At 41.7% G+C, this 57,671-nt stretch carries 51 protein-coding genes and 8 pseudogenes (1 of these 59 running past the window's edge); 17 read left to right on the top strand and 42 right to left on the bottom strand.

The features are described from left to right. On the top strand, positions 1-769 hold the 3' portion of the coding sequence (locus ABEV15_RS10410) for an MBL fold metallo-hydrolase (protein ID WP_004890221.1). It extends 158 nt beyond the left edge of the window; the window shows 769 of its 927 coding nt (coding positions 159-927); its start codon lies beyond the left edge, outside the window; its stop codon occupies positions 767-769. A 25-nt stretch (positions 770-794) separates the two neighbouring features. Here ABEV15_RS10410 and ABEV15_RS10405 read toward each other — a convergent pair whose 3' ends face one another. Continuing rightward, positions 795-2,549 carry an ABC transporter ATP-binding protein gene (locus tag ABEV15_RS10405; protein WP_498853151.1) on the bottom strand — a complete coding sequence of 585 codons (1,755 nt, stop codon included), beginning with the start codon at positions 2,547-2,549 and terminating at the stop codon, positions 795-797. Beyond that, positions 2,546-4,300: an ABC transporter transmembrane domain-containing protein gene (locus ABEV15_RS10400; RefSeq protein WP_498853150.1), complete on the bottom strand. Its 1,755-nt coding sequence runs from the start codon at positions 4,298-4,300 to the stop codon at positions 2,546-2,548. The genes ABEV15_RS10405 and ABEV15_RS10400 overlap by 4 nt, the downstream gene beginning before the upstream one ends. Positions 4,301-4,483: 183 nt before the next feature. Here ABEV15_RS10400 and ABEV15_RS10395 point away from each other — a divergent pair. Continuing rightward, a pseudogene (locus ABEV15_RS10395) lies at positions 4,484-4,867 on the top strand (NAD(P)/FAD-dependent oxidoreductase); the annotation flags it as partial. Here ABEV15_RS10395 and ABEV15_RS10390 read toward each other — a convergent pair. Together ABEV15_RS10390 and ABEV15_RS10385 are read right to left on the bottom strand one after the other, a co-directional pair. Beyond that, positions 4,826-5,698: a CotS family spore coat protein gene (locus tag ABEV15_RS10390; protein WP_498853149.1), complete on the bottom strand. Its 873-nt coding sequence runs from the start codon at positions 5,696-5,698 to the stop codon at positions 4,826-4,828. The pseudogene ABEV15_RS10395 and the gene ABEV15_RS10390 sit on opposite strands and share 42 nt — an antisense overlap. A 103-nt stretch (positions 5,699-5,801) precedes the next feature. Next, a complete protein-coding gene (locus ABEV15_RS10385; RefSeq protein WP_498853148.1) occupies positions 5,802-6,296 on the bottom strand; it encodes a glutathione peroxidase in 495 nt (164 codons plus the stop codon). A 122-nt stretch (positions 6,297-6,418) separates the two neighbouring features. Between ABEV15_RS10385 and ABEV15_RS10380 the strand changes: the two are divergent. Both ABEV15_RS10380 and ABEV15_RS10375 read left to right on the top strand, forming a co-directional pair. Next, positions 6,419-6,757 (top strand): annotated as a pseudogene (locus ABEV15_RS10380) (nitrilase-related carbon-nitrogen hydrolase); the annotation flags it as partial. Positions 6,758-6,768: 11 nt separating this feature from the next. Next, positions 6,769-6,954 (top strand): annotated as a pseudogene (locus tag ABEV15_RS10375) (GNAT family N-acetyltransferase); the annotation flags it as partial. Between the two features lie 150 nt (positions 6,955-7,104). Here ABEV15_RS10375 and ABEV15_RS10370 read toward each other — a convergent pair. The 18 genes and pseudogenes from ABEV15_RS10370 to ABEV15_RS10285 form a co-directional block, all read right to left on the bottom strand. After that, positions 7,105-7,299: a hypothetical protein gene (locus tag ABEV15_RS10370; protein WP_498853147.1), complete on the bottom strand. Its 195-nt coding sequence runs from the start codon at positions 7,297-7,299 to the stop codon at positions 7,105-7,107. A 46-nt stretch (positions 7,300-7,345) separates the two neighbouring features. Next, on the bottom strand, positions 7,346-7,591 hold the full coding sequence (locus tag ABEV15_RS10365; protein ID WP_429633140.1) for a YuzB family protein: 246 nt from the start codon (positions 7,589-7,591) through the stop codon (positions 7,346-7,348). A gap of 79 nt (positions 7,592-7,670) precedes the next feature. Then, complete coding sequence (locus ABEV15_RS10360) at positions 7,671-8,183, bottom strand: hypothetical protein (RefSeq protein ID WP_498853146.1); 513 nt, start codon at positions 8,181-8,183, stop codon at positions 7,671-7,673. Positions 8,184-8,187: 4 nt separating this feature from the next. After that, positions 8,188-9,309: an o-succinylbenzoate synthase gene (menC, locus tag ABEV15_RS10355; protein WP_498853145.1), complete on the bottom strand. Its 1,122-nt coding sequence runs from the start codon at positions 9,307-9,309 to the stop codon at positions 8,188-8,190. 164 nt (positions 9,310-9,473) lie between these two features. Continuing rightward, complete coding sequence (locus ABEV15_RS10350) at positions 9,474-10,373, bottom strand: DMT family transporter (RefSeq protein ID WP_429633134.1); 900 nt, start codon at positions 10,371-10,373, stop codon at positions 9,474-9,476. An 89-nt stretch (positions 10,374-10,462) separates the two neighbouring features. After that, complete coding sequence (locus ABEV15_RS10345; protein ID WP_498853144.1) at positions 10,463-11,686, bottom strand: MFS transporter; 1,224 nt, start codon at positions 11,684-11,686, stop codon at positions 10,463-10,465. Positions 11,687-11,788: 102 nt separating this feature from the next. Next, on the bottom strand, positions 11,789-12,085 hold the full coding sequence (locus tag ABEV15_RS10340; RefSeq protein WP_429633130.1) for a rhodanese-like domain-containing protein: 297 nt from the start codon (positions 12,083-12,085) through the stop codon (positions 11,789-11,791). Positions 12,086-12,090: 5 nt separating this feature from the next. After that, a pseudogene (locus tag ABEV15_RS10335) lies at positions 12,091-12,399 on the bottom strand (FAD-dependent oxidoreductase); the annotation flags it as partial. Positions 12,400-12,471: 72 nt separating this feature from the next. After that, the gene (locus ABEV15_RS10330; protein WP_077428467.1) at positions 12,472-12,825 is read right to left on the bottom strand and encodes a rhodanese-like domain-containing protein; all 354 of its coding nucleotides are present in this window, start codon (positions 12,823-12,825) and stop codon (positions 12,472-12,474) included. Positions 12,826-12,893: 68 nt separating this feature from the next. Next, the gene (locus ABEV15_RS10325) at positions 12,894-14,045 is read right to left on the bottom strand and encodes a toxic anion resistance protein (protein WP_429633125.1); all 1,152 of its coding nucleotides are present in this window, start codon (positions 14,043-14,045) and stop codon (positions 12,894-12,896) included. Then, positions 14,029-14,688, bottom strand: coding sequence for a 5-bromo-4-chloroindolyl phosphate hydrolysis family protein (locus ABEV15_RS10320; protein WP_498853143.1), 660 nt, complete (start codon positions 14,686-14,688; stop codon positions 14,029-14,031). Before ABEV15_RS10320 ends, ABEV15_RS10325 begins: the two co-directional genes overlap by 17 nt. 136 nt (positions 14,689-14,824) lie before the next feature. Next, positions 14,825-15,457: a PEGA domain-containing protein gene (locus ABEV15_RS10315; protein ID WP_498853142.1), complete on the bottom strand. Its 633-nt coding sequence runs from the start codon at positions 15,455-15,457 to the stop codon at positions 14,825-14,827. A gap of 99 nt (positions 15,458-15,556) precedes the next feature. After that, on the bottom strand, positions 15,557-15,697 hold the full coding sequence (locus ABEV15_RS10310) for a hypothetical protein (RefSeq protein ID WP_429633119.1): 141 nt from the start codon (positions 15,695-15,697) through the stop codon (positions 15,557-15,559). Then, positions 15,694-16,935: an MDR family MFS transporter gene (locus ABEV15_RS10305; RefSeq protein WP_498853141.1), complete on the bottom strand. Its 1,242-nt coding sequence runs from the start codon at positions 16,933-16,935 to the stop codon at positions 15,694-15,696. Before ABEV15_RS10305 ends, ABEV15_RS10310 begins: the two co-directional genes overlap by 4 nt. A 202-nt stretch (positions 16,936-17,137) precedes the next feature. Further along, positions 17,138-18,007 carry a metal ABC transporter permease gene (locus tag ABEV15_RS10300; RefSeq protein ID WP_498853140.1) on the bottom strand — a complete coding sequence of 290 codons (870 nt, stop codon included), beginning with the start codon at positions 18,005-18,007 and terminating at the stop codon, positions 17,138-17,140. Further along, positions 18,004-18,903, bottom strand: coding sequence for a metal ABC transporter permease (locus ABEV15_RS10295; RefSeq protein ID WP_339174003.1), 900 nt, complete (start codon positions 18,901-18,903; stop codon positions 18,004-18,006). Before ABEV15_RS10295 ends, ABEV15_RS10300 begins: the two co-directional genes overlap by 4 nt. Positions 18,904-18,908: 5 nt before the next feature. Next, on the bottom strand, positions 18,909-19,649 hold the full coding sequence (locus ABEV15_RS10290) for a metal ABC transporter ATP-binding protein (RefSeq protein WP_498853139.1): 741 nt from the start codon (positions 19,647-19,649) through the stop codon (positions 18,909-18,911). Then, complete coding sequence (locus ABEV15_RS10285) at positions 19,646-20,557, bottom strand: metal ABC transporter solute-binding protein, Zn/Mn family (protein WP_004890167.1); 912 nt, start codon at positions 20,555-20,557, stop codon at positions 19,646-19,648. Before ABEV15_RS10285 ends, ABEV15_RS10290 begins: the two co-directional genes overlap by 4 nt. Positions 20,558-20,857: 300 nt before the next feature. On the opposite strand from ABEV15_RS10285, the gene ABEV15_RS10280 reads away from it, so the two are divergent. Next, the gene (locus ABEV15_RS10280) at positions 20,858-22,168 is read left to right on the top strand and encodes an APC family permease (RefSeq protein WP_498853138.1); all 1,311 of its coding nucleotides are present in this window, start codon (positions 20,858-20,860) and stop codon (positions 22,166-22,168) included. A 16-nt stretch (positions 22,169-22,184) separates the two neighbouring features. Here ABEV15_RS10280 and ABEV15_RS10275 read toward each other — a convergent pair whose 3' ends face one another. After that, positions 22,185-22,394 carry a DUF1722 domain-containing protein gene (locus ABEV15_RS10275; protein ID WP_339173998.1) on the bottom strand — a complete coding sequence of 70 codons (210 nt, stop codon included), beginning with the start codon at positions 22,392-22,394 and terminating at the stop codon, positions 22,185-22,187. Positions 22,395-22,756: 362 nt separating this feature from the next. Here ABEV15_RS10275 and ABEV15_RS10270 point away from each other — a divergent pair, with 362 nt between their 5' ends. The 3 genes from ABEV15_RS10270 to trhA all read left to right on the top strand — a co-directional run bounded on the left by ABEV15_RS10270 (position 22,757) and on the right by trhA (position 25,459). Further along, the gene (locus tag ABEV15_RS10270) at positions 22,757-24,127 is read left to right on the top strand and encodes a YjiH family protein (RefSeq protein WP_429633110.1); all 1,371 of its coding nucleotides are present in this window, start codon (positions 22,757-22,759) and stop codon (positions 24,125-24,127) included. Between the two features lie 96 nt (positions 24,128-24,223). Beyond that, positions 24,224-24,787, top strand: a complete 564-nt coding sequence (locus tag ABEV15_RS10265) for a hypothetical protein (RefSeq protein ID WP_498853137.1) — start codon at positions 24,224-24,226, stop codon at positions 24,785-24,787. A gap of 18 nt (positions 24,788-24,805) precedes the next feature. Continuing rightward, a complete protein-coding gene (gene trhA / locus ABEV15_RS10260) occupies positions 24,806-25,459 on the top strand; it encodes a PAQR family membrane homeostasis protein TrhA (protein ID WP_429633106.1) in 654 nt (217 codons plus the stop codon). 30 nt (positions 25,460-25,489) lie between these two features. Here the strand turns inward: trhA and ABEV15_RS10255 are convergent, their stop codons facing one another. The 3 genes and pseudogenes from ABEV15_RS10255 to ABEV15_RS10245 all read right to left on the bottom strand — a co-directional run bounded on the left by ABEV15_RS10255 (position 25,490) and on the right by ABEV15_RS10245 (position 28,080). Continuing rightward, positions 25,490-25,921 carry a hypothetical protein gene (locus ABEV15_RS10255; protein ID WP_429633146.1) on the bottom strand — a complete coding sequence of 144 codons (432 nt, stop codon included), beginning with the start codon at positions 25,919-25,921 and terminating at the stop codon, positions 25,490-25,492. Continuing rightward, a pseudogene (locus tag ABEV15_RS10250) lies at positions 25,816-26,052 on the bottom strand (AMP-binding protein); the annotation flags it as partial. The pseudogene ABEV15_RS10250 and the gene ABEV15_RS10255, both read right to left, overlap by 106 nt. 105 nt (positions 26,053-26,157) lie before the next feature. Next, complete coding sequence (locus ABEV15_RS10245) at positions 26,158-28,080, bottom strand: flagellar assembly protein A (protein ID WP_498853136.1); 1,923 nt, start codon at positions 28,078-28,080, stop codon at positions 26,158-26,160. 123 nt (positions 28,081-28,203) lie between these two features. Between ABEV15_RS10245 and ABEV15_RS10240 the strand changes: the two genes are divergently transcribed. Beyond that, positions 28,204-28,674, top strand: a complete 471-nt coding sequence (locus ABEV15_RS10240; RefSeq protein ID WP_429633102.1) for a PCYCGC motif-containing (lipo)protein — start codon at positions 28,204-28,206, stop codon at positions 28,672-28,674. A gap of 24 nt (positions 28,675-28,698) precedes the next feature. Here the strand turns inward: ABEV15_RS10240 and ABEV15_RS10235 are convergent, their stop codons facing one another. Both ABEV15_RS10235 and ABEV15_RS10230 read right to left on the bottom strand, forming a co-directional pair. Further along, positions 28,699-29,928 carry an ABC transporter permease gene (locus ABEV15_RS10235; protein WP_498853135.1) on the bottom strand — a complete coding sequence of 410 codons (1,230 nt, stop codon included), beginning with the start codon at positions 29,926-29,928 and terminating at the stop codon, positions 28,699-28,701. Then, positions 29,918-30,820 carry an ABC transporter ATP-binding protein gene (locus ABEV15_RS10230; protein ID WP_498853134.1) on the bottom strand — a complete coding sequence of 301 codons (903 nt, stop codon included), beginning with the start codon at positions 30,818-30,820 and terminating at the stop codon, positions 29,918-29,920. Before ABEV15_RS10230 ends, ABEV15_RS10235 begins: the two co-directional genes overlap by 11 nt. A 390-nt stretch (positions 30,821-31,210) precedes the next feature. On the opposite strand from ABEV15_RS10230, the gene proB reads away from it, so the two are divergent. Beyond that, complete coding sequence (gene proB / locus ABEV15_RS10225; RefSeq protein WP_498853133.1) at positions 31,211-32,332, top strand: glutamate 5-kinase; 1,122 nt, start codon at positions 31,211-31,213, stop codon at positions 32,330-32,332. 21 nt (positions 32,333-32,353) lie between these two features. Then, the gene (locus ABEV15_RS10220) at positions 32,354-33,595 is read left to right on the top strand and encodes a glutamate-5-semialdehyde dehydrogenase (protein WP_498853132.1); all 1,242 of its coding nucleotides are present in this window, start codon (positions 32,354-32,356) and stop codon (positions 33,593-33,595) included. Positions 33,596-33,629: 34 nt separating this feature from the next. Here ABEV15_RS10220 and ABEV15_RS10215 read toward each other — a convergent pair whose 3' ends face one another. The 7 genes from ABEV15_RS10215 to gltB all read right to left on the bottom strand — a co-directional run bounded on the left by ABEV15_RS10215 (position 33,630) and on the right by gltB (position 43,991). Then, entirely contained in the window at positions 33,630-34,463 is an 834-nt protein-coding gene (locus ABEV15_RS10215) for a 5'-3' exonuclease (protein WP_498853131.1), read from the bottom strand. 101 nt (positions 34,464-34,564) lie between these two features. After that, positions 34,565-34,711, bottom strand: a complete 147-nt coding sequence (locus ABEV15_RS10210) for a hypothetical protein (RefSeq protein ID WP_498853130.1) — start codon at positions 34,709-34,711, stop codon at positions 34,565-34,567. 593 nt (positions 34,712-35,304) lie between these two features. Continuing rightward, positions 35,305-35,847, bottom strand: coding sequence for a hypothetical protein (locus ABEV15_RS10205; protein WP_429633090.1), 543 nt, complete (start codon positions 35,845-35,847; stop codon positions 35,305-35,307). Then, positions 35,831-35,974 carry a hypothetical protein gene (locus ABEV15_RS10200; protein ID WP_498853129.1) on the bottom strand — a complete coding sequence of 48 codons (144 nt, stop codon included), beginning with the start codon at positions 35,972-35,974 and terminating at the stop codon, positions 35,831-35,833. Before ABEV15_RS10200 ends, ABEV15_RS10205 begins: the two co-directional genes overlap by 17 nt. 195 nt (positions 35,975-36,169) lie before the next feature. Then, positions 36,170-37,852: a dihydroxy-acid dehydratase gene (gene ilvD, locus ABEV15_RS10195; RefSeq protein WP_498853128.1), complete on the bottom strand. Its 1,683-nt coding sequence runs from the start codon at positions 37,850-37,852 to the stop codon at positions 36,170-36,172. 107 nt (positions 37,853-37,959) lie between these two features. Continuing rightward, positions 37,960-39,423, bottom strand: a complete 1,464-nt coding sequence (locus tag ABEV15_RS10190; RefSeq protein WP_498853127.1) for a glutamate synthase subunit beta — start codon at positions 39,421-39,423, stop codon at positions 37,960-37,962. A gap of 35 nt (positions 39,424-39,458) precedes the next feature. Continuing rightward, positions 39,459-43,991 carry a glutamate synthase large subunit gene (gene gltB, locus ABEV15_RS10185; RefSeq protein ID WP_498853126.1) on the bottom strand — a complete coding sequence of 1,511 codons (4,533 nt, stop codon included), beginning with the start codon at positions 43,989-43,991 and terminating at the stop codon, positions 39,459-39,461. Between the two features lie 119 nt (positions 43,992-44,110). Here gltB and gltC point away from each other — a divergent pair, with 119 nt between their 5' ends. After that, positions 44,111-45,010, top strand: a complete 900-nt coding sequence (gene gltC, locus ABEV15_RS10180) for a glutamate biosynthesis transcriptional regulator GltC (protein WP_429633080.1) — start codon at positions 44,111-44,113, stop codon at positions 45,008-45,010. Positions 45,011-45,043: 33 nt separating this feature from the next. Here the strand turns inward: gltC and ABEV15_RS10175 are convergent, their stop codons facing one another. The 5 genes and pseudogenes from ABEV15_RS10175 to ABEV15_RS10155 form a co-directional block, all read right to left on the bottom strand. Further along, positions 45,044-45,466 (bottom strand): PDC sensor domain-containing protein, encoded by a 423-nt coding sequence (locus tag ABEV15_RS10175; RefSeq protein ID WP_498853125.1) that lies wholly within the window; start codon positions 45,464-45,466, stop codon positions 45,044-45,046. Between the two features lie 78 nt (positions 45,467-45,544). Beyond that, the gene (gene cydS / locus ABEV15_RS10170; RefSeq protein WP_011230110.1) at positions 45,545-45,646 is read right to left on the bottom strand and encodes a cytochrome bd oxidase small subunit CydS family protein; all 102 of its coding nucleotides are present in this window, start codon (positions 45,644-45,646) and stop codon (positions 45,545-45,547) included. Beyond that, entirely contained in the window at positions 45,646-46,674 is a 1,029-nt protein-coding gene (locus ABEV15_RS10165) for a cytochrome d ubiquinol oxidase subunit II (protein ID WP_498853124.1), read from the bottom strand. Before ABEV15_RS10165 ends, cydS begins: the two co-directional genes overlap by 1 nt. Beyond that, on the bottom strand, positions 46,671-48,017 hold the full coding sequence (locus tag ABEV15_RS10160; RefSeq protein ID WP_049625100.1) for a cytochrome ubiquinol oxidase subunit I: 1,347 nt from the start codon (positions 48,015-48,017) through the stop codon (positions 46,671-46,673). The genes ABEV15_RS10165 and ABEV15_RS10160 overlap by 4 nt, the downstream gene beginning before the upstream one ends. A gap of 308 nt (positions 48,018-48,325) precedes the next feature. After that, positions 48,326-48,964 (bottom strand): annotated as a pseudogene (locus ABEV15_RS10155) (SpoVR family protein); the annotation flags it as partial. 178 nt (positions 48,965-49,142) lie between these two features. On the opposite strand from ABEV15_RS10155, the pseudogene ABEV15_RS10150 reads away from it, so the two are divergent. From ABEV15_RS10150 to ABEV15_RS10140, 3 genes and pseudogenes are all read left to right on the top strand, one after another. Next, positions 49,143-50,308 (top strand): annotated as a pseudogene (locus ABEV15_RS10150) (IS256 family transposase). A 426-nt stretch (positions 50,309-50,734) separates the two neighbouring features. After that, positions 50,735-51,439, top strand: coding sequence for a polysaccharide deacetylase family protein (locus tag ABEV15_RS10145; RefSeq protein ID WP_498853123.1), 705 nt, complete (start codon positions 50,735-50,737; stop codon positions 51,437-51,439). 83 nt (positions 51,440-51,522) lie between these two features. Beyond that, positions 51,523-52,319 (top strand): annotated as a pseudogene (locus ABEV15_RS10140) (aldo/keto reductase). Positions 52,320-52,346: 27 nt separating this feature from the next. Here the strand turns inward: ABEV15_RS10140 and ABEV15_RS10135 are convergent. Then, positions 52,347-53,489 carry a TIGR04053 family radical SAM/SPASM domain-containing protein gene (locus ABEV15_RS10135; protein ID WP_498853122.1) on the bottom strand — a complete coding sequence of 381 codons (1,143 nt, stop codon included), beginning with the start codon at positions 53,487-53,489 and terminating at the stop codon, positions 52,347-52,349. Positions 53,490-53,628: 139 nt separating this feature from the next. On the opposite strand from ABEV15_RS10135, the gene ABEV15_RS10130 reads away from it, so the two are divergent. Further along, positions 53,629-54,189: a sugar O-acetyltransferase gene (locus tag ABEV15_RS10130; protein ID WP_498853121.1), complete on the top strand. Its 561-nt coding sequence runs from the start codon at positions 53,629-53,631 to the stop codon at positions 54,187-54,189. Between the two features lie 27 nt (positions 54,190-54,216). On the opposite strand, the gene ABEV15_RS10125 is transcribed toward ABEV15_RS10130, so the two are convergent. Further along, on the bottom strand, positions 54,217-55,038 hold the full coding sequence (locus ABEV15_RS10125; RefSeq protein WP_498853120.1) for an undecaprenyl-diphosphate phosphatase: 822 nt from the start codon (positions 55,036-55,038) through the stop codon (positions 54,217-54,219). Positions 55,039-55,386: 348 nt separating this feature from the next. Here ABEV15_RS10125 and katG point away from each other — a divergent pair, with 348 nt between their 5' ends. Then, positions 55,387-57,591 carry a catalase/peroxidase HPI gene (katG, locus tag ABEV15_RS10120; RefSeq protein WP_498853119.1) on the top strand — a complete coding sequence of 735 codons (2,205 nt, stop codon included), beginning with the start codon at positions 55,387-55,389 and terminating at the stop codon, positions 57,589-57,591. Positions 57,592-57,671: the final 80 nt, after the last annotated feature.

Raw genomic sequence — 57,671 nt, 5'->3', positions numbered from 1 at the left:
GCAAACGCTACTCACATGGATAGGGCATGCGACATTCATTATTCAAATAAACGGATTGACGATTGTTACAGATCCAGTTTGGGCAAAACGATTAGGAACGATCCGCAGACTAACGGAGCCCGCTCTGTCGATTGACGACCTACCTCCCGTTGACGTCATATTAATTTCTCATAGTCACTACGATCACCTACATTTTGCGAGCATTAAAAAACTGAAAGGAAACCCACTCATTCTTGTACCGAGCGGGTTGCGTTCATCCTTTCTGAAAAGAGGGTTCGAGCATGTTGTGGAATGCAATTGGTGGGACACCGTTGTCGAACGAGATGTTTCATTCACATTCGTTCCTGCACAACATTGGTCGAAACGAACGTTATTTGATACAAATACGTCCCATTGGGGTGGATGGGTGATTGAAGCAAAAGATAAACCGACGTTTTATTTTGCAGGGGATAGCGGATATTTTCATGGATTTCGCGATATTGGGGAACGTTTCCATATCGATTACGCTTTATTGCCGATTGGTGCATATGAACCCGAGTGGTTTATGGGGCCTCAACACGTTACCCCTGAAGAAGCCATTCAAGCATTTGTCGATTGCCGGGCGAAAACATTTATTCCGATGCATTATGGCACATTCCCGCTAGCTGATGATACACCAAAAGAAGCGTTAGATCGCCTTTATGCTGAATGGAAACGTCGCAACTTTCCGAACGAACAACTACGTGTGCTGAAATTAGGCGAAATCGTACATTGTGAAACCGCCACATAGAGCGTGGCGGTTCAGACTTATTCTCTTATATACATATATCTTCCGTTACCCCATTTTGCAATACGTACATGCGATAATACAGCCCTCGTTTTGCAAGCAGCTGATGATGAGTGCCGCGCTCGACAATTTCTCCTTGATGTAAGACGAGAATTTGATCCGCATCTTGAATCGTTGATAAACGATGGGCAATCGCAATCGTCGTTCGTCCTTTTCTCATTTTTTCAAGCGCTTGTTGAATCGCCTCCTCTGTTTCTGTATCAATATTTGCTGTGGCTTCATCCAGCACTAATATTTTCGGATTCATCGCAATCGTTCGGGCAAACGCAATGAGCTGACGTTGTCCGCTTGAAAACGTCGTACCTCTCTCCGTCACAGGATGATCATATCCTTTTGGCAACTTTTCAATAAATGCATGAGCTTGAACGAATTTCGCAGCTTGCTCAATATGTTCATCCGTCAAATTTTGATGATGGAGCCGAATGTTATCTCGTACCGTCCCATAAAACAAAAATGGGTCTTGAAGCACAAGGCCGATATGTTTCCGCAACTCTCTCTTTGGATACTCTTTAATCGAATGACCATCAATCAAAATATCACCACGTTCAAACTCATAAAAACGCATGAGCAGTTGAATAATTGAGCTTTTTCCGCTTCCGGTATGACCGACAAGCGCGACGGTCTCCCCAGGCCGAGCAATAAACGAAATGTTTTTTAGCACATCGCGTTTTCCATCATAACTAAACGATACGTTACGAAATTCAACCGTCCCTTTTTCAATCACGAGCGGTTTTTCAGCTTGTTTCGGTTCTTCTTCTTGTTCATCTAACAATTGAAATACACGTGAGGAAGCAACGAGCGCTTGTTGAAACATCGATAGCCGCATCATCATTTGGTTAATCGGTTCAAAAAAACGCTCTAAATAATTGACAAAAGCATATAACACTCCAATTTCAACTGGACTTTGAAAGGAAGAAATACCGAAGTAACTTAACACAACAATGAGCGAAAACACATAAACTAGGTCTGTTGCTGGACGAAGCAATAAACTATCTAGTTTAATATTTTTCATCGCTGCCGTATAATGTTTTTCATTAATGACTCCGAATTGCTCTTTCATCCGCTTTTGTTGACGGAACGCTTGAATGATCGCCATTCCTTGAAGTGACTCATTTAATTTCGCATTGAGTTGACTTAAACGTTCGCGTAAATCGCTATAAAACACCGAACTGTACTTCCGATACGTACGGATAATAAAATAAATGGTCGGTAAAATGACTAAACAAAAAGCAGCTAATCGGACATCAAGCAAAAACATTGCGACAAACACGCCGACTAAGAAAAAAGCACTTTGAATAAACGTGACAAGCACTTCAACAAACATTTCTTTAATGGCTTCTGTATCATTTGTCACTCGTGAAACGATGCTTCCAGCTGGCGTGCGATCAAAGTAACGCATTCCTAATGATTGCACTTTCGCAAACACGTCTATGCGCAATTGTTGAATGATTTTTAATGCAATCTCTTGGAACTTTAATAATTGAAAATAAGAAAGAAACACTTTTCCGATATGAATCATGATATACGCTGTCGCTAGTCCGATCATTGCTTGAAGCGGAAATGTCATCTGCGCTAAATAATCGTCAATAAAAATTTTTACAATGATCGGACCAAGTACGTCTCCAGCAGTCGTTAACGCTAAAAGAAAAAAAGCGAACAACAACGACTTTCGATGCGGTGCAGTATAGCCCATCAGTCGCATAAACACTTGTCGTTGATTCATTGTATCCCCCCACGTCCAACGAATTGTTCGAGCTGTTGACGAACGTACATATCCCGATACCATCCGTCTTGTGCAACGAGCTCGTCATGCGTGCCACGTTGAACAATTTTTCCATCTTCAAGCACTAAAATGAGATGTGCATGTTGAATGGCACTTAACCGATGTGTCGCAATCATTGTCGTCTTTCCCGCACGATTTTCTTTCAATGACTGCAAAATACGCTCCTCTGTTTGTGCATCTACAGCCGATAGCGAATCATCTAAAATGAGCACTTCTGGATTAAGCAACAGCGCACGAGCAATCGACAACCGTTGTTTTTGTCCTCCAGATAAAGAAACGCCTCTTTCGCCAACGACCGTTTCATATCCTTCTGGAAACTGCATAATATCATCATGCACTTGAGCGAGTTTAGCGACCCGTTCCACTTCTTCTTGACTTGCATCAGGGCGAGCGAACGCAATATTATCTCGGATGGAAGCAGAAAAAAGAAAATGATCTTGCGGGACATAGCCAATCGCTTCACGCAATCGTTCTAATCGATATTGCGTGATCGAATGTCCACCAAAATACACGTCTCCATCTATTCCAACAAACTCCCGCAGCAACACTTTTAAAAGCGTTGTCTTTCCGGCTCCTGTTTTCCCGACAATTCCTAACGTTTCCCCTTTCTTTAACGTAAACTGAATGTGTTGCAATATCGGTTCCGTTTCATTCGGATACGTAAAGGAACGAATGTCATATGTGATGTCACCTGTCGGCACTTCATCAAGCAATCCATCGTCTTCTTGTATATCCGATTTTTCACGCAACAATGATGACACCCGATCATACGAAGCCCTACCGCGTTCGACAATATTAAACAACCATCCAAATGCTAACATCGGCCAAATGAGCAGTCCTAAATACATCGTAAAAGAAACGAGCTGTCCAATCGTTAGCTCTCCTTGAACGACAAAACGTGCCCCAAAAACAATCGATAAAAAAAACGACACGCCGACAATGAGCGAAATCGTTGGATCAAACAACGAATCAATGCGAGCAACTGCCATATTTTTTCGAACGACGTCATCAACTTGCGCTCGAAACGATTCAATTTCTTCTTTTTCTTGTCCAAACGTTTTTATTACTTTGATTCCAGCGATGCTTTCTTGTACTTTATCGTTTAAAGCAGAAAATGCCTCTTGCGCATAATGGAACCGTTGATGAAGCAAAGAACCGTAATAGCTTGTTAAATACGCCATAAGCGGCATCGGCAATAAACAAATGAGCGTCAGTTTCCAGCTAATTGTTAACGCCATTGTCGCGATGACAAAGCCCCCAATGCATAATGAGTCAACAAGCGTCAAGACGCCAACACCTGCTGTTTGTTGAATGGCTTGTAAATCGTTTGTCGCATGTGCCATTAAATCACCGATGCGGCGATTTTGGTAAAATGACGGCGACATCATCGTAAAGTGCTCATATAACCGATCGCGCAACAAGCGTGCAAGCTTTGCCGCTGAGCCAAAAATCATCGTCCGCCAAACGTAACGACAACCGTACATACAAAGCGCAACACCTGCAAGCAAGCTTAACCACATAATCAGCTTTTCTTTCGTCAGTTCTCCTGCTTTTACAGCATCCACAACATGCCCAATTACTTTTGGGGGAACGAGCTCAAGCAATGAAACGATCGCAAGTAATATAATGCCGATTATGTATGCTTTTTTTTCTTGTTTAAAAAACCACATTAAATCGAGAAATACTCTCATACACCATCCCTACCTTTTCGTGCTTCGATTGTCGCCTCGCTCTATTTTATCAAATATTCCAAAAATAAGAAAGTTTTTTGCTATGTTAGTATATATATAAATAGTGTTATTCTTATCGCATACTTTTACATATGCAGGCCAATCTAAAAAAGACTAAAACGAATAAAAAAGGTGGTTGTTGCGATGGATTTACAAACAGGAAAATTATACTGGCCAACGACATTTCCCGATGCCCCTTCGTATCCACCGCTAGACAACGACATGCAATGCGACGTATTAATTGTCGGAGCGGGCGGATCAGGAGCGTTATGTGCTTATTATTTGAGTGAAACGGATTTAGACGTTGTTGTCATCGACAAACGAAAAGCAGGGTACGGAAGCACGATGACAAATATGGCACTTATTCAATGTCTTGGAGATAAAATGTTTTTTGAGCTTGTGAACAGTTTTGGCGAAACGTATGCCGCTCGTCATTTGACACTTTGTCAACAGGCAGTCGATGAGCTAGAGCAAATCGCAAATAAATTACATATCGATGTAGAATTTCAAAGAAGAGATAGTTTGTATGTAACTATTCATCCCGATAGTAGTATGTAAAGGAGCGCAACACAAATAAGGCATCCCCGTAATAGAAAATGCCCTAAGTGGTAGAAAGAACACGATCGAGCGTTTCGCCTGTCGTCCGTTCGACCAGCCGTAATCTTGATGCACAAGTCCCCATTCGCTATTTCCTCGTTCGACTAATTGATGATACGAAGATTGTTGAAGTCGCGCAAAACTTTCACGAGCCTGTGCTTGAAAATGATCGACAACTTCCAATAACATCGCACTTGCAGGCATCTCTTTATACGCCTTCGCTAATTGGCGAAACCAATCCATTTTGTTTATCGTTTTTTCGTACGTTTTCGGCCATTTGTATAACCGTGAAGCGATTTCTGCTCCTTTTGGAGGAACGTATCCTTTACTTAAACGATGAAATTCACCAAGCGCATAGCACAGTTGTTTCGCCCCTTCTAAATCTTTTGTTACCGAAAATAATGGCTCAATCCACTCCGCAACAAACCATAACTTTCCTCCCGCTTCTACATAATCCATTCCATCCGTCGTTTGTACAATTGGCGGAACGTTCGCTTTTTGCACATCGACTAAATATCGTTGCGCCCCGAGGCTAAATAAACTGCGCGTTGGACGGCGATGAAGCAATTTTAAACTTTTCGGACCTTTATTCGTTTCTAACTTCCAAATGGCTCCCCCTTTATCCGGCTTCGTCGTCACGACTTGCCTACTTTGAACAGATAAATCGTAATGGCGCAAAACGTCTTCTGCCATTTGTTCAATATAATCTGGTACAAAAAACTCGTGCATCGTTTCATCCACGATCCAAGGTTCAATAAGCATATAACCCCTCCTATTTGACATAAATCCCTACTATCTCAACATATGCACTAAAAAAAATTTCGTATAGACATATCCATTACGCCCAACAAAAAACCGCCTCTTTTCATTCAGAGACGGTTTCACTAAGCCATTGTTCAATATGTTGTTCTAGTTCTAACGGCTTTGTTGTTGGCGCAAACCGCGCGACCACTTGCCCGTTTCGATCAACTAAAAACTTTGTAAAATTCCATTTCACCGCTTTCGTTCCTAACACACCTGGCGCTTGCTCAGTTAAGTAAACGAACAGCGGATGAGCGTTTGGACCGTTTACGTCCACTTTCGCAAACATCGGAAACGTTACATTATAATTCAATTGGCAAAATTGTAAAATTTCTTCTTCCGATCCCGGCTCTTGATTTCCAAACTGATTGCACGGAAAACCGAGCACAACAAAACCACGATCTTTATATTTGTCATATAGCTGTTGCAATTGTTCGTATTGCGGCGTCAATCCGCATTTACTTGCTGTATTGACGATGAGTAATACGTTTCCTTTATACTGCGCTAACGATTGTTCTTCTCCTTGAATGGTGCATACGTGAAAATCGTAAATGTTCATCTCACATTCCTCCTTTCGCGCTATTGTAACATATGGATCATTTTTTCTGCACAAACAATGCTTCAATTCAGACAAATGGAAAAATGTTCGTTATAATGGTTAAAAAATACAAAAAACGTCATTTTTTCCCGTCATGCACCGATGACCGCCACGGGTTTCATCGCGTGCGCTATACATGCCACGCCCGCGCCATTGAAAACCAAGTGTACATCGTCACGACAGGCACAGTCGGCTCATTGCCAACCGTCGATTTTATGCGGGCAAACTTCGGTCAAGCAGCGATCATTACACCGAACGGTATTCCATTTCCACCGCGCGGCATTTTAGCGGAAGGAGAAATAAATGACGATATGACCATTACGGCTGATCTTGATTTACAGCTTCTTTACGACGTTCGCGAACGCGGATCGGTAACAACATGGCGCGATCGGCGCACGGATTTATATACAGATTGGACATAAGGGGGAGAACGATGTATAAAAAGCAACTTTACGTCTTTCATGGCGACCGTCCGATTCCTGCGATCATTCGCAACTATGAAGAAAAAGACATCGATGCGTTAATTCGCATTCAGCAAGAAAGTTTTCCACCTCCTTTCCCATCCGAACTATGGTGGAATAAAGAACAGCTTATGAATCATATCACACTTTTTCCAGAAACAATATGACAAACGTCAAGATTGATGCTGTTAGGAAAGGAACAGTGCGTCTGACGAAAGGGAACGACACATGGATCGTAAACAGTTGTTTTATTTCGGGCATATTTGGCTTTACGCGATAAGAGAGCTTCGCTTCACGCGTCGCTCTCTTTATCGTAACGGACAACTTAGTATTTGAACATGTTGTTGGCATATGTCTACTTGTTGTTCAACGCGCGGCGTGCATGTCGTTCCCTCAATTTCAATTTTTACCCGTCCGAGCGATTGAATATGTTGACAAAGATGAACAGAAATGAATATACGTTTTCGGCACGGGCTGTTCATCGGTTGCGAGCAGTCGTTCAAGAAAGTCGGTACGTTCCCGTAGTTGCGCCGCTTTTTTATGTCCTGCTTATTTTTTTCGAAACGCCCACCATTGTTTTGTTATTTCATAAGCAATGCGGTCATACAATTCATCTGTCGTCGTCGCTTTGACAACTTCGCCATCGATTAGGACAAACGGGCAATGTTTGCATGTTTTACATTTACCAACGCAATCTTTTCGTTTTACTTTGACATGTTTGAATGTTTGTTTTAGAAACATATATAACGTTTTTGTTGCAAACTTATTTTTCTTGCAAAAGTGCACTTTTTTCATTTCGTCACACTCCAAGTATGATAACTATAATCATTTTCATTCCTATCATACTTTGAATGTTTGCTTCCTTCAATGATTTTTACTTGGCATATTGTTGTAATTGCTTAAGCGAACGAATGATGTACGGAATCATCTGCAATAAATCGTCGACATGACTTTCGTTAATCATGCGTTCGAAATCAATCGTCACTTCATGCGTGTATCGTTCATTTTGTCGATATGTATACGTCAACGTTTGTAAAATGATGCGGTGCTCTCCCCAAATGTGTTTTAACGTTTGTTCTACATCATCCCCATCGACGTTTGTCGCTGAAAAAGAAAACGAAACGGTTACCGTACAACCTGCATGCGTTGCATCTTCATATAACAGTTCGTTCGCAATATGTTGAAGCGTCATCGCGAGAGAAATAGTGCACGTCACTTTATGCGCATGCCGCAATTGAAAAGAAAGCGCATATGCGCGCGTAAATTTCGCTAAATCAATGATGTCTGAGCGATCAACAACTGTTACGAGTTCATCTGTTACATCTAAATCATAAACGGCTCCTTCTACGACCGTTTTTAAATTGTCGAAAATCGTTGGGTCAAACATATGCTCATCCTCTCGATTTTTTATATATTTTTGAGCGAACGGTACGCCGCTCGACTTCTGTCAGATTAACGGTGTAACCGATTCCAATCTGTTGCCGAACGAAAATTCGCCCATTGTCAACGGTTACTTCCGGATCAATGAAATCCCGTTCCCAATAATTTGCTGATGCCGCTGTATCCCCTGGGAGAGAAAAATGAGGGAGAGTTGCTAAAGCGATGCTATGTGCTCGTCCAACTCCACCTTCTAACATACCGCCACACCATACAGGAATATGATGTTGCTGGCATAAATCATGAATGCGTTTCGCTTCTGTTAATCCACCTACTCGACCAATTTTTATATTGATCACGCGACAACTTTTTAACTCAATCGCCCTTTTTGCATCTTCATATGAACAAATGCTTTCATCTAAACAAATCGGCGTTTGCAATTTCGCTTGTAGCTTCGCATGATCAACGATGTCATCTACAGCAAGCGGCTGTTCAATCATAAGCAACTCATAGTCATCAAGCGCTTTCAGGCGGTCGATATCGCATAACGAGTAAGCGGAGTTTGCATCCACCATTAGCGGAACATGCGGAAAATGGTGACGAATCTCTCGAACAACATTTACATCCCATTCGGGCTTAATTTTTATTTTTATACGTTGGTATCCTTCCGCAAGCGCCTGTTCGATCCGTTTTAATATATTTGTTATCGGTTGAATGCCAATGCTGACGCCGACTTTCACTTCTTTTTTTTCACCGCCGAGCGCAGAGCTTAACGACACCCCATGTCGTTTCGCAAACGCATCCCAAACGGCTCCTTCAAGCGCTGCTTTTGCCATATAATTGCGGCGAACAATCGAAAATCGGTCACGCAATTCGTCAGGATGATAAACGGGTGCTTGAAAAAGAAGCGGAATTAAAAACGTTTCGAGCATATGCCACATCGTCTCAATCGTTTCTTCTGTATACCACGGAGCAGAAAACGCTACACCTTCTCCCCAGCCACACACACCGTCTTCATCAACGATCTCAACTAATAAAGCAGGACGCGTTTTCATCGTCCCAAAACTTGTCGTAAACGGTGATTTTAATTCCATTTGTAAGTATCGTAAAATAACTGTATGTATTTGCACAAACATCCCTCCGAAACAATTATATAATAAATGAAAAAAGCTGACCGAGAAAACGATCAGCTTTTTTATCTAACTTGTTTTCCGTTTTCGGCTAGCAACATCAATCCAAACGGCCAAAATTAAAATGCTTGACGCTTGGCGTCTCCTTTGACTAGCATGTATATATTTTTTCACGACGGAGACGCCATTTTTTGTTTTCCTAAAAGAATCACTGTCGCAATAATGAATAAGCTTCCAACCGTTTGAAAAAAGCCGAACGATACGTGTAAAAATAAAACGGACGCAACAATAGCCGACAGAGGCTCTACACTTGATAAAATGCTTGATTCCGTTGGTGATAAATACCGAATGCTTTCAATAAATAGCAAAAATGCAAGCAACGTCCCGCATACAACAATAAATAAAAGCGAAGCAACCGTTTGAAAATCAAATGTTGCAAACGGCGCAAAAAATGAATCAACGCTCGGCATTATAGCGATTCCGCCGATCACCATCGCCCATCCGACAATAATAAGCGAATCCCATTTTTTTAATAGTTTCGCTGAACAAATCGTATAAAACGCAAGAAGCACTCCCGATACAACCCCCCATAAAAACGCGGGAAAAGAAATGCTTAGCGCCCCTATTTTTCCATTTGTTAACAACAAAAATGTACCGCAAATCGCTAGCATAAGAGCACCCCAAATCGAAACAGATGGATGTTTCCGCTCACGAATAAAAAAATATAATACGATGTAAATGGGCGCTAAATATTGCAATAACGTTGCAGCCGCAGCATTGCCATATGCAATAGACAAAAAATACGTATATTGCACCCCGAGCATACCAACGAAACTAAATAAAATGAGCAACAACCGGCTATTTCGCTCGCGCCAAATGTGAAACAAGGGAATGCCACGGAATGATGCAAAAGCTAACAAACAAAAGCCAGAAACGATCATCCGAACAAAAACAAGCCATTCCGTTGCTACACTTTTTTGTTGAAATACCCATTGTGCCGCTGTGCCAGAAAGCCCCCACATCGTCGCAGCAATGATTACCATCCATAATCCTTTTGTACGCGCTGACATGCACCTCAACCTTTCACTATTTGTTAGTTCCCATTATAAACAAACGAAAAATTTTGTAAATACAAATATTTCTTTATTAGAAAATAAATTTACATTTTTTCGTGGTCCTTAATAAAAATTTGTGCCCTTTCGCCTTTTAACACAGCTTCTTTTTTACGAAACATCGTGTACACAATTAATAACAACGATAAAACACCAAACAAGACAACCATATATTCTAGTCCGATCGTATCTAATAAAAATCCCGTAGCTAACAATACGACTTGGAACGTCACACGATCAAACATATTTTTAAACGAAAAAAAACGCCCATGGTGCGATTTCGGAACATTTGTTTGAAAGATGGTCGCAATCATCGGGAAAAAGCAGCCAACCGATATGCCAAACAGTCCGAATGAAACAAGCGAAATCCATTTGATATGTGCGAAATGTAAAGATAGTTGTGCAAAAGCAATGAAACATGCTAATGCGTACATCCATTTCACATACGTTTGTTCACGAGCGGCATATTTAATGAGGAAGGCCCCAAATAAAAAACCAATGCCTTCAATCGTATATAACCACCCTTTAATCGAAGGGTCATTTTGTAATTCACTAATATTAATAACCATTAAATTGAATCCACCAATAAATAACTGCGGTACAATCGTTAAAACAACAGCCGTATAAACAACAGGCAATCCGCGAATGATCGGGAATACGTCTGTAAATCGTTGTTTTTCTTTTGTATAACTGCTTATGTCTCTCTTTTCTTCTTTTATATCAATAAAAAAAGTAAGTAAAAATAATAAACTGTATGCGACTATTGCGCCAATATATAACGTTTGCAAACTTGTAATCATAAGGAGAGCACCACCAAAGGCGGTACCAGAAATTCGTGATAACGCTGAAATATTCATATGCATCCCATTGATCGTCATGAGTTGTTTCTCATCCCGCACAACAAGTGGGATGATTGCTTGCAACGTCGGGAAATAGAAAGCAGCTGCGACTTGAATGGAGATCATAAAACATATCATGAGAAAAATAGATTCATATTTTAATGCAAACAGCATAAAAATAACGCTACATACACGACCGATTCCGGCGGATAAAAGAATACGTTTTTTTGCATATGTATCAATCCACTTCCCCACGATTGGACTAACAATCACACTAGCAAGCAATCCCGAAAATAAAATAAGCGACTTTACAAAGTCAGATGGGACATGCTTTTGCATGAATTCTAAGTTTCCGATAATCCCAAGCCATAAACCAATCCCAGCAATAAACTCACCAATAAAAATAAGAATGACATTTTTATCTTTCCACATATGTATTCCCCTTCATTCGTTTTGCTCTTCCAATACATGTATTTTATTGTACAATAAAATAATGCCAAGTGCATAAAAAATAAGACTGGCATATCATCAGTCTTATTCCACTTCTCCTTCCCAACTCATCATGCCGCCGACCATGTTTCTCACATGAAAACCGCGTTCTGATAGCCATTCGCACGCTAATGCACTTCGACCGCCAGAATGACAAACGACGATATACGTTTTGTTTGGATCTAGTTCGTTTAAACGAGCAAATAGTTGCCCGAGCGGAATATGACGTGCGTTCGGAATTTTTCCTGCCGCTACTTCGTGTGCTTCCCGAACGTCTAGCACTTCGACATTTGCTTCATGACGTAACGTATCCGCTTGTGTCGGTAAAATATTTTCAAACATACCTACTCCTCTTGTTCATCTGTTCGTAAATGTTTTAACGTTACCGTTTTTCGCTCACGATTAATACTCGTCACTCCACTTAAGTTACGCACATCGATGCGAAATCGCTTGGACATGCCATCGACTGTTTGGACAAGTAACTTGCTTCGTTCTTGGATGACATCCCCAATGTAATAAGGAAGCCCGCAGTTTGCAAATGAAATATACTCACCGCGTTCAAACATAACAGTCTCATCTTTTTCACTTAACCGACGTAAACGAGCTGCAGCAGAAGCCCCCCCAGCTACGCCGCCAACAATGACAATTTTTCTCATTACATGTCCCCTTCATATACAAATACGTGTGACCGTATTATATCAAACAATCGCTTCATAAAGTTTGAACAGTTAATGACATTTTACCATATTTAACTCATTTACATGCTCGTGCCCTTTTATATAATATCCTTCTATTGAGAAATGATAACGTCTAAGTAAACGGATCGCGACATTTTTCTCTAGATTGCTTTTTGCAATGACAATCACTTGACGGTTCGGAATGGTTTGATAATAACGTTTTAAGTATGCAACGGGAACGCGGAGAGCCCCATTCATTTCGTCTGCCTCGTTGTAGTCACGTACATCAAGCAACGTCACATGTTCATATGATGATAAAGACGTCAACTCTTTGACACCACGAACGGGTACATAGCGATAATATAGAGCATATAGCACGAGCATAACGATTACTATATAAGTCATGTTGTCTTACCTCCCTTTCACATCATACCCTAATAGGTATATAAAATCAATAAAAAAGAGCTGATTTTTCATTCAGCCCTTTTTAGTGTAAGCAACCGCTGTTTTAATTGTTCTTCCATTTCAACAAGCTCCCGTTCCACTTGCTGACGCTTCATTCGTCCTTCTTGTTGAATTTTTAATGTTTCTTCAAGCGTCGCTAGCAGATTTTCTTGTGTTTTCTTTAATGTTTCGATGCTAACAAGCCCTTCTTCATTTTCTTTTGCTGCTTCAAGTGTATTTATTTTTAACATTTCGGAGTTGCGCAACAACAATTCGTTTGTTGTTTTCGTCACTGCTTTTTGTGCTTCTAGCGCCTTCTTTTGCCGAAGCAATGTTAATGCGATGACGAGTTGGTTTTTCCAAAGTGGAATGGCTGTTAAAATCGACGATTGAATGCGTTCTACTAACGTTTGATTGACGTGTTGGATCAGTCGAATTTGCGGTGCTGTTTGAATCGTAATTTGTCGGCTTAATTTTAAATCATGAATGCGCTTTTCAAGCCGATCAGCAAATTGGATCATATCGTTGACTTCTTGCACATCCATTTGATTTTGTGACTGCAATGCTTTTTTTTCTAACTCTGGAATCGTTTTTGCTCGCAGTTGTTCTAGTTTCACTTCAGCAGCAGCAATGTAAATGTTTAATGCATCAAAGTATTCTTTATTTTTTTCGTATAAAGTTTCTAACATCATGATATCACGAAATAACGTTTGACGATGTTTTTCAAGTTGATCGGCAATGCGATCAATTTCAACCCCTAACTTTTGGTATTTTGATAAAATATGTTGCACGGACTGGGTGACGGATTGGAACATGCGCGCCAAAAAGCTTTTTTTATTCGCCGTAAAGTCTTCTACATTTACTTCTTTCATTTTTGTCATGAGCTCATGAATCACTTCACCGACAGGACCGGCATCTTTTTTTTGGACGTGATTTAAAATAGAATGTGAAAAGCGCGATAATTCGGCTTGGGCCGCGACGCCATATTGCAAAATGGCTTGATGGTTGCGCGGATCAATTTGCTCAGCAAGCGCTAGCGCTTTTTGTCGATGTTCTTCCTTTAATTGATTAATTAATCGCGGGGATGACGGTTTTTCAGTTGCTTCTACCACTTCGCCAAATGGGTTAGCAAGCAACGAATCAACAGAACTTGTCCAAAGTAATTCATCGTTTTTGCTCATGTTTTTTCTCCTCCATCATTGTTACTGTATGCTTAGTGGATAAAGAAAGAGGCTTATCTGCTGTAATCGTATGTTTCATAAGTTTTACTTCCGTTTGTAAATCAAATAAATCTTCTTCAAGCATGTCCAACAGCTGATTTTCTGCTTTCGTAAGCGCGAGATCAAGCGCTTGTTCCGCTTCACTAATTGCTTGCCGAATCTCATCATTTTTCACCGGCTGCCTCATTAAATAAGTGTATTTATTAATAATTGTAACAATCGAATCTAATGTCGTATTAAAAAATGGCTGTGCGACAGCTAAACGATCCGGTTGTTTTTCAACAATTTCAATCATTTTTTGACAAATGGAGTACAGGCGCGAAAGTTTGGAAAACATCGCAACCGAACGAACTCTCCACAAACTTTGCCCAATTTTCCGCACCTTTTTTTTTGCCTCTTTCATCCGCTCATCTTTAGAAGGATAAGTTATATGTTTCTTCTCTTTTTTCTTCATATAAAGCGAATATAACATACCTACGCTTACACCGATCAAAAATGAAATAATAAACGGCAAACGAAACGCAAACAACGATATAAGCGCACTAAATAACCCGACATTCCATGATACGAACCATCGCCATATCGTTCGAACAAATCGCTTCATTGTTTTCCTCCCATCATCTATGATCCTTTATTTTACTATGATTTTTTGTGAAATGAAAATGACGACTATATTACGTACGAACGACAAAATATGTTTCAACTTTGACAAAAAAAGACGCAACATGTCGTTGCATCTTTTAGTTCGAATCGAAATGAACGATCCGAATTCGCTCTCCTCCAAAGAGCGATATTCGCTTCGTTTGTTCTCGTTCATCTGTCACCATTTTCACTTCGTATAAGCCTGGAACATACTCTCCTACCTTCATTAGCGATGCATTCGTTTCACCGACGTATGTGTTGTTAATCAAAATACGAGCCCCTTGCTCGTTCGTTTGTACATATACGTGATATAACGCCGGCTCAAATTTGTATGTTCCTTGCGACAACTTCATTAAGAAGATTGGTGGAGTTGACGTTAATCCTTTTATGTAAACTTGATCGTTTTGTTGTTGCTCTAATTCTTTCCTTATTTGATCATAACCTTCCGGATGTTCGCGCAAATACGCAAAAAGTGGTAAAAGTGACGCCTTTTCTTCTAATGGAGCATCAATGAACTGTTTCAACGTATTCATATCTTCTTGACGTAACGCGGTGATGAATTGCTCAATTACTTTCTGTTCACTCGTCTCTTGTTTCGCCATTCCCCATATCCCGACGACACACGCGCTGACAACGAATAATAAAAACAAAAAAATGACTAATGATCGTTTTTGTTTTCGTCGTTCGCTTCGTGTCATCGCCTCTTTCTGTAATCCCCCTTGTTCATTCACGTGTATTTCCCCTCTTTTTCTCATACTTACATCATCATATGTATGAGAAGAAAAGGGAAAATATGAAAAAAAGAAGTGGCTACACATCATATATGTACATCATGATGTACGATGTGTCAACCACAACGCAGCCTTTTCTTTTGGATCGGCATACGATAGAGGCTCGTTATCAACGACCGCCTCATCGTATTCTTTTAACCATTTAATCAATTGTTCTCTTGGACGAATGAGGATCATCATGCTCGTTTTCCCTCCATCATTTGAAACATGACAGCATACAACCACGCACTGCATATCGCAAGTAACATTAAAATAAAAAACGTCCAATGATACGCAAATGGGAGCGTCAAAACGAGCGGGGCAATCATGCGCCCGAGTGTAAAACGTAAACTCGCTACGGCAAAATATTGTCCACGCATATGCCCAGGTGCCAATTTAGCTACAAATGTTTGTTGTAAGCCGACTGTCATCAGCTCGGCAAGTGTAAATACAGCAATTAGAATCATCATAATCCATAGCGATGTGGTTTGACCAAAAAGAAAAATAGCAATCCCGTAAAAAAGAGAAGAAAAGACAAATACCCACTTTTCTTTATAGTTCTCCATCCATTTCGTCACAGCAACCGTAAATAAAACGACAAGCAGTCCGTTTTCAGCAATAAGGACACTAAACGCTTTTTCTCCACTTAATGAAAGCGACCAAGAGCCAATGGAAAATAACGTTTGTTGGGACACGACGTCTTTAATGTAAACAGGAAGTAAAATATCAAGTTGCATAAACGTTTGCGCCACGAGAATACCAGCAACAATAAATAAAAGAAACGTGCGATCTTTTACGATGAGACGATAATTGTTTAACTGCTCAATAAAAAACATATACCATGTCCCTGTTGGTTTTCTCCATATCGGTGCTGTCTCATCTAAATAAATAAAAAGAACAATGGCAACGATCGTACAAAACGTCCCTGCAGTCAAAAATAAGAAGAAACGATATTCTGGATAAAATATTCCGCCAAGCAGCGGACCGATGACAACCATCACGTTATTCATCGTATAAAACACAGCAAATACGCGACGTTGATCTTTTTCAGCAACGACATCAGCGACCATCGCTTGACTCGCTGGCCAATAAAGCGACCCACATACACTTACAAGGACAAAACAAATAAAACTCATTAAAGGTGACGAGAATAACGGTGAGTTGAATAGTGCAAATAAGAAGAAAGCAGCTGCTTGTCCACACGCAGCAAGCACCATCATTTTTTTTCTTCCAAATCGATCCGCAAAATAACCGCCAAGCAAATTCGCAATAACGGAAAATAGTTGCGAAATTACAAGCAATATGCCCGCTTTTTGTCTACCGAACATGTCAGAAAAATATATCGCGATAAAAGGGAATATCATCCAAAACGTAACTCCGACTAATGACTCCCCAATTAAACGAATGCGTAAGTTCCGATCCCACTCTCGTATTCGCATCGTATCCCTCCTTCAAAACAACTATTTTGCTATTATATCATTTTCGCACCAAAATTTCGTGGACAAAAGTATTGACAAAAATACAGAAAAATAAGAAAATACCGTTGTGGCCATTATTGCATTACTTCCTGATTCTCTAGTTACAAATGATGTAAGTATTATCGATTCATTTCTTTCCGCAATAAAAGACTAAATCTCCTGCCTAGGCAGGAGATTTTTTCAGCCATTCCCGCAATACCCCATGTTTTGGAGCGATCCATAATGAAACAAAGAAGATGACACCGGTTGATACAGAAATTGCTCCAGAAATAGAGACGTTGAATGCTGTCGCTCCCACGTAGCCGATCACCGATGCCAATACACCGATAAAAGCACTACATATAAGCATCGTGCTAAGTCGATCCGTCCACAAGTAAGCCGTTGCACTTGGTACAATAAGCATCGCTACAACTAAAATGGCACCAACACTATCAAATGAGGCAACAGTCGTTAACGACAACATCCCCATTAATACGTAGTGAATCAGCACGACCGGAATTCCAAGCGTAATTGCCATTTCACTATCAAATGAGCTAATTTTTAATTCTTTGTAAGCAAAAACAATAACGAATATATTGATCGCTAAAACAAATCCAAGCAACCAAACGGCTTTCGGTCCAATACTTCGTCCGCCAACTTCCAGCACATCCCACGGCACAAATGCAATTTCACCCATCAGCGCATGTTCGACATCTAAATGAACACGATCTGCGAATAAGGAAATGAGGACAACCCCGATCGCAAACAAGCATGTAAACACAACCCCGATGGCTGCGTCACTTTGCACCCCCTTTTGATGCAACAATTGGACGAGAAATGTTGTTAGCAATCCAACAAGCAAAGCGCCGATGAGCATAGACACCCCTTGCAGTTGATGGCTTACCATATACGCCCCCACAATTCCTAGCAATACGCTATGACTGATCGCATCAGAAAGCATCGACATTTTCCGTAATACGAGAAATGTACCGACTAATCCACAGTTAATCCCGACAAGAGTTGCAGTAAGCAAAATCCAAATCGTATAACTCATAACTGCTCCCCTCGCTCATACATTAGTTGTTTCACGCGCAATTTTTTTCTTTCTACATGCCGACGAATGATTTTGCTACATAAACCACGTTTCGGGGCGAATAAAAACGAGAAGAGAAACAGAGCCGTCGCAAAAATAATAACGAGTGGACCGGTAGGCACATAAGCAATCAAACTCACATATGCCCCAGCAACTCCAGATAAAGCACCAAATACGCCGGCTAACAATGTCATCCATCCGAGTCTTTCAGTCCAATATCTTGCAGCTAACGCCGGCGTAATGAGTAGCGCAGACATTAACACAACGCCCACAGCCTGTAAACCAATCACAACAACCGAAACGATTAAAAACATAAGCACACCATTCAACAACGACACAGGTATACCGATTCCTTGCGCAAATGCTCGATCAAATGTAATGATTTTGAACTCTTTGAAAAAAAAGAGGATCGTTATAACCATTAGTACAGCCGTTATGGTTAAAACGTTCACATCATTTCCAGTTAACGATGCTGCTTTTCCGAACAAAAAGTCATTGATCCCGCTCTGATTTCCACCTTCATGTTGATTAATCCATGTTAATAGCACAATGCCTAAACCAAAAAATACAGACAATACGATGCCAATGGCAGCATCTTCTTTAATGCGCGTATGTTTTACAATAAACTGAATACATACTGTTGCCATATAACCTGAACAAGCAGCACCAATTAAAAAAACGAGAAGCGATTTTTGTCCATGGAAGAGAAAAGCGATACAAATGCCTGGTAACGCGGCATGTGCCATTGCATCCCCTATTAAACTTTGTTTCTTCAGCAAGGCAAACGTGCCAATCATCCCACTTGCCAATCCGAGCAAAGCCATGCTTGTAAATACCCATTGAACATTAACATCCATTTCGTTCACCCCACAATATGTGTGGTAGGGAGAAAAGTCACTTTTCCACCATACGTGTTTTGAATATGATCATACGTGAATGTTCGTTCCGTTTCACCAAACGCTATGACACATTTATTTAACAATAAAACATAATCGAAATAATCTCGCACCGTTTGCAAATCATGATGGACAACCAATACCGTTTTTCCACGCGTTTTTAGTTCATTTAACAGTTGAATAATCGCTTTTTCTGTCGCGGCATCCACTCCAACAAACGGTTCATCCATAAGATAAATAGAAGCATCTTGTGCGAGTGCACGCGCTAAAAACACACGCTGCTGCTGTCCACCAGATAGTTGGCTAATTTGCCGTTTCGCATAAGGCAACATGCCGACTTTATCTAAACATTGCATTGCAATCTCTACGTCTTCTTTTCGTGGTCGTTTCCATAGTCCGATATGACCATATCTCCCCATCAATACAACATCAAGCGCATTCGTTGGAAAATCCCAATCAACAGAATTTCGTTGCGGAACGTATCCGACAAGATGTCTTTGCTTCTCATACGGTTGGCCATATACGAAAACATTCCCGTGCATACGCGGAATAAAATTTAACATCGCCTTCATTAATGTTGATTTTCCTGCTCCGTTTGGACCGATAATCCCTACTAACTTTCCTTCTGGAACAGAAAATGATACATCTTCTAATACAAGTTGCCGATCATACGCAACTGTCATTTGGTCAACAACTAGCGGATTCATCGTCCTTCCCCCTTCAATGCTTGTGCAATCGTTTTAACATTGTAACGATACATACCAATGAACGTCCCTTCTTCAGTCCCCTTTTTTCCGAGCGCATCTGAAAATAGTTCTCCACCAATCGAAACGTGATGGCCACGCTGTTTTGCTCCTTCAACAACCGCTTCAATTGCCTTTTTCGATACACTGCTTTCCACAAATACAGCTTGAATATTTCGGTCAACAATCATATCAACAAGTTCTTGAATATCTTTCAATCCGTATTCTGCATCTGTACTTAACCCTTGTAGGCCAACTACTTCGATATCATACGCACGACCGAAATAATGAAAAGCATCATGGGCTGTAATTAAAACACGCTGTTTTTTTGGAATGGCGTTCATCTCTTTTTTGGCTTCCTCTTTTAACTGCATGAGTTGAGATTCATATGCTTCTGCTCGTTTTTGATATATTTGTTTATGTTTCGGATCCACTGCACTTAATTCGTCTCTTACCTTTTGCGTTGCATATCTCCACAAATCAAGATCAAACCATATGTGCGGATCATACACTCCGTCTATTTCAATTAACTTCTCTTTCGGAATCGTTTCACTTACTGCGACGACTTTTTTCGTTTTTGACATTTTTGTGAATATTTCTCCGAGTTTTCCTTCTAAATGAAGCCCGTTATAAAAGATGATGTCTGCTTGACTTAACTTCTGAATGTCACCTTGTGTCGCTTTATACAAATGCGGATCTACCCCTGGCCCCATCAACGCTTCCACATGAACATACTCTCCCCCGACATGTTCAACTAAATCTGCAATTTGCCCCGTTGTAGCGACAACGTAAATAACGTCTTTTTTAGGTGCTTTCGTTTCACAACCGAACAACAATAATAAAACGGTCCATACAACCAACCATTTTTTCATATGCATCCTCCTTCAAAAGTTGTATAAGGATATAAAAGTTTCCTCAATACAACATAAAGCCAAAAAAATTTGTTTGCCGCCCATTATATGCATGAACAAAAAACGTGTGACATGTGGAACAAGCAAACAATAATGATTAAGGTTAAAAAAGTTTCTTTAGACCAAATTTAATTTTATCTTATTCTTTTCTTTTCTCCCTGTCAATATTTTAATTTTCAAAAAAAGAAGTTTTCATTCATCTCATGCTATAATATCGATTGTCCGACACAAAAAAACAACTGTTTTTTAGAGGTGAACAACATGACGAAAACAGAATTGAAACAAAGCATCGGCTTTATTACAGCAACAGCCATCGTCGTTGGTACTGTGATAGGATCCGGTATCTTTATGAAACCCGCTGTTGTCATTGAAGCAACTGGGAATTCAACATTTGCTCTTCTCGCTTGGATTATCGGGGGAATCATTACGTTAGCTAGTGGGTTAACGATTGCAGAAGTGAGCTCAAAAATTCCTGAAACAGGTGGATTGTACGTATATATTGAAAAAGTTTACGGGAAGTTTTGGGGCTTTTTATGCGGATGGGTACAAACCATCATTTATGGGCCTGCCGTCATCGGTGCACTAGGGCTGTATTTTGGTACAATGTTTGCAGGTATTTTTTCTCTACCAAAAGAAAGCGAACTTTGGATCGGGATCATGGCAGTCTTGTTTTTGTCCGTTGTAAATATGCTTGGTTCTCAGTTTGGTGGAATCGTTCAAAGTGTGTTAACGGCAGCAAAACTATTGCCTATTTTTCTTATTATTGTCTTTGGTGTAGTGAAAGGAAATGTACCGATTTTCGGCATGGATAGCGGCTCTAGTCAAGCAATAAACTTCGGGGCGGCAGTTTTAGCAACATTGTGGGCGTACGATGGATGGATGAACGTTGGGTTTGTTGCTGGTGAGATGAAAAATCCGGCAAAGACGTTACCAAAAGCGATTATCACCGGTATTCTTATTGTCATGTTTGCCTATGTAGCTGTGAATGTAGCATTACTTCACGTGCTTCGCGCTGATGACATTGTTGCACTCGGTCCGAATGCAGCGAGTGAAGCTGCAACCATTTTATTCGGATCATTTGGTGGAAAATTGATCGCTATTGGCATTTTAATTTCTATTTTTGGTTGTTTAAATGGAAAAGTACTCACATTCCCTCGCATGCCATTGGCAATGGCAATAGATGGGCTATTTCCACTTGCTCGTTATTTTTCTCGCATCCATCCAAAGTGGCGCACACCTGTATTAGCAACGTTCATGCAAATTACTATTGCAATTATCATGATGTTACTTGGTAATGCAGATCGCTTAACGGATATTGCTATTTTTAGTGTCTTTTTATTTTACGGCTTTGCTTTTTATGCGGTATTTTTATTACGAAAATCATTACCATCTAACGAACAATTATATCGAGTGCCATTTTATCCTTTCACCCCGATTGTTGCTATTGTTGGCACAGCATATATTATTATAAGTACGGTACTCCATGCACCGCTCGATACATTTTTATCGATTGTTGTGACGATATCTGGCATTCCGATGTATTATATCGTTACAAAAAAGCGACAAGGATAACCCTTTGTCGCTTCTTTTAACAATCTCTTCCTTTTCCTGAATCCGTCACGTCAAGTAACGGTTCTGGATAAGGTTGAAAATATCGTTGTTTCAACAAATATTCGTTTTGATAGCGAATGACCCATGAACGAATGACGGCTGTTACACTACTTAACGGTAGCTTGCCTGCCCGATATTTTTCTAACAGCTCATGGACATACCGTTTTTCCTCACCATAATGCCACACTACCCGTACTCCTTTCACACATATTTTCGCTTATCATATCGCATAAACAGAAAAAATACACGCATCAATGTGTTGAAAAAAACAAAAAATTTCGAATTTGAACGTTTATACAAAAAAATGATTGATTATATCGTCACTTTGTTTTATTATGCTTTATGTTGCCTATTTTACTATAACTTAATTATTATTTATTCGTATTTGTGTATTTGTATAATTTTATACTTTCATATTTATGCAGTCCTTATCGCTCGTTTATATTTCTGAATCATTTTGCTATATTGACTATTTTCATTTTTATATTACGATAGTAGTAATGTTATGTATCCGTTTTCAAAACATAAAATGGAAGGTGGTTTTAGAAAATGAATGTCGTACAAAAAGAAAAACATACACAATCGCATCATCTCTCTGACATACTGAAATTTCTTATTCCTTCGCTTGTTGGGGTATTTTTATTTATGATCCCTGTTCCTTATAAAGGTGAGATGACGATCCCTGTAGCTATTTTAGCTAAATGGGTCGAAGGAAACTTTTCTTCAGTCATTCCGACAATTTCTGTTTTATTTATGTTTATCGCTACGGTTGGCACAATCGTTGCAAAAATTGCTTATCCCTCTTTCATCATGAACAGCCCATTTCTTCGGCGTTTATTCGATGTGAATGGTTTGTTCGTCGTTGCGCGCATCGTTGGAACAATTTTAGGAGCGATGACGTTGTGGCAAATCGGTCCGGAATGGGTATGGTCAGAAAATACAGGTGCTTTGCTGTTGTATAGTCTCATTCCCATTTTGTTTTCCGTCTTCTTATTTGCAGGCTTGTTTTTACCTTTGCTATTAGATTTCGGATTACTTGAATTATGTGGCGCACTTTTAACAAAGATTATGCGTCCGGTATTTAAATTACCTGGTCGCTCGTCCATTGACTGTATTGCTTCTTGGTTAGGGGACGGAACGATCGGCGTATTGTTAACAAATAAACAATATGAAGACGGCTTTTATACGAAGCGAGAAGCAGCGGTGATTGGAACAACTTTTTCCGTTGTATCGATTACATTTAGCATCGTTGTCATCACGTATATGAAACTTGAACATATGTTTGGCGCATACTATTTTACGACTGTCGTTGCTGGTCTTGTAGCTGCGATCATTATGCCGCGTATCCCTCCATTATCAAAAAAGCCAGACACATATTATCATGAACATCACACCCCCATTGATGAAACAGTGCCAGCTGGCTATACTCCTTTTCAATGGGGATTAAAACAGGCAACAGAAGTGGCACAGCGCAATAGCGACATGGGGAAATTATTGAAAAACGGTGTACAAACCGTGATCGATATGTGGTTAGGCGTATTACCTGTCGTTATGGCTATTGGAACGGTCGCATTAATTATCGCCGAAACAACACCGGTATTTGAATGGCTCGGTAAACCGTTTGTACCAATCTTGACGCTCCTACAAGTGCCAGAAGCGTCAGCCGCTGCACAAACGATGGTTGTCGGCTTTGCGGACATGTTTTTACCTGCCATTATCGGTAGCGGCATTGAAAGCGAATTTACTCGCTTTGTTATCGCTTGTGTTTCTGTAACACAATTGATTTACATGTCCGAAGTAGGCGGATTGCTACTTGCGTCAAAACTACCAATTACGTTTAAGGATCTCGTTGTCATTTTCCTTCTTCGCACATTTATTACGTTACCAATTATCGTTTTTATTGCACATTTCATTTTTTAACGCAAAAGGGCAGTCATCTCGCCCTTTTTTTATTTCACTTTTATTTGTCCATCCCAATGGCGCGTTTGATTCATAGTATGGAGAGAGGTGACGTATATGCTTAAACAACATATCGGAAAAACAATCGGCTTATTCGTTAGCCAACTTGTATTGTTACCAGAAATAATGGCTATGAACGGTACAATTGATTTAACACAACTCCATGGAACAGAATTATATGTTGTCATTGGTTTTTACGTGTTTCAGACGATTATCGGCATTTATTTTGGTAATCGATATGATCGAAAAGCTTGTGTAAAAGACCTAATATATCAGCTAAAAAGCAAAGACTTTGCTGCGAGTACATTCGAAAAAATCGCAGCGCTCGTTGATCGCGACCCAGATAGTCGTTTAACAATCTATTTGCTCCAAACGAAAAAAGACAGTCATCCCCAACAACAAACTTTTCGCTCTTTATGTGTCAAATTCCAACCGACGCAAATGGAAATGGCGACACACGCAATCGCCGCAAGTAACAACACACCAATAAACGATGGTACAGGCCATTTTTTGTCTTTCGTTGCCTTTCTACCTGTATTTGCATCGTCCTCACCTCTCTTTTTTCCATTATGTCGCGAACGAAAACAACAATGCACAAAAATGTATATCGATGTGGTATAATAAACAAAATGTCTTTCAATGAAAGGAATGAGACTATTGGCTTTCACCCATACGTTTACGAAAGAAGAAGAAATCGTGCATGCGATTACTCATGGCATCGGTGCGGTGTTTAGTATCGCGGCGCTCGTTATTTTGACGGCCATGGCTGCGATGTACGGAAATGTATGGCACGTTGTTAGTTTTACGTTGTTTGGAAGCACGATGCTTATTTTGTATTTGTCATCAACGATTGTGCACGCGTTGCCGGAAGGACGCTGGAAGCGATTGTTTGAAATTTTCGACCATTCGGCGATTTACTTTTTTATTGCAGGCACATATACGCCGTTTCTGTTTTTAGCGGTGAGAGGAGCGATCGGTTGGACGTTATTTGGCATCGTCTGGGGGCTTGCGCTCCTCGGTACCGTATTTAAATGCTTTTTCGTCAACCGCTTTTTATATACATCGACGATCATATATATCATCATGGGCTGGTTGATTGTATTTGCATGGAAACCGCTCGTTTCCAACCTTTCGCCAAACGGTGTGTTATATTTAGTCATCGGCGGAATTTTGTACACAGTCGGCGCTGTTTTTTACGTATGGCGCGGCTTTAAATTTCATCATGCTGTCTGGCACTTGTTTGTATTAGGCGGGTCTGTGGCTCATTTTTTGGCGGTGTTTGTTTTACTATAAGGCAAGGAACCGACTTGGTCCCTTGCCTTTTTATACTTCTACCTCTTTCGTTTCATTCATGACTAAATCAAAATGACGAACCGATAACATCTCGGCATCGAATAAATCGCATCCCCAAATATGCTGTAAGAAAAGGCGGGCGATAATTTGTTTTCGTTCGTTTTCTTCCGCTTCTTTTAACGCTACGACACTTAAATACAAGTCGCAAAGGCGGTTGGCGATTTTTTTGGCGTGGTACGTTTGCACGTCTTCTCGTTGGCCGTGCAATTGTTTTAGCGACTGTATGAGTTCGTTCAGCCCGCTTTCGACCGGCGCAGCAAATGCGCGTATTTCATTTCGTGTTTCGTGATTAGTTGTAACAATGCGACAACTGTTTCCGGAATATTCGGCATATAAACAACGACGCGGTCTCCTTGTTTGACGCCAAGTTTTTTCAGTGCCGAAGCGACCGACCATTTTCATAACGCCGCATGCGAATCAAATGCAAGCCCCTTTTTCTCTTTTAGCCAATCCATGTACTTTTTCACGCTTGATTGTTCGATTTGTTCTTTCGTCGGTGTCCATAAAATATCCCCATCCGTAACCGCTTTCATTCTATGCCCCCCTTTAAAAAGAAAGAAAATTAAGAACATTTTCATTATACTATATCAAAAAAGTATATATACAAAAGACGCATCGCCTTTATTGGCTTGCGTCTTTTATCCAAATATAATTTCTTGACGTTCGTCGTCCCATTTCATTTCAACATATTTTTTTTCTTCAAAAAATGTATACGTCTTTTTACCAAATTGTACAATTGTTCCTTCCCAAACATGTTCAATATAAATCATCTCTCCCTTTGGCACAGCTAACACCGTCTTAATACCAAGCGAAGATCCGACTTCTTTAATTTTCATCCCTTTTTGAGCATACGCTTCACCGCCACGTAATACTCCATGAACAGTCAATGTTCCCCCAGCATAAATATTGCAATTATAACAACCTTTCCCCGCTACAATCACGTCACCACTTCCATGAATGACGCTATTTGAGGCATGCGAAAGTTCAATTGCATCGTTTTCTTCGCGATCGTATTGTCCAATAAATGCATTGAGTTCACGAAGCAAGTTTGCCATGCCCTCTAAACAATGAAAATGGTTTGGACGATCCGCAAGCAAACAGCCATCCAACTGCGAACCGATATCGAACCATTGTTCACCAATTTGTTCGCGTTTTTGTTCGCACATCATTTTATACTTTTTCATTGCTTCCATCATCGTTTGAAACTTACTTTCAAGCAGCCTTTTCGTTAGCGGATAAATATCTTGTTCGCGAATTTTTGACATGACCATCAATTGTTGAATAGCAACAATCATTCGTTCAAGCGAGTGGCGAATTTGTTGTAATAAACCGATAAGCTGTGTAACGAGCATTTTATTTTCACCTGATGTGACTGTACCGCCAATGACGTTTTGTTGAATAAAAATAGATTGTTGCGCACGAATTTTTGCTCGATTGACATTTTGTAAAATCATAATACTACCGAGCGCTTCAACGACCATCTCGTCTTGAACATTGCCTGTAATTTCAACATCGCCTTTAAAATGAATGTTTCCTACCGATAAATCGACATCACCTTGATGAACGAGCTTTGGAATAATGGAGACAACGACCGTTTTTCCTTTTTTCGCTATTTGTGGCCTTCCTCCTGTTGTTGCTAAAATGCGGTTTTCATCCATCATTACACCTTTGCCTAGTTTAATCATGACTGGATGCACTTCGCGAACAGGAATCACTTCATTCGTTACCGTTAATCCCGGCTTTCCAGGCTGCGGGGGATGAACAATCGCGATTAAATCTCCTTCACCGACCGTTGCGAGCGTTTCCATTTCACGATAATCAACCGTTCCATCTTCACGTACTTTCGGCTTCCTTTTCCCCTCTCCTACTTTTACTTCCACCCAACCGTCTTTTCCTTCAATTGGCTCAACTCCTTTTGCTATAGTCGTGCTTACTTTTTTCTCCGACTGCAACACTTCTCGAATCATGTCTTCGTTCACGCCGTAAACAATCCCTAACTCTTGCAGTTTCGCCATCACTTGCTCATATGACACATCATAAATGAGCTCATTCTCCATTTTTGCTTGTATATGTAATTTGTTAGATGGTTGCTGATCTTCAAGTACATATCGGCGTCGTACCCAAGGTACAAACGTCAACGTTGCCTCCATCTTTCTTGCATCTACATCAACTCTCCAAACGGATTGTGCAATGCTTTCTTGCTTTGGGCAAATGCGAACGTCGTCGCCTTCTTGTAACGTCACACTTCCTTCGATTTGTTTTCCATTATATAGACAGGTGACGCCTTCACCAATAACAATCGTCGGACCTATATCCAAACATTCATAATGGAAGACCCCATCTTGAATCCAAGCTTTTCCTTCGTCCTGTTGGAGAACTCGTTGTGCTTGTTGTTTCTTCGTTAATCGAACAATGGAAGGCTGCGAAACGATGCCAAACAATTTTTTACGCTCTTGTTGAACGATTTCAATGACGACATCTTCACGCGTCGCTTGAAGTTGTTTTAGCCCTTCTGCAATCGCTTCTTCTACCGTGTTTCCTTTTACCTCGATGCAATCCATTTTTCCCCCACCTTTTTTCCTTATCATTTTCCATTATTTTTATTATAATAGTAGAAAAGATAAAAAGAAATAGTGAAAAAAGTCGGACTGTATAATGAATTTCGTAATAAAAGGATGGGTGATATGAAAAAGCGAGCTACGTTTAGCGCAATACTTTCCATTAGTTTATTGCTAAGTGGATGTGCACAAAAAGAAAATGATCATGCTGAGGAACATCAAACAAATGATATACGCGAAGAAACGGCTTCCATTCATCGTTTGCCGTCTTTTTTAGCCAAACATAACGAATCCATGGCTCATTTGTACGAACAGGCTGCAAATCATCAAACGTTGTTAGAAAACATCCCCTGTTATTGCGGCTGTGGTGAATCGGTTGATCACAAAAATAATTATGATTGTTTTGTATATGACAACAAAAGCGATGGTGCCATCGTCTGGGATGACCATGCGACAAAGTGCGGAGTTTGTTTAGAAATCGCAGCCATTTCAATCAAGCAATATGAAAAAGGTATGTCTGTGCAAGACATTCGCCGTCTTATTGATGAAACATATAAAGAAGGCTATGCGAAGCCGACACCGACAAAGCCGATGTAAAAACCGAGCTGTTTGCTCGGTTTTTCATTTTTTCGTTAATTGCCATGCCCGTTTGAGATCTTTCCATGAAGATGTTTGATTATACATGAGCACGCCACCGCGATATATTTTTGATCCAAACACAAATAAAAAGGCGATTGTCCCAATAAGCAAAGCAATGCTAAGAGCGATTTCCCAAACTGGAACGTTTAGCATTCCGATTCGTAAAAACATAATCATTGGAGCAAAAAATGGAACAAACGACATTGCTGCAATAAACGGAGATTCCGGTGCATTCAAGCCAAACATCGCCATAATAAACGCAGCGACAACTAACATTGTGACAGGTCCAGCCATTTGTTGCACTTCTTCTACTCGACTGACAATCGAGCCAAGTACCGCAAATAACATCGCGTACAACAAATAACCGAGCAAGAAAAAGATAATGCCGTACGTAATTAAAGAAAGCGGGAGTTCATTCATACCAAGCAACTGATGCAATATATCGCTTTGTTTCATCGAGACATAGCCAACTGAAAAAATAAACATAAACTGCGTCAAACTTAACAAAGCAACTCCTAAAATTTTTCCGAACAATTGTTGAACAGGTGAGATACTTGAAATTAAAATTTCCATAATACGTGATGATTTTTCCGTTGCTACTTCCATCATAATCATACTTCCGTACATTAACACGAACATATACATCGCAAACAATAGCACATATACGATCGCTCTTGCTTGATTTAATTGTTCTTCTGTTTTTGCATGTTCTTCAAGCGCTACTTTTTCTATGGAAATTGGAGCATATAATGCGTTTATTTGTTCATACGTTAATCCAATTTGTTTTGCCATCATCGCAATTTTAACTTGTTGCAATGCTTGCTCAATGCCATGAATGACATCACTATCTGCAATATTTTTTGCATAATATGTCACTTTCGGCTGACCGTTTTGTACATCAAGTACAATATACGCATACCACTTTTCTGTTTGGACAAGTTCTTTTGCCTGTTCCTCACTTTTATCATGGCGAACAAGTTTTATTTCTTTATTCGATTGCAATTGCGATTGCAATGCTTCGTACCACCCATTTGTTTCATCAATAACACCAATTGTTTTTTGACCATTATCGCTAAACGCTTCAATGATACGATCTAGCTGACTAATACCAAATACAATCAAAGCAGTAACAATCGTTGAAATGAAAAAAGACTTTGATTTTAATTTTGTTACATACGTATGGAGAAAAACAATCCAAAACTTATTGTTCATACGCTGCACCTACTTTCTCAATAAAAATATCATTCAACGATGGTTCTTCTAATGAAAATGTGCGAATAAATCCTTTTGCATAAATATGTTCAAGAATGCGCTGGGATACACTTTCATCTGCTATTTGTAAGCGAACTCCTTCAACCGTTTTCTCCATTTTTAATACGCCAGGAACGTTTGTTAATGTTTCAAACGGAAGTTCTCCGTGAATAATGACATTTTTCTTGCCGAAAGATTGCTTAATTTCTTTAATTGATCCATGAACAATAGGTCTTCCTTTATGCATAATGCATATATGTTCACATAATTGTTCAACATGTTCCATCCGGTGACTTGAAAAGACAATCGTTGTTCCTTGTTGTTGTAAATCTATTACTGCCTTTTTCAACATTTCAACATTTACCGGATCTAATCCGCTGAATGGTTCATCTAAAATCAGCAATTGCGGACGATGTAACACCGCAGCGATAAATTGAATTTTTTGTTGATTACCTTTCGATAACTGTTCTACTTTTTGATTTTCATATTGCGGGATTTTAAAACGCTCCAGCCAATTGTGCATTTCTTTTACAATTTCTTCTTTATGTAATCCTCGCAATCTCCCTAAATAAATAAGCTGTTCTTTTACTTTTAGTTTTGGATACAATCCTCTTTCTTCCGGCAAATATCCGATGAGATGACTATGTCTATACGTAATATGCTCACCGTTCCATGTAATCTCCCCTTTCGTTGGCTCAAGCAATCCTAAGATCATTCGAAATGTTGTCGTTTTTCCTGCTCCGTTCGCCCCCAGAAATCCAAATATACCCTTTTCCGGAATAGACAACGTCACATCATCTACTGCTGTAAACGAGCCAAACTGTTTTGTTACATGTTGCAACACTAATCCCATGTTTTCCACTCCTTTCTCCTTTATTCCATTATAACGTATAAATACAGGTAAAAGTTTCATACATTTACTTTTTTATGTTCAAAAAATCCGTTGACATCTTTGTTTTTTTGTTTCATAATTCTGAAAAAAGGTATATATGGAACGAGGTACGGGACGAGTAAACCGATGGAATGTGACAGAGAATGGAACCCATAGGCTGGAAGGTTCCTCACGGAAAGTCGGTTGAACCTACCCTATACGGCCGCTTATGCAAACATAAGCCGTCTCCCTACGTTACAGGGTAAGAGGTGGGCGCATTGCGCCAAAAAAGGTGGTACCGCGGAAAAAATGCTTTTCCGTCCTTTTCTGTAAGGGCGAAAAAGCGTTTTTTATTTTGTGGAAAGGGGTGAAATGGTGAGAAAAAAGCGAATCGTCGTCAAAATTGGCAGTAGCTCATTAACCGAAAAAAACGGGACGCTTTCGGAACAAAAACTACGTGAACATGTTGAAGCACTTGCGCATATGAAACAACTTGGGCACGATATCATTCTCATTTCTTCCGGAGCGGTCGCCGCTGGGTTTGGGCTGCTTGGGTATCGTTCGCGTCCGAAAACGATTGCGGGAAAACAAGCAGCCGCGGCTGTCGGGCAAGGAATGCTGATGCAAAGCTACATTTCCGCCTTTCGTTCGTTTGATATCGTTGCCGGACAATTGTTGTTAACACGCGCAGATTTTTACGATCGCGAGCGGTTTCGTAACTTATTTGCGACAATTTCTACATTGTTAGAACGTGGCGTTCTTCCAATTATTAATGAAAACGACTCAATTTCAGTGGAAGAGTTGACGTTCGGAGATAACGATTTATTGTCCGCGCTTGTAGCCGGTTTTTTGCATGCGGATGCCTTGATCATTTTAACGGACATTAACGGCCTATATGACCAACACCCAAGCCGCTCGGAAGCAAAAAAATATCATTTTCTGTCTGAAATTACTGACGAACTGTTGGAACAAGCTGGAGGTAGCGGATCAGCGGTTGGAACGGGGGGAATGAAATCGAAGCTGCTTGCCGCACAAAAAGCTCTTTCTTTTGGTGTCAGCGTCTTTATCGGGACAGGAACAGGAAAAGAAAAAATCAAACATATCTTAGAAGGAAAAGGCGACGGGACGTATATCGGCTCTCCTTTTCAAGAACAGATGCAAATGCGCAAACAATGGATTGCTTATCATTCAAAAGTGTCCGGAACAATTGAAATTGATGAAGGAGCAGAAAATGCCCTTTTACATAAAGGAAAAAGCTTGTTGCCTGCTGGGGTGACCAATGTGTTCGGTTCGTTCCAAGCGCTCGATGTCGTCAACGTCGTCAATCAAAAAGGCGACGTGATCGCTAGAGGGCAAGTATATTATGCTGCGGATGACTTACAAAAAGTAAAAGGGATGGCAAGTGAACACGCAAAACAATACTCTTTCCATCACCGCCCAGAAGTCATTCATCGCGATCATTTAGTTTGCTTAAAAAGGACGCCTGTCCACTAGAAACGAAAGGAGCGAAAACGGATGAACGAATTACTAACAAAAGCAAAAAAATTAAAACATGCCGCGAAACGTTTAGCGATTTTATCGACGGAAGAAAAAAACGAGGCGCTTTCAATGATCGCGGAAGCGTTGATTGCGCAAATGCCGTACATTTTACAAGAAAATGAAAAAGATATGGCGATCGGAAAAGAAAACGGGCTCTCCCCTTCCTTGCTTGACCGGTTGCAACTTACCGAAGAACGCATTCATCAAATTTCTGATGGCGTTCGCCAAGTCATCAACCTCCCAGATCCAATTGGAGAAACGATCGAACAATGGGCACGACCAAACGGACTCCTATTAAAACAAATTCGCGTGCCACTCGGCGTTGTCGGCATGGTATATGAAGCCCGTCCAAATGTAACAGTCGATGCAGCTAGTCTTTGTTTAAAAACGGGAAATGCCGTCTTGTTGCGCGGTAGCTCGTCCGCCATTCACTCGAATAAAGCGCTCGTATCCGTCATGCAAGAAGCGTTAAAACAATCGTCAGTTCCATCCGATGCGATTCAATTATTAGAAGATACGAGCCGTGAAACAGCACAACATATGTTTCGTTTAAAAGAATATGTGGATGTTCTCATTCCACGGGGAGGTGCTGGACTTATTCAATCGGTCGTCGAACACGCCACAATTCCTGTGTTAGAAACAGGCGTCGGCAATTGCCATATTTTCATTGACGACTCTGCTGAAAAAGAAATGGCGATTGATATTGTCATAAACGCTAAACTGCAACGCCCGTCCGTTTGCAATGCAGTTGAAACGGTCATCATTCATCAAAAATGGCCATATATAAACGAGTTGCTTGAAACGCTGCATGAAAAAGGGGTCGAGCTGCGCGGCGACAAACGGCTCTCGTCTACATATCCGTTCGTTCATGAAGCGACAGAGGCCGACTGGGCGACTGAATTTTTGGCCCCGATTTTAGCGGTGAAGCTCGTCGAAACGGTCGATGAAGCCATTGAACACATTGAACGCTACGGTACAAAACATTCCGAAGCGATTATTTCTGAAACCGATGAACATGTAGAGCAGTTTTTTGCTCATGTCGATGCCGCTGTATTGTACCATAATGCCTCCACTCGCTTCACCGACGGCGAACAGTTCGGATACGGTGCGGAAATCGGCATTAGCACACAAAAACTGCACGCCCGCGGTCCAATGGGCTTACGCGCCATCACGACAACAAAAACGCTCGTGTACGGGAACGGGCAAGTGCGGACATAAAAACCAGCCTCTATATGGGGCTGGGTTTTTCGTCTTACCGGATCGCTTCTAATACTTCCGCAAACCGCTTGCACTCTCCCTCCCATTTCGCTTCTTCCAATCGTAAGGAAATCGGAATATCGCAATGGATGGCCGCAAGTTTTCGCGACAAATGAAGCAAGTCGAGATGTTCGGTTATTTTTTGTTGCTGTGCTTTTGTTAAGTTCGCAAAATTTTCGATGATTCCTTCAATTGATCCGTATTGTTGAATAAGTTTAAACGCTTGTTTTTCACCGATGCCGCGCACGCCTGGGTAATTGTCGCTTGCATCGCCCATGAGCGCTTTCACATCGACGAGCTGCTGTGGTTGAATCCGTTTTTCTTCAATAAAGCGTTCAAGCGTATACGCCTCGTAGTTGCCGATGCCTTTCGCCAACAAATAGACCGTCACACGCTCTGAAAGAAGCTGAAATAAATCACGGTCTCCAGTCACAATCGAAATGCTCATCCCATCACGATATTGCTTTACAAGCGAGCCGATGCAATCGTCCGCTTCGGCACCAAGTACGCCGATATTCGGAATGCCAAGCATCGCAACCGCTTCTTTCGCCAAATCAAACTGCGGAACTAATTCACACGGCGGCTCCCCACGATTCGCTTTATAGTCTGGAAACCATTCCGTGCGAAACGTCGTGCTTCCCATGTCCCAACAACAAACGACATGCGTCGGCTGAAGTGCATTTGTTGCCGCTTCGATTTGTTTCACTACCCCATATACCGCATTCGTTGGCACACCACGGCTATTGATCATCCAACGCGGTGCTGTCGCATAAAACGCTCGAAACAATAATGCCATCCCGTCAATTAATAACAAATGTCCTCGTTCCATCTTCGTTGTCCTTTCTATGTATCGATGAAACAAGTATAACAAAAAACCAACCCATATGGGATGATGGAATCGTTCGAAAAATATTTTGTGCAACGTATCATTCATTGCAGACGTCTTTTTAAAAAACGAACTAGCTTCATGATCGAACATACAATAACAAATACGACACCGTAAACAACGACAAAAATAACAATACCTTTTAATAAAAGAAGTAAAATGCCTTTCCAACCTTCTTTAGACCAACTCATATACAAAAGACACATAAGAAATGCAAAAAAGCAATGTAACTTTTTTTCATGCTACTTCCTCTTTCACACTCTGAAGTCATAAGTAGATAAAACATCGTTAACTCGAAAACCAAATGTTTTTATTTCTAAATCGTACTCCAGATTGAAGGGCATGATACGAATTTTCCAAATACCATCTGGTTTATCCAAATGAAGAAAAAAAGAAAAATCTACAATTGAAAATACTTTTTGTATCTTTTTTTCTGATCAAGTTCTATCTTAATCCTAAAAACTGCTTCTCCATGTGGATGATACCATATCATTTCAACAAATCTATCAGTTTTTTCAACATGCGAAATAACACAATGAATGATACAGTATTTGTCAAGTGGAGTAAAAACTTTTTATCCCTAAAGGATTACGCTCACCGTCAAGTTCAGTGCAACTATTTACACTAAATAACGGTAGATGAGCAAATTTTCTAACATAAATTTACAAACAAAAAAGAAGACATGAACCCGATTCCTTGGTTAGAATAGATGTGCCTCAACTACTCACAAGGGGATTCATGTCTCATCGTTCGACAGGTGACAGGCACAACGACATCACTACAGTTACATATCAATATATCCTGCTTTGACAAGGGAAAAAAGATATAGCTTGTAATCTATGTTTCCGATGACACAGTTTTCAGGGGCTATTCCTTTGAACACAATTAATTCATGAGATATCTTTTCACATTGTCCATGAGTCGAGAGAAACGAGCCTAGGTATGTTCCGTCAGGGCTTTGAAAAAATATATAGAGTAAACTTCCTTGACCTATAGCATGTAATCGATCTTCAACTACTGAATGATCTACCTTCTTATTAAGCACTCCGTTCAATCTCATAAATTCTAAATGATCTTTTTTCTCTTCCTCACTGAACAAATTTTTTAAAACTTCTGGATCGTGTATAGCATAACATTTTGTCACATGAGAAGAATTAAAATAAGGATCATTTTGTAGTTCTGGAAATAATTTAATATCCACTTCTTCAGCATTATATTTAGTTTTTAGAATATTATCAATTTGGTTTAGATTAAATTTAGGAAGGTTCAATTGTTTGTATTTTTTATGAGCTTCAAGTTCATCAAAATCATTAAATGATAGAATCATCATATCCCCCGTTTTTAGTACGAATAGAATGAATGACCTCCAGAACGTCACGCGTCGTTTGCAGCTTTTCAAACCCTAAACGAACGGCTTCGTCCACTGTACTTCCTTTTGAAATGACGCTTTCCACGTTTGCTTCCTCCTTCACTTGACGCGCACTCCTTTACTTCTATTATATACAAATTGTTTTTTAGAAATAGTGCCAAAAGTAGGGCAAACGTACTATTTTTTCAATTTATTAAAGATTCTTTCACGCTTCAAAAAATAGTAAACGCTTTTTAAGGCTAATATTCTTACAAAAAAAGGAGGGCGATTCGCCCATCCGTTAAATTTTCATAATGCCGCCTGTACTAGCTGACGTGACGAGTTTCGAGTAACGGGCCAAATACCCGGTTTTTACTTTCGGCTCAAACCCTTTCCAATTTGCTTTTCGCTTTTCCCATTCTTCTTCTGGAACGAGGACATCAATTGTTCGTTTCACAATATCAATGACAATATGGTCACCATTTTGTACAAAAGCAATTGGACCCCCTTCGGCAGCTTCTGGCGACACGTGTCCGATGGATAAGCCGCGAGAAGCACCGGAGAAACGACCGTCCGTAACAAGCGCCACTTTCGTTCCTAACCCCATACCGACAATTTGTGATGTCGGGGCTAACATTTCTGGCATGCCAGGACCACCTTTTGGTCCTTCGTAACGAATGATGACGACATGACCCGGTTGTACTTTTCCTGCCGCAATGCCTTCAAGTGCCTCTTCTTGAGAATCAAATACGATTGCTGGTCCTTCATGGCGTGTAATGCCACCTTGAATGCCACCTGTTTTAATAATGGCACCATCTGGCGCTAAATTACCGAACAGTACAGCCAGTCCACCTGTTTCTGAGTACGGATTGTCAATTGGACGAATGACTTCATAGTTTTTTACTTCGCATCCTGCAATGTTTTCACCAAGTGTTTTGCCTGACACCGTCAATGCATCTAAATGAAGGGTGCCTTCTTTTTTCGACAGTTCGTGCAATACTGCAGATACACCACCCGCTTCGTGCAAATCTTCAATATGCATATCTGATGCTGGTGCCAATTTTGCTAGATGCGGCACACGAGATGCGACTTCATTAATACGCTCAAGCGGATAATGAATACCTGCTTCGTTAGCAATGGCTAGCGTATGTAGAACCGTATTTGTTGAACCGCCGAGCGCCATGTCGAGCGCAAACGCGTTGTCAATAGCTTTTTCAGTTACAATATCGCGCGGTTTAATATCATGCTCGATTAGATACATTAACTGCTGAGCTGAACGTCGTACAAATTCTTTTCGTGCCGGATCAATCGCTAAAATCGTACCGTTGCCGGGAAGCGCTAAACCGAGTGCTTCAGCTAAGCAGTTCATTGAATTGGCTGTAAACATTCCTGAACAAGAACCGCATGTCGGGCAACCGTACTGCTCAAGCTCTTGTAGTCCTTTTTCGTCGATTTTCCCTGCCTGATATGCACCAACGCCTTCAAATACAGACGAGAGAGAAATTTTTTTGCCATCGCTCGTGACCCCAGCCTTCATCGGTCCCCCGCTCACAAAAATGGTCGGAATGTTTAAACGCATCGCCGCCATCATCATACCAGGCGTAATTTTATCGCAGTTTGGAATACATACCATCCCGTCAAACCAATGGGCAGAGATAACTGTTTCAACAGAATCAGCGATAATCTCACGGCTCGGCAATGAATAGCGCATACCGATATGCCCCATCGCGATGCCATCATCGACTCCGATCGTATTCATTTCAAACGGTACCCCACCTGCTTCACGAATCGCTTCTTTGACGATTTTCCCGAACTCTTGTAAATGAACATGCCCTGGAATAATATCAATATACGAATTGACGACGGCAATAAACGGTTTATGAAAATCTTCTTCTTTCACTCCCGCTGCGCGCAATAAACTGCGATGTGGTGCGCGATCGAATCCTTTTTTAATCATATCGCTACGCAAAGTAAATCCCCCCATCTTTTCTGAACTTGTTAAACATTGTAACACTTTTTTAAGTAAAATGACAATTCTAAAAATACAGAAGGTGCCCTATCTTTATTAGGACACCTTGAGCGTTTTTGTTTTCATGACATCATCATTAAAAACCGATCCACTTCTTTTGCCGCCTCTCGCCCTTCATGAATCGCCCAAACAACAAGACTTTGTCCACGTCTTGCATCGCCTGCGACAAATACACCTTCTACATTCGTTTTATAGCTTACTGCTTTGACTTTCTTGTTTACTGTCTCAATTCCGAATTGTTGCAAAAGTGGTTGTTCCGGTCCTTCAAAACCGATCGCGATCAATACAAGATCACACGGCCATACTTTTTCTGTACCTGGAATCTCTTTAAATGTAACACGCCCATGTTCATCTACTGTTTTTTCCATTTGAATGGTATACAACGCTTTTACTTTTCCGCTTCCATCGCCTACAATTTTTTTCGTTTGAATGCAATATTGACGTGGATCGGCCCCGAACTTCGCTTCCGCTTCTTCATACGCATAATCAACCGTAAAAACAAGGGGATATTGCGGCCAAGGGTTGTCATCCGTACGCTCTTTTGGCAATGCCGGATGTTTGCCGAATTGCACAACGCTTTTACATTGTTGCCGCAATGCCGTCGCGACACAGTCAGCCCCTGTATCGCCACCACCGATTACGATGACATGTTTATGTTTGGCATCAATAAACGTTTCATCTTTTTCGCCGGTAAGTAGCCATTTTGTCGTCATTGTCAAGTAGTCCATCGCAAAATGAACGCCATCAAGCTCGCGTCCTTCGATCATAAGATCGCGTTGCTTTTGTGCTCCAATACAAAGCACAACCGCATCATATTGTTTGCGCAATTCATCCACCGACAAATCTTTTCCGACTTCTATGTTTGTAACAAACGTAATTCCTTCTTTTTCAAGCAAGCGTACACGTCTCTCAACGACGTCTTTTCCAAGTTTCATATTCGGAATGCCGTACATCAACAAACCACCAATTCGATCCGCGCGCTCATACACAGTGACAAAATGACCAGCTTGATTTAGTTCATCTGCACAAGCTAACCCTGCAGGACCAGAGCCAATGACGGCCACCTTTTTTCCGGTTCTCTTTTTCGGAATGCGCGGTTGAACCCACCCTTCCTCAAACGCTTTGTCAATAATCGCTCGTTCAATTCCTTTAATCGCTACTGCCGGATCAGAAATCGCTACTGTACACGATCCTTCGCACGGCGCTGGGCAAACGCGCCCTGTAAATTCTGGGAAATTATTTGTCTTCACTAACCGTTCAAACGCCTCTTTCCATCTTCCACGATACACAAGGTCGTTCCATTCTGGAATGAGATTATGAATCGGACAGCCTGACGTTAAACCGTTCAGTTCCATTCCCATATGACAAAACGGCGTACCGCAATCCATACATCGCGCACCTTGTCTCGCTAACGTGTCGGTTGAAAATGGAAACGTATATTCATTCCAATCATGTAAACGGGAAAGCGGATCGCGCTTTTTTTCTTCCTCCCGTACATATTCCATAAATCCCGTTGCTTTCCCCATCATTCTCCCCCTTTCACCTATTCGGAAGCGTTCGCCTATTTCGCGACCGCTTCCACCACTTTCACACCTTTTTTGTTTACAACTGTTTCAAACGCCTCAAATACCGCTTCATCGTGTGATAAACCACGCTGCTTCATCGCCTCGATTGTTTCAATCATCAATTTATAGTTTTTCGGGATCACTTTGACGATCCGTTTGACTACATCGTCCCAATTCGCAAGCACATACGCCGCTTTTGGACTTTCCGTATATTCGTAATGTTTCATAATCATTTGTTGCACATCTCGTATTTCGTTTTCATCTACTAATGATTCAAATAAAACAAGTTCTCGGTTTGCACGTTTTTGCCACGTATCGTCATGAGCAAATACGTAAGCTACACCACCAGACATTCCAGCAGCGAAATTTTTTCCAACTGATCCGAGAATAACGACGCGCCCTCCGGTCATATACTCACAACCATGATCCCCTACTCCTTCAACAACCGCATGAACGCCGCTATTTCGAACGCAAAAACGTTCGCCAGCCCGACCACGAATGTACGCTTCACCGCTTGTTGCACCGTAAAACGCCACGTTTCCAATAATGACTTGATCATTTACAAACTCCGCTTCATGTGGTGGACGAATGATCACTTTTCCACCTGATAAGCCTTTGCCAACATAGTCGTTGGCATCGCCAATTAACGTCATCGTCATTCCTTTTGGTACGAACGCGGCAAAACTTTGTCCTGCTGAACCGTGAAAATATAGTTGAATCGTATCTTCTGGAAGACCTTCTTCACCAAATCGTTTTGATACTTCGCTACCTACTATCGTGCCGACTGTTCGCTGTACGTTGTTAATGCGTACGTGCAATTGCACAGGCTTTTTCTCCTCTATTGCTTGCTGGACAGCTGGCAAAATCGTTTGGTAATCAAGCGTTTGTTCGAGACGGTGATCGTGCGGTTTAGAAAACGTTCGCGGTCCTTCCACTTGATACAACAAACGCGATAAATCAAGATGTTTCGCTTTCCAATGCCGCTTTGCCCGCTCGCTTATTTTTAATACATCGACGCGTCCAACCATTTCTTCGATTGTACGGAAGCCAAGTTGAGCCATAATTTCGCGCACTTCTTGAGCGATAAAATACATGAAATTCACAATATGCTCTGGTTTACCTGTAAATTTTTCCCGCAGTTTTGGATTTTGTGTCGCTACACCGACTGGGCATGTATCTAAATGACAAACGCGCATCATGACACACCCTAAAACGACAAGTGGAGCCGTCGCAAAGCCAAACTCTTCAGCACCTAATAACGCCGCCATGACAACATCGCGACCAGTCATTAATTTTCCGTCTGTTTCTAATACGACGCGATCACGGAGTCCGTTTAACATCAGCGTCTGGTGCGTTTCAGCTAAACCGAGTTCCCACGGAAGCCCGGCATGTTTAATGCTCGTTTTTGGCGAAGCACCTGTACCGCCATCATATCCGCTAATGACGATCACATCCGCACCACCTTTAGCCACTCCTGCCGCGATCGTACCAACGCCAGATTTTGCGACAAGCTTCACGCTAATGCGCGCATGACGATTCGCATTTTTCAAGTCATAAATGAGTTGGGCTAAATCTTCAATGGAATAAATATCATGATGCGGAGGCGGTGAAATAAGTTCCACACCCGGCGTGGAGCCGCGTACTTTTCCAATCCATGGATATACTTTATTCGCAGGAAGTTGTCCCCCTTCCCCCGGTTTCGCCCCTTGCGCCATTTTAATTTGCAGTTCATCCGCATGAACTAAATAATGACTTTTTACACCGAAACGACCGGATGCAACTTGCTTAATTGCACTACGACGAAGATCGCCATTTTCATCCCGTACATAGCGACGCGGATCTTCGCCGCCTTCTCCACTATTGCTTTTTCCACCGATGCGATTCATCGCAATCGCAAGCGCTTCATGAGCTTCTTCGCTCAAAGAACCGTATGACATGGCCCCTGTTTTAAATCGACGAACAATCGCTTCTACCGGTTCGACTTCATCAAGTGGAATTGGCGTACGCGTTTCGTCAAACTCAAACAAATTGCGCAAAAACGTTAGTTGCTCTTCATTGGCCATGCTTGAGTACTGTTTAAATAACTCATAATCATTCTTTCGACATGCCCATTGTAGCGTATGAATCGTTTTCGGATTAAACGCATGATGTTCACCGTTTTTACGCCATTGTAATTCACTTCCTGGCTCTAGTGTATGATCATAAGATGTTTGAAACGCTTGCATATGGCGCATTTTTGCTTCTTGGGCAATTTCGTTCAGACCGATTCCACCAATTTGTGATGCCGTTCCCGTAAAATATTGTTCAATGACATCGTCCCCAATGCCGACCGCCTCAAAAATTTGTGCTCCGCGATAACTTTGTACGGTGGAAATGCCCATTTTGGACATCACTTTGACAACGCCATCTGTCGCCGCTTTTTTGTACGTTTCAACTGCGACTTCGTACGTGGAAGCAATAACTCCTTTTTCGACTGCTTCACGAATAGTTGCAAATGCCAAATATGGATTGACCGCATCTGCCCCATAGCCGATTAACGCCGCAAAGTGATGCACTTCACGCGCTTCTCCACTTTCCACGATTAAGCTGACTTTCGTACGTGTCCCTTTTCGAACAAGATGTTGATGTACCGCGCTAACCGCAAGAAGTGTCGGAATCGCTACACGTTGTTCGTTTATGCAACGGTCAGATAAAATAAGTAGCGTTGCACCAGAAACAATCGCTTCATCAGCCGCTTGACATAATTCATCTAACGCTTCTTTTAAGTTATGTGTAAAAACTGTTGACAATGTCACACTAGCAAATTCACGATACGGACTCATTCGAATGGCGTTTAGTTGTTTGTTCGTGATTATTGGTGACTCTAATCGAATGCGACGGGCAGAAGATGCATCCGGATTCAACAAATCTCCTTCTTTTCCAAGCAAAGTGACCGTTGATGTGACGATGTATTCACGAATCGCATCGATCGGCGGATTTGTTACTTGCGCAAACAGTTGCTTAAAATAATTAAATAAACTTTGTGGCCGATCTGATAAGACAGCTAACGGCGCATCATTCCCCATCGCCCCTGTCGGATCTTTTCCTTCCGTCGCCATTGGGATAATTGTTTTTTCAACATCTTCATACGTATATCCGAACGCTTTTTGCCATGTCAAAAGGTTGTCAAACGGTTGTTCATGATCATCTCCTGCGCATTCATCAATTGAAACCATTTGTTCGTTCACCCATTGACGATACGGTCGTTCATTGGCGATTTGTTTTTTTACTTCTTCATCAGAAATGATTCGACCTTGTTCGAAATCAATAAAAAGCATTTTCCCAGGGCCTAATCGTTCTTTATATAAAATGTTTTCTGGTGCTACATCAATCACTCCGACTTCCGATGAAAAAATAATATAGTCATCTTTTGTCACATAGTAACGAGCTGGACGAAGACCGTTTCGATCTAAAATGCCACCAATTTGTTTTCCGTTTGTGAACACGATGGCCGTTGGACCGTCCCACGGCTCCATGAGACAGCTATGATATTCATAAAATGCTTTTTTGTTGTCATCCATCTCTTTATCCCAATACCACGGCTCAGGAATGAGCATCATCGCTGTTTCAGCGAGCGATTTTCCAGCTAACACAAAAAATTCAAATGCATTATCAAGCATGGAAGAATCGCTTCCATTCGTATCTAAAATCGGAAGCACCTTTTGTAAATCTTCACCAAAAACAGGCGATGAAAATTGTTTTTCTCGCGCCATCATCCAATGAATATTTCCGCGCAACGTATTAATTTCTCCGTTATGAATCAAATAGCGGTTTGGGTGCGCCCGCTCCCAACTCGGAAACGTATTTGTGCTAAAGCGTGAATGAACGAGCGCAAATGCGGAACGGAATCGCTCATCTTGTAAATCGATATAAAAAGCATCAAGTTGCTCAGGGGTGACTAATCCTTTGTAAACGATTGTGCGACTTGATAAACTCGCAAAATAGTATTCATTGTTTTTCACTAACTTTTCTGCCCGTTTACGAATGACGTATAACTTACGCTCAAAATGTTGCTCATCTGTTACGTCATCGCTCGCTGCAATAAAAAGTTGGCGAATAAACGGTCGACTTTGTTTCGCTAATATTCCGAGTTTTCCGATATCTACAGGTACATCACGCCATCCGAGTAACGTTTGTCCTTCCTCGCAGATAATTTCATTGATTTTCCGCTCTAAAATGACTCTCTTTTGTTCACTATGTTCAAAAAAGAAAACCATCCCGACTCCGTAACGTCCTTTTGCGGGAAGTGAAAATGAACAAACGGAACGAAAATAATCGTCCGGAATTTGTACCATGATCCCCGCGCCATCACCCGTTTGCGGATCGCTTCCTTGGCCTCCCCGATGCTCTAGTTGACGTAACATGTGAAGACCTTGCTTCACAATATGATGAGACGCTTCACCTTTTAAGTGAGCGTATAACCCAATCCCGCATGCATCATGTTCAAATTGTGGACGGTACAATCCTTGCGCTTTTGGTAGTCCTCTCATGCGAATCCCCCATTCCGTTATCATGTATGTATAATTGTAGGTTTCAATAATCATACAAACAATATATAATTTAGATAATATTCATCTCATTTCGAGAACAATAGAAAGAGGTGGAAAAAATGGAATTAAGACAATTGATTTATTTCACGGAAGTTGCCAAACGAGAACATGTATCGGAGGCTGCTGAAGCGTTACATGTCGCTCAATCTGCTGTTAGTCGTCAAATTGCAAATTTAGAGGATGAACTCGGGGTCAAGCTATTCGAACGTGAAGGAAGGAATGTCAAATTAACACCTATCGGCCGTCACTTTTTACAACATATTGAATTAGCATTAAAAGCAATTGACTATGCGAAACAACAAATTGAGGAGTATTTAGACCCTGAACGAGGAACGATTAAAATTGGTTTCCCAACAAGTCTCGCAAGCTATACGATGCCGATGGTCATTTCAACTTTTAAGCAACAACACCCTCATATTTCTTTCCATCTGCGTCAAGGCTCATATAAATTTTTAATTGAGGCGGTAAAAAAACGGGAAATTGATTTAGCTTTTTTAGGTCCTGTGCCAACAGAAGAAAAAGGCATTCAAGGGGATATTTTATTTACGGAGTCGTTCGCCGCACTCATTCCGACAGATCATCCACTTAGTCAAAAACGAAGCATCGCTTTAAGCGAATTGCGGCACGAACCGTTTATCATGTTTCCGGAAGGATTTATTTTGCGCCAAATTGTCGAAGATGCCTGTAAGCAAGCGGGCTTTTCTCCAATCATTTCGTCAGAAGGAGAAGATTTAGATGCAATTAAAGGACTTGTCTCGGCAGGAATTGGCGTTACTTTGTTGCCAGAAAGCACGTTTTATGAAACGACACCGCGTTATACTGTCAAAGTACCGATTGAGCTTCCGCTCGTCCGCCGTAATGTCGGCATTATTTTACCCAAATATGACCTTGCGCCGTCAGTTCGTGTATTTTATCAATTTGTGAAACAATTTTTCACAATGTTAGATCGATACCAGTAAGCCAGCTGATGTACGTAGCCGGCTTACTGACTCTTACACAGATAAATCGATTCCAACGACCCCAATGACGTCACCTTCTTGCACAATCGGTGCTGAAATCGTCAAACATGGACGTTTTGTCAACGCTGATGTATATATCGAAGAAACGTACACGTTGCCTTTAGTCGCCTCAACGAACCACGGCCTTGCTTTCGCATTGACAAGACCGGCTGGAGGATTTGAGTAAATGAACGTCCCATCGATGCGATTTGACCAAACAGCTTCTACATTTTCGTTCGTCCGCAAAAATTCATTTAAATATCTCTCATGTTCTGTCGCATCTAAACGAACGAGTGGATAAAAACTGATAAAGGATGTGAGCTTTTCTTTCATCTGCTCGATCACATGTAAATCCACAGAAAACATCTGCTCCCGTCCATCTTTTTTTATAATGGCTTGTAATTCATGATCGCCCATCCTTTCTCTATTCGTTGTCATCCGCTAGTGTGGGCGATTGGCGGCAAACTATGCATTACCAAGACGCTGAAATTGTGTTTACTCATTTACGTGCACATCTTTCAAACCAGCCCAAAACGCGGCGATGATCGACAGGGCGACGATGATCATCGGCGCATACATGATCAAAAATGTTTGCATTATCCTTTTCCCCCTTCCCATTTTCCTTTAACGTACGCCTTGTTAAACACAAAGAGGCGCATAAGCAAATAAAGTGACGGAATTAATAACAGGAGGCCGGCAATAAACGCGACGATCAACGCCATAGCCATCGTCTCATTCGTAAACCCGTCATAAATCGTCAAATACGGGTATAACAAATATGGATAATGTGAAATGCCATAGGCGTAAAAGGCGAACGCGTATTGAAACAACAGCGCAATAAACGCCCAGCCGAACCGCCGCTGCCGCCAAAGCAGCCAAACGGTAATGACAAAACACAAAAAGGAAATGACCAGCATCCACGCCACATTCCATAGGTTGGCGTAATGCTCGGGATTATGGTAGCGGAGCTGGTAAATAATGAGCAGCGCTGACAACATCGTCGGCCCGCTCCAAAGAAGAGCGTAGCGGCGCAACAGCGCCCGCGCCCGTTCATCCTTGGCCTCGTCCGCATAGTACGTTAAGAAAACGGCAGAAATGTAAAGAACGCTCGTCACACTGAGCAGCACAACGCTCCATGACAACGGGCTTGCAAACAGCTTCCCATAATCCAGCGTAACGCCTGAGTCGCCTACCTCCACAAACCCGCCTTCAGAAATCGTCAACACGATGGACAGGGAGGCCGGAATAAACAACCCCGTCAATCCATAAGCGATTAAATACCAGTTCCGTTCCGTCCCCCCATACGTATGAAACGCATAGTACGAGCCGCGAATAGCTAACAAAATGATGGAGATGCTCGCCGGGACAAGCAAAATAGAACCGTAATAATACGCCGTTTTCGGAAAAAAGCCGACAATGCCGACAAAGAAAAAGACAAGAAAGACGTTCGTCACTTCCCATACAGGGGAAAGATAGCGCTGAATGATGCGGTGCAAAATATGCTGTTTGTTTGCCCAATGGCTATAGGCGCTGAAAAACCCAGCCCCGAAATCAATCGAGCCAACGATAATGTACCCGAACAAAAACAGCCATAACACCGAAATGCCAATGACTTCGAGCGTCATGGCGCCACCTCCCCATTATTGGCCCGCTCTGCCAGCTCCCGTTCAACCGGGTTGCGGCGGAACATACGGATGAGCACTATTGCGCTCGCAATTACTAACACCATATACAAAAGGCAAAACAACACAAGCATCGTATCCACATGCGCCGACGATGTCGCTCCTTCCGCCGTTTTCATATAGCCACGCAAAATCCACGGCTGCCGCCCGACTTCCGCTAAGTACCATCCCGCCTCAATCGCAACCATCGCCAGCGGCCCTCCCGCCACCAGCAGTCCAAAAAACCACTTTTTCGCCGTCCACTTCCAGCGGAAAATCGATCCGAGCCAATACGCGGCTGCGACAACCATTAAAAACACCCCGATCGTGACCATCACATCGAATAAGTAATGAATGTACAGTGGTGGGCGTTCATCTTCCGGAAATTCGTTCAGCCCGGTCACAACCGCCCCCGGGTGGTTGTGCGCCAAAATGCTTAACGCATATGGGATTTTAATGGCATACTTCACCTCGCCATCCTCTGTCAGCATGCCAAACAACACGAGCGGCGCGTGGGAGCTCGTTTCAAAATGCCATTCAGCGGCCGCCAGCTTTTCTGGCTGGTATTCGGCTAAAAATTTGCCCGATAAGTCGCCAATCAATACACTGGCTACCGAAAAAATAAAAGCTGTTTTCATCATTAAATGAAGTGCCTTGCGATGATAAATGTGACGATTGCCTTTCCATAAATGCCAAGCGGCGATCGAAGCAAGCACGAATGCTGACGTCATATACGAAGTCGCCAGCACATGGGCGACTTTCGTCGGCATCGCTGGGTTGAACATAGCCGCGATTGGATCGATGTTGACAAGCTCGCCGTTTTTAAATTCAAACCCTTGCGGCGTATTCATAAACGCGTTCACCATCGTAATAAACATGGCTGATGCTGAAGACCCGATTGCCACCGGGATAAGCAAAAGCAAATGTTTTTTCTGATTTTCGAACCGATCCCATGTATACAAATAAATGCCGAGGAAAATGGCTTCAAAAAAGAAGGCGAACGTCTCCATGAACAGCGGCAAGCTGATCACTTGGCCAGCCAGCTGCATAAAGTTCGGCCATAAAAGCGACAGCTGCAAGCCGATCGCTGTTCCTGTCACCACGCCGACCGCTACGGTGATGACAAAACCGCGCGTCCAGCGGCGAGCGAGTAAGATGTAATGCATATCATTTTTGCGAATCCCAACCCACTGGGCAATGGCGATCATCAGTGGAACCCCGACGCCGATCGTGGCATAAATGATGTGGACCGTCAGCGTCAATCCCGTCAAAATACGGCTAAGCAGCACCGGATCGTAACCGTTCACGATTCATCCCCCCTTATGAAAATAAGCGACCAATCAAGGAAAGCAAGACAACAGCCGCAACAGCAAAGCTAACGAACACAAGCGTTTTTTCATGCCGCTTCCACATATCTACCCCCCCCCCGAGCGAACAAACAGTGGTGAAGAATTTGTGACAATCATCACAAATTATCCACTTCATATTATTTCATATTATTTCATATTATTTCATAAAATCGGGGACGCTATTCGGCATGATTTCGAATAATTTGTATCATTTTTCACATATTCATCGTGACAAACAAAAAAAGCAGGAGATCCCTGCCCTCATGTTATAAATATTTCCGATGCACCTTTTTCCCGTCATACGTAAACAACATCGGCTTTTCCTCGACGACCGTCTCCATATGGACCGGACGGCCCCACAACTGATAAATGTATGGGAGCACTTTTTCTAAATACTTCAGATCGAGTTCGATTCCTTCATACCAATGCCTCAAATACAACTCTCCGTTGCGCATATAATCGCCGTCATTGACCGTGATATACGGGAATCCGCCGTTTACCCGCATGCTGACGAGTTGGTCGCGGATATGATCCCAGTTTTTGTCGACGATTTTATATTCTTTCCCCTATTTTTGGAACAAATACATATCTTCGCGCATAACGAGCTCTTTCGTTAAATAGTTGCGCAAAAACGAAATGTCGGATTCGAGTTCGCGCACTTCAAAAATTTTCGCCCTCCCCGACCCCGGCTTGACGCCGTATTTTTTCATCTCCTCAGTCGGGTTGTTCCACCGCTCTTCAATGTCTTCAAAAATTTTCAGTCCTAAATAATACGGATTGATGCCAGTGCGCGACGGTTGCACGACGTTGGCGTTCAGTTTCGCAAATTCAATCGCCTCATCGCTCGTCAAATCCATCTCGCGCAAAATGCGCTGATGCCAATACGTCGCCCAGCCTTCGTTCATCTAAGGTGATTATTTTATTATAAAATTACATAAATTATCAAATAATATAATAAATGGATTACCACCATAGATGATGTATAAAATTTTGTGTAAAGCATTTTGCTAGAACAAAAGAAAAAAGGTAGGGTATTCTCTGATTTGGACAAAAACACATTCCAGAGAAAGGAGAACCCTACCTATGTCTAAAAGTATACCGAATGTAGACTGGGCAAATCAACTGGAAAATGCCATTCGTCAGTTTGTAAAAGAAAAATTAGAACTGATTATGCGGGAAGAAATCAAACATTTCCTTGAAATCGAACAGGCTGGAACGCCGAATATGAGAAACGGCTACTATCAGCGAAATCTAGATACGCAATATGGCCGGATTGAGGGTCTTTTGGTTCCAAGAGACCGAAACGGGGAATTTCAAACACAGTTGTTTGCCCCTTACCAACGGCACACCGGCTGGCTTGAGGAAGCCATCATCAGGATGTATCAAAGTGGCATGAGTACGCGTGAAATTGGCAAGTTTATTGAACGAATTTTAGGCAATGCCTATTCTCCTGCAACGATCAGCCGTATTACCGATGTAGTGAAGGAAGACATCGAGAAATGGCACACTCGTCCACTGCACAAGCGTTATTCCGTCTTATATTTGGATGGTTTATACGTAAAACTTCGTCGCGAAACGTGGAGAAAGAAGTCATTTATGTGGTGTTAGGGGTGAACGAAGAAGGATATCGCGAAATTCTTGATTTCTTTGTGGGAGGACAAGAAAGCGCCTATGTATGGCAGGAAATTCTTCAACACCTCTACCAAAGAGGCGTCAAGGAAGTGCTTCTTGGCGTCTTCGATGGCCTTCCGGGGCTGGAGGAAGCTTTTCGCTCGGTTTATCCGAAAGCTGACGTACAGCGTTGTGTCGTTCACAAAGTCCGTAACACCCTCAGCCGTGTTCGGAAAAAAGACCAATTTGAAGTGGCCGGGGATCTCAAGCTGATTTATCGCGCGCCGAATAAGGAGATGGCGTTACAAATGCTTCAACAGTTTGAGTCGAAATGGTCAAGCAAGTATCCGAGAGAAGTTCAATCTTGGGCCAATGAGTTGGATGTCCTCCTTACATTTATGGATGATCCAAGCAGTATTCGAAGTGTGATTTACACGACGAATGCCATCGAACGAACGATCAAGGAGATTCGGAAACGTCTCAAGCCGGTGAACAGTTTGGGCAGTTTAGAAGCCGCTGAAAAAGTCGTGTATTTGACCATTCAAGATTTTAATGAGAAATGGGCAGGGCGAAAGTTACGAGGATTTGCCGAAGCGCATGAAGCCCTCGAGCGAATGTTTGAAGAACGTTACAATTAACCAAATACTGTAAATAAACAAAATAAGGGGATTCTCCCTTTCCACACAGGAGACTGAATATTCAGTCTCCTGTGTGGAGGAAATATCCCCCTCTATTCTAAATCCATTTCAGAGATACCCTATCTATCTTACATTACACAAAATTCTTGACGGTACCATCGCCGTTATGGAAATTTAAGATTGTTGAGTAATTAATAATTTTTTTCGTTTTTACGTATCAAATATTTCCCTTCAATATCCTAGACGCATCAATATAAACTAATTTTTCCGATTAATGCCACTAAATTTTTTATTTTGTTCGGCAGCGCTTTCATCTATATCCCTTCCCACATATCGACTATCTTTATTTTATTATGTTTTGCATGCGAATGGGAATGACAACCTTTCTTTTTTGACATGCTATATATAAAAAAGTGGGGATGAAAAATGAACGTACTTTTTTTGTTTTTGTCTTTGCTCATGACTACCGCAACACCCATACACCGAATAAATGATGATATTGTCTGGAACATCCCAACAGATGAAAAAATGGTCGCTATTACATTTGACGATGGGCCAGACATATTATACACCCCTGAAATTTTGACGATTTTAAAGCAGTATGACGCAAAAGCGACTTTTTTCACCGTTGGATTCCGGGCGGAAAAATATCCCGACATTATTAAACGACAAATGAATGAAGGTCATGAAATTGCCAACCATACGTATGAACATCTCGATTTTCGCGGCAAATCCGAACAAACGATTGCTGAAGAAATAAAAAAAGGAGAAGATGTGTTATATCATATTACTGGAAAACGACCAGCGCTATTTCGCCCTCCGTTCGGTTACTATAATAAACGCATCGTTGACGTCGCAAAAAAACAAGGGTATACCATTGTTATGTGGTCAAAACATCAAGACACACGTGACTGGCAAAATCCTGGAACAAGTCGAATCGTGCGTCGCGTCATTAGCCATATTCAGCCTGGACAAATTATTTTGTTTCACGATCACGGAAGTGGCAGTCGGAAACAAACCGTTCAAGCATTAAAAGAAATTTTGCCGATTTTAAAAGAAAAAGGATATACGTTTGTCACTGTCTCTGAACTGTTGAAACACCATCCAAACTATCGCGATCTGAATTTGTAGCCCTTTCATGAAAGCATATGTTTTGCTTTTTCAGCCCATCCATCGGATAATAAAAGGGACAAATATCGGAAAGTGGCAGAGCGATGAAAAGTTTGCAAGATGGCGCAACGTTACATAACGGTGTTCGCATGCCATGGCTTGGATTAGAAGTTTATAAAGTGCAAGAAGGAGACGAAGTGAATCGAGCTGTTCGCACAGCGCTTGAAGTTGGCTACCGTCACATTGATACAGCTGCGTTCTACCAAAACGGAGAAGGTGTCGGTCAAGCGATTCGTGAATCAGGCATTCCACGCGACCAAATCTTTATGAAACGACATTAAAAGCGTTTGATACAAGTTTAAAAAAGCTCGGCTTCGACTATATTGATTTATATTTAGTGCATTGTCCTGTCAAAGGAAAATATAAAGAAACGTACAAGGCGCTTGAAAAGTTGTATAAAGATGGTTTTGTACGCGCGATCGGGGTTAGCAACTTCCAAATCCATCATTTAGAAGACATCCTTGCTGATCGTGAGATAAAACCGATGGTCAACCAAGTCGAGTTCCATCCGCGTTCAACACAAAAACCGCTTCTTGCCTTTTGTAAACAACACGATATTCAATTAGAAGCATGGTCACCACTCACGCGCGGCGGTGAACTGCTAAACGAGCCAACGCTTGTCAACATTGCACAAAGATACAATAAAACTCCAGCCCAAGTCATTTTGCGCTGGGACTTGCAACATGAAGTCGTTACTATTCCAAAATCTGTCACGCCTCAACGAATCACGCAAAACGCAAACATTTTCGACTTTGCATTAACGAAAGAAGAGATGGATACGATTGATGCGCTAAACGAAAATCGCCGCATCGGTCCAGATCCGGATCATTTTGATTTTTAATATTCATAAACCCGAACAGCGCTCGCATTAGGCGAACACCGTTCGGGTTTTTTCTATTCTCATGCCTAAAGGAACATATACGCAAAACGGCTCACTTTCCATATAATCGCCTGTAACTGCATATGCACGGGCACGCGATCCGCCACAAACGTATCGAAATTCACAAATGCCACATTTCCCTTTATATAAATCTGGTTGGCGCAAATGTTTCATCACTTCCGATTCACGATAAATGCGCGATAAAGGTTGTTCACGTACGTTGCCGCATACGATCGGAAGCAAGCCGCTTGGCATGACATCTCCTGTATGAGAAACGAAAACGAAGCCGTTACCATCATTCACGCCTTTTGGTGCTCGTTTTAATCCGTCAATCATTGAAGCATGGTCAGTTGTAATCGCATGCTCATAACGAATATCCCCTGCTTCAATTCGTTTTTCCCTCATTTTTTGTTGAATAACAACGCGACGATAATGTTGCGCTGCTGTTGTTTTAATATCATATGGTGCTGTTTTACTTAATTCATATAACCAACGAAACACTTCTTCATGTTCAGCTGGAGTAATGCAATCATTCATTTGCCCACGACCTGTTGGAACGAGTAAAAAAATGTACCACATCACTGCGTTTAAATCGGCAACTAATTTCGCCATCTGTTCTAAATGATCGTAGTTATAGCGCGAAATGACGGTATTAATTTGTAACGGCATTTGTAGTTCATTTAAATAGGTAATTTTTTCGACGGTAAGTTCAAACGAACCGGGAGTGCCTCGAAACTGGTCGTGGATTTCTGGCGTCGGTCCGTCTAGGCTAAACGCCCAGCGAGAAAGTCCAATTTCTTTTGCTTTTCGCATCTTTTCTTTCGTCACATTTGGCGTTGCACTCGGTGTAATCGAAACACGCATCCCTTTTTTAATCGCGTACCCGGCAAGATCAAACAAATCTTTGCGCATCATACAGTCTCCGCCCGTAAATACGAGCATCGGATTGTTCATTTCATATATCTCATCAATCAATCGAACACCTTCTTCATGTGTCAGCTCACGCGGATCAGGGACAGGCTGGGCGTCCGCACGACAATGCACACATTTTAACTGACACGCTCTCGTCACTTCCCAAATGACGATAAATGGATTTTCATTATAATCTACCGCATGCGCATGTTTATGCATATTCCATCACCAGCTTCTTGCGCTATTTTTCACATTCATTATAGGCTTATTTTTTAGTGACACACTCGCATGTTTTTGACGATTTTTTAAACATCGTTATGCTAAAATGGAACAAGGAAAATAAAGGAGTTGAAAAAAAATGAAATCAGAAAAAGAAAAAATGTTAAGTGGTCAATTGTATCGGGCTACCGATCCAGGGTTAGTGAAAGAACGTGAGCATGCCCGCAAATTAACAAGGCTATTGAATCAAACGTTAGAAACCGAACACGAGCGGCGCGTTGTTTTGTTGAAAGAACTGTTTGGCTCAACAGGAGAACACGTATATATTGAGCCACCTTTCTATTGCGATTACGGATATAACATTCATGTCGGGGAAAACTTCTTTGCAAATTTCAATTGCGTTTTTTTAGATGTATGTGAAATTCGCATCGGGGACAATTCCCTTATTGGTCCCGGCGTTCATATTTATACTGCTACTCACCCCATTGCTCCAACGGAAAGAGCATCGGGATTAGAATACGGAAAACCTGTCATCATTGGTGATCATGTATGGGTCGGAGGAGGGGCAATCATTAACCCAGGGGTAACCATCCGGAATAACGTTGTCATCGCGTCTGGTACCTTTGTCACAAAAGACGTTCCTGATAACGTTGTCGTCGGGGGCAACCCAGCAAAAATAATCAAACAGTTAAACGTATAAAAGGCTCCCACGAAAGGAGCCTTTTACTTAAGCAAAATAAACGACATAAATGACCGCCGCAAGTACGATGCGATAAATCGCGAACGGAACGAGACGCACGCGGTTAATTAAACGCAAGAAAAAGCGAATAGCTAACAATCCAAAAACAAAAGCACTAATAAAACCAACAGCGAAAAATGGTAACGCATCAAACGTGATGTACTGCCAGTTCTTCAATAACGAAATGCCACTCGCCCCTGCCATAATCGGCACCGCCATAATAAATGTAAAATCAGCTGCAGCACGATGGCTCATGCCAACAAGTACGCCACCTGAAATGGTCGAACCTGAACGCGAAAAACCAGGCCAAAGCGATAAACATTGAACAAGACCGACAATAAACGCTTGCTTATACGTAATGTCATCTACAGTTTGTGCTACTGTTCGTTTTCCGAAACGATCTGCTGCGATCATTAACAACGCCCCAAGCACAAGTCCGATGAGGACCGTTTCAGTTGAGAATAAATGTTCATCAATATAGTCTTCAAATAAAACCCCCAACACTCCAGCAGGCAAAAGACCAACGAAAATGTGCATCAGCGTTAAATGCGGTCCTGTTTTTCTGTCACGCTTTCGCAAATGAAGCAATTCGAAAAACTTATCTTTAAACACAACAACGGCAGCTAAAACCGAACCGAGCTGAATGACGACTTTAAACGTGTTTGCCCCATACTTTCCTAGAAACTCGCTTGACTTCAACCACATATCGTCAACAATAATCATATGACCCGTCGATGAAACAGGCGCAAACTCCGTCGCCCCTTCGACTAGCCCTAAAATGATCGCTTTCATTAATTCAATAATATGCATTCATGTCCATCCTTTCTTGATTAGTGAAATATGTATAATTCCTTTCCATGACCTACTCTATTGTACTACAATGCTTTTATTTCTACTACTTACATGTGAAATTTACTTTTAAAGATTGGAGTGAAACGATGAACGGAGATACGGATGTAAACGTATAAATCCCCCATTTTATTCTGTAAACAGAATGAAATGGGGGATTTTTATAATTTTTTTATAAAAATATTTTTTATACTTTACTATTAAATATTAATTTAGTATAATTCTAATGTACTAATCATTATCACTTCATTGTTTATACAACTGAGAGACAATTCATTTTATTTATATGCTAGAAAGGGGAATAAAAGAGTGGAAAACAAAAACGAACACGTATCCAAATGCCCATTCCATGGGAGCGTGACAAGTCACGCTTCAAACAAAACAACAAACAAAGACTGGTGGCCAAATCAACTAAACTTAAACATCCTTCATCAACATGACCGAAAAACGAACCCACATGACGAAACGTTCGATTATGCGGAAGAGTTTCAAAAACTTGACTATTGGGCGTTAAAAGAAGATTTACGCAAACTGATGACGACAAGCCAAGATTGGTGGCCTGCCGACTACGGTCATTACGGACCGCTATTTATCCGCATGGCTTGGCATTCGGCAGGAACGTATCGCATCGGTGACGGACGAGGTGGAGCATCAACAGGCACGCAACGTTTTGCCCCGTTGAACAGCTGGCCAGACAATGCGAATTTAGATAAAGCACGTCGCCTGCTGTGGCCGATTAAACAGAAGTATGGCAATAAAATTTCGTGGGCGGACTTAATCGTATTAGCTGGCAACGTAGCCATTGAGTCGATGGGTGGAAAAACGATCGGGTTTGGCGCTGGCCGTGAAGACGTATGGCATCCAGAGGAAGACATTTATTGGGGTGCGGAAAAAGAATGGCTCGCTTCGGAACGTTATACAGGCGATCGTGAGTTAGAAAATCCGCTTGCTGCTGTGCAAATGGGACTCATTTACGTCAATCCAGAAGGTCCAGACGGTAATCCAGATCCGCTCGCAGCCGCACGTGACATTCGTGAGACGTTTAAACGAATGGGCATGAACGATGAAGAAACGGTGGCGCTGATCGCAGGCGGTCATACGTTTGGTAAAGCGCACGGAGCTGGCGATGCATCGCATGTCGGTCCGGAGCCAGAAGCCGCTCCAATCGAAGCACAAGGATTAGGTTGGATCAGCTCATACGGAAAAGGAAAAGGACGCGATACGATTACAAGTGGCCTAGAAGGCGCTTGGACACCGACACCTACAAAATGGGATAACAGCTATTTACAATTGCTTTTTGAATACGAATGGAAGCTCACGAAAAGTCCAGCTGGTGCGTATCAGTGGGAAGCAGTGAACTTAAAAGAAGAACATCTCGCTCCAGATGTCGAAGATGCGAACAAGAAAGTGCCACCGATGATGCTGACGACCGATTTAGCGTTGCGGTTCGACCCAGCATATGAAAAAATTGCTCGCCGCTTTTATGAACATCCTGAAGAATTTGCTGATGCGTTTGCACGCGCATGGTTTAAACTTATTCATCGCGACATGGGGCCGAAAACGAGATATCTCGGTCCGGAAGTACCGAAAGAAGATTTCATTTGGCAAGACCCGATTCCAGCAGTCGATGTGGAATTAACTGATGCAGAAATCGAAGACATCAAAACGCGCATTTTGCAATCAGGACTAACAGTGAGCGAGCTTGTAAAAACAGCTTGGGCGTCCGCTAGCACATTCCGCAACTCCGATAAGCGCGGCGGAGCAAACGGTGCGCGTATTCGACTCGCTCCGCAAAAAGATTGGGAAGTAAACGAACCAGAGCGACTTGCCAAAGTGCTTTCCGTTTACGAAGATATTCAACGTGAACTTCCGAAAAAAGTGAGCCTTGCCGATTTAATCGTACTTGGCGGTAGCGCAGCTGTCGAGAAAGCTGCACGCGACGCTGGTTTTGACGTTCGTGTACCGTTTATGCCTGGGCGCGGCGACGCAACCGAAGAACAAACAGATGTCGAAAGCTTTGCTGTATTAGAACCGGTTGCGGACGGATTCCGTAACTACCAAAAGAAAAAATACAGCGTCACGCCTGAGGAGCTGCTTGTCGACAAAGCGCAGTTGCTTGGCTTAACCGCTCCAGAAATGACTGTATTAGTTGGTGGATTGCGCGTGTTAGGGGCAACGTATCGCGACCTTCCTCACGGTGTATTTACGGATCGTATCGGCGTGCTAACGAACGATTTCTTCGTCCACCTCGTCGATATGAGCTATGAATGGGTACCAAAAGGAGATGGCTTGTACGACATTCGCGACCGGAAAACAGGAGAAGTTCGTTGGACTGCCACACGTGTCGACTTAGTGTTCGGTTCGAACTCGATCCTCCGTTCGTACGCCGAATTTTACGCCCAAGACGACAACAAGGAAAAATTCGTCCGCGACTTTATCAAGGCTTGGGTAAAAGTGATGAACGCTGACCGCTTTGACCTGCGGAAAAAAACAAAAGCATCCGTTACAGTGTAAACGAAAAAGCAGGCGGACGATTGTCCCCTGCTTGTTTATTTCTCATAGATAACGACTCCGTCACGAAACTTACGCAAGGA

The organism is Bhargavaea massiliensis, assembly GCF_050480245.1.
In the GTDB taxonomy this organism is placed as follows: Bacteria; Bacillota; Bacilli; order Bacillales; family Anoxybacillaceae; genus Anoxybacillus.
Note: the sequence above shows the minus strand (reverse complement) of the source record. Positions and strands in the feature narration are given on the sequence as shown.

Bases quoted from the DNA above. Each gene is read 5' to 3' on its own strand.
- ABEV15_RS10385 (WP_498853148.1), bottom strand. From the start codon at position 6,296: ATGAACATTTACGATTTTCACGTATGCACCATTCAAGGAGAAGAACAA.
- ABEV15_RS10310 (WP_429633119.1), bottom strand. From the start codon at position 15,697: ATGATGATCCTCATTCGTCCAAGAGAACAATTGATTAAATGGTTAAAA.
- gltC (WP_429633080.1), top strand. From the start codon at position 44,111: ATGGAATTAAGACAATTGATTTATTTCACGGAAGTTGCCAAACGAGAA.
- ABEV15_RS10320 (WP_498853143.1), bottom strand. From the start codon at position 14,688: ATGAAGCGATTTGTTCGAACGATATGGCGATGGTTCGTATCATGGAAT.
- ABEV15_RS10330 (WP_077428467.1), bottom strand. From the start codon at position 12,825: ATGACTTATATAGTAATCGTTATGCTCGTGCTATATGCTCTATATTAT.
- ABEV15_RS10400 (WP_498853150.1), bottom strand. From the start codon at position 4,300: ATGAGAGTATTTCTCGATTTAATGTGGTTTTTTAAACAAGAAAAAAAA.
- ABEV15_RS10190 (WP_498853127.1), bottom strand. From the start codon at position 39,423: ATGGGGAAAGCAACGGGATTTATGGAATATGTACGGGAGGAAGAAAAA.
- ABEV15_RS10145 (WP_498853123.1), top strand. From the start codon at position 50,735: ATGAACGTACTTTTTTTGTTTTTGTCTTTGCTCATGACTACCGCAACA.
- ABEV15_RS10305 (WP_498853141.1), bottom strand. From the start codon at position 16,935: ATGCGAATACGAGAGTGGGATCGGAACTTACGCATTCGTTTAATTGGG.
- ABEV15_RS10300 (WP_498853140.1), bottom strand. From the start codon at position 18,007: ATGAGTTATACGATTTGGATTTTGCTTACTGCAACTCTTGTCGGGATT.
- ABEV15_RS10125 (WP_498853120.1), bottom strand. From the start codon at position 55,038: ATGCATATTATTGAATTAATGAAAGCGATCATTTTAGGGCTAGTCGAA.
- ABEV15_RS10350 (WP_429633134.1), bottom strand. From the start codon at position 10,373: ATGTCAGCGCGTACAAAAGGATTATGGATGGTAATCATTGCTGCGACG.
- proB (WP_498853133.1), top strand. From the start codon at position 31,211: ATGGTGAGAAAAAAGCGAATCGTCGTCAAAATTGGCAGTAGCTCATTA.
- ABEV15_RS10345 (WP_498853144.1), bottom strand. From the start codon at position 11,686: ATGTGGAAAGATAAAAATGTCATTCTTATTTTTATTGGTGAGTTTATT.
- ABEV15_RS10405 (WP_498853151.1), bottom strand. From the start codon at position 2,549: ATGAATCAACGACAAGTGTTTATGCGACTGATGGGCTATACTGCACCG.
- ABEV15_RS10285 (WP_004890167.1), bottom strand. From the start codon at position 20,557: ATGAAAAAATGGTTGGTTGTATGGACCGTTTTATTATTGTTGTTCGGT.
- ABEV15_RS10265 (WP_498853137.1), top strand. From the start codon at position 24,224: ATGCTTAAACAACATATCGGAAAAACAATCGGCTTATTCGTTAGCCAA.
- ABEV15_RS10220 (WP_498853132.1), top strand. From the start codon at position 32,354: ATGAACGAATTACTAACAAAAGCAAAAAAATTAAAACATGCCGCGAAA.
- menC (WP_498853145.1), bottom strand. From the start codon at position 9,309: ATGTTTGTGCAAATACATACAGTTATTTTACGATACTTACAAATGGAA.
- ABEV15_RS10205 (WP_429633090.1), bottom strand. From the start codon at position 35,847: ATGATTCTATCATTTAATGATTTTGATGAACTTGAAGCTCATAAAAAA.
- cydS (WP_011230110.1), bottom strand. From the start codon at position 45,646: ATGCAAACATTTTTGATCATGTATGCGCCGATGATCATCGTCGCCCTG.
- ABEV15_RS10270 (WP_429633110.1), top strand. From the start codon at position 22,757: ATGAATGTCGTACAAAAAGAAAAACATACACAATCGCATCATCTCTCT.
- ABEV15_RS10295 (WP_339174003.1), bottom strand. From the start codon at position 18,903: ATGGATGTTAATGTTCAATGGGTATTTACAAGCATGGCTTTGCTCGGA.
- ABEV15_RS10165 (WP_498853124.1), bottom strand. From the start codon at position 46,674: ATGACGCTCGAAGTCATTGGCATTTCGGTGTTATGGCTGTTTTTGTTC.
- ABEV15_RS10175 (WP_498853125.1), bottom strand. From the start codon at position 45,466: ATGGGCGATCATGAATTACAAGCCATTATAAAAAAAGATGGACGGGAG.
- ABEV15_RS10325 (WP_429633125.1), bottom strand. From the start codon at position 14,045: ATGAGCAAAAACGATGAATTACTTTGGACAAGTTCTGTTGATTCGTTG.
- ilvD (WP_498853128.1), bottom strand. From the start codon at position 37,852: ATGGGGGGATTTACTTTGCGTAGCGATATGATTAAAAAAGGATTCGAT.
- ABEV15_RS10245 (WP_498853136.1), bottom strand. From the start codon at position 28,080: ATGGATTGCATCGAGGTAAAAGGAAACACGGTAGAAGAAGCGATTGCA.
- gltB (WP_498853126.1), bottom strand. From the start codon at position 43,991: ATGAGAGGACTACCAAAAGCGCAAGGATTGTACCGTCCACAATTTGAA.
- trhA (WP_429633106.1), top strand. From the start codon at position 24,806: ATGAAAGGAATGAGACTATTGGCTTTCACCCATACGTTTACGAAAGAA.
- ABEV15_RS10280 (WP_498853138.1), top strand. From the start codon at position 20,858: ATGACGAAAACAGAATTGAAACAAAGCATCGGCTTTATTACAGCAACA.
- ABEV15_RS10290 (WP_498853139.1), bottom strand. From the start codon at position 19,649: ATGAATCCGCTAGTTGTTGACCAAATGACAGTTGCGTATGATCGGCAA.
- ABEV15_RS10390 (WP_498853149.1), bottom strand. From the start codon at position 5,698: ATGCTTATTGAACCTTGGATCGTGGATGAAACGATGCACGAGTTTTTT.
- ABEV15_RS10210 (WP_498853130.1), bottom strand. From the start codon at position 34,711: ATGAGTTGGTCTAAAGAAGGTTGGAAAGGCATTTTACTTCTTTTATTA.
- ABEV15_RS10360 (WP_498853146.1), bottom strand. From the start codon at position 8,183: ATGTTTGACCCAACGATTTTCGACAATTTAAAAACGGTCGTAGAAGGA.
- ABEV15_RS10365 (WP_429633140.1), bottom strand. From the start codon at position 7,591: ATGAAAAAAGTGCACTTTTGCAAGAAAAATAAGTTTGCAACAAAAACG.
- ABEV15_RS10135 (WP_498853122.1), bottom strand. From the start codon at position 53,489: ATGCATAAACATGCGCATGCGGTAGATTATAATGAAAATCCATTTATC.
- ABEV15_RS10230 (WP_498853134.1), bottom strand. From the start codon at position 30,820: ATGGGATTAGTGTTGCAACATGTAACAAAACAGTTTGGCTCGTTTACA.
- ABEV15_RS10240 (WP_429633102.1), top strand. From the start codon at position 28,204: ATGAAAAAGCGAGCTACGTTTAGCGCAATACTTTCCATTAGTTTATTG.
- ABEV15_RS10215 (WP_498853131.1), bottom strand. From the start codon at position 34,463: ATGGAACGAGGACATTTGTTATTAATTGACGGGATGGCATTATTGTTT.
- ABEV15_RS10235 (WP_498853135.1), bottom strand. From the start codon at position 29,928: ATGAACAATAAGTTTTGGATTGTTTTTCTCCATACGTATGTAACAAAA.
- ABEV15_RS10130 (WP_498853121.1), top strand. From the start codon at position 53,629: ATGAAATCAGAAAAAGAAAAAATGTTAAGTGGTCAATTGTATCGGGCT.
- ABEV15_RS10255 (WP_429633146.1), bottom strand. From the start codon at position 25,921: ATGAAAATGGTCGGTCGCTTCGGCACTGAAAAAACTTGGCGTCAAACA.
- ABEV15_RS10340 (WP_429633130.1), bottom strand. From the start codon at position 12,085: ATGTTTGAAAATATTTTACCGACACAAGCGGATACGTTACGTCATGAA.